The 57671-nt window shown below is 38.4% G+C and carries 52 protein-coding genes and 1 pseudogene; 34 read left to right on the top strand and 19 right to left on the bottom strand.

What is annotated here, in order from left to right; translation table 11 throughout:
* Positions 1–52: 52 nt before the first annotated feature.
* The 3 genes from CWD90_RS12095 to CWD90_RS12085 all read right to left on the bottom strand — a co-directional run bounded on the left by CWD90_RS12095 (position 53) and on the right by CWD90_RS12085 (position 4000).
* Entirely contained in the window at positions 53–1045 is a 993-nt protein-coding gene (locus CWD90_RS12095) for a DUF4837 family protein (RefSeq protein ID WP_103476325.1), read from the bottom strand.
* Between the two features lie 12 nt (positions 1046–1057).
* Positions 1058–2695, bottom strand: coding sequence for a lytic transglycosylase domain-containing protein (locus tag CWD90_RS12090; RefSeq protein WP_103476324.1), 1638 nt, complete (start codon positions 2693–2695; stop codon positions 1058–1060).
* A gap of 114 nt (positions 2696–2809) precedes the next feature.
* Positions 2810–4000: a phosphoglycerate kinase gene (locus CWD90_RS12085; RefSeq protein WP_103476323.1), complete on the bottom strand. Its 1191-nt coding sequence runs from the start codon at positions 3998–4000 to the stop codon at positions 2810–2812.
* A 231-nt stretch (positions 4001–4231) separates the two neighbouring features.
* Between CWD90_RS12085 and CWD90_RS12080 the strand changes: the two genes are divergently transcribed.
* The 3 genes from CWD90_RS12080 to CWD90_RS12070 all read left to right on the top strand — a co-directional run bounded on the left by CWD90_RS12080 (position 4232) and on the right by CWD90_RS12070 (position 7013).
* On the top strand, positions 4232–5383 hold the full coding sequence (locus CWD90_RS12080) for a DNA polymerase III subunit (protein ID WP_103476346.1): 1152 nt from the start codon (positions 4232–4234) through the stop codon (positions 5381–5383).
* Between the two features lie 24 nt (positions 5384–5407).
* On the top strand, positions 5408–5806 hold the full coding sequence (locus CWD90_RS12075; RefSeq protein WP_103476322.1) for a DoxX family protein: 399 nt from the start codon (positions 5408–5410) through the stop codon (positions 5804–5806).
* Positions 5807–6227: 421 nt separating this feature from the next.
* A complete protein-coding gene (locus CWD90_RS12070) occupies positions 6228–7013 on the top strand; it encodes a patatin-like phospholipase family protein (protein WP_103476321.1) in 786 nt (261 codons plus the stop codon).
* A gap of 195 nt (positions 7014–7208) precedes the next feature.
* On the opposite strand, the gene CWD90_RS12065 is transcribed toward CWD90_RS12070, so the two are convergent.
* On the bottom strand, positions 7209–8258 hold the full coding sequence (locus tag CWD90_RS12065; protein ID WP_103476320.1) for a ferredoxin--NADP reductase: 1050 nt from the start codon (positions 8256–8258) through the stop codon (positions 7209–7211).
* Between the two features lie 128 nt (positions 8259–8386).
* On the opposite strand from CWD90_RS12065, the gene CWD90_RS12060 reads away from it, so the two are divergent.
* The 18 genes from CWD90_RS12060 (at position 8387) to CWD90_RS11975 (ending at position 25790) form a co-directional block, all read left to right on the top strand.
* Positions 8387–9859 carry a DUF5687 family protein gene (locus CWD90_RS12060; RefSeq protein WP_103476319.1) on the top strand — a complete coding sequence of 491 codons (1473 nt, stop codon included), beginning with the start codon at positions 8387–8389 and terminating at the stop codon, positions 9857–9859.
* A 14-nt stretch (positions 9860–9873) separates the two neighbouring features.
* Positions 9874–10569 carry an ABC transporter ATP-binding protein gene (locus tag CWD90_RS12055; RefSeq protein ID WP_103476318.1) on the top strand — a complete coding sequence of 232 codons (696 nt, stop codon included), beginning with the start codon at positions 9874–9876 and terminating at the stop codon, positions 10567–10569.
* Positions 10570–10815: 246 nt separating this feature from the next.
* Entirely contained in the window at positions 10816–13359 is a 2544-nt protein-coding gene (gene porW / locus CWD90_RS12050; RefSeq protein ID WP_103476317.1) for a type IX secretion system periplasmic lipoprotein PorW/SprE, read from the top strand.
* A 19-nt stretch (positions 13360–13378) separates the two neighbouring features.
* On the top strand, positions 13379–13810 hold the full coding sequence (locus CWD90_RS12045; protein ID WP_103476316.1) for a bactofilin family protein: 432 nt from the start codon (positions 13379–13381) through the stop codon (positions 13808–13810).
* A complete protein-coding gene (locus CWD90_RS12040; protein ID WP_103476315.1) occupies positions 13788–14018 on the top strand; it encodes an AtpZ/AtpI family protein in 231 nt (76 codons plus the stop codon). Before CWD90_RS12045 ends, CWD90_RS12040 begins: the two co-directional genes overlap by 23 nt.
* Positions 14018–14404 (top strand): DUF6168 family protein, encoded by a 387-nt coding sequence (locus CWD90_RS12035; protein ID WP_103476314.1) that lies wholly within the window; start codon positions 14018–14020, stop codon positions 14402–14404. The genes CWD90_RS12040 and CWD90_RS12035 overlap by 1 nt, the downstream gene beginning before the upstream one ends.
* Before the next feature lie 124 nt (positions 14405–14528).
* On the top strand, positions 14529–15605 hold the full coding sequence (atpB, locus tag CWD90_RS12030; protein ID WP_103476313.1) for a F0F1 ATP synthase subunit A: 1077 nt from the start codon (positions 14529–14531) through the stop codon (positions 15603–15605).
* Positions 15606–15643: 38 nt separating this feature from the next.
* A complete protein-coding gene (gene atpE, locus CWD90_RS12025) occupies positions 15644–15835 on the top strand; it encodes an ATP synthase F0 subunit C (RefSeq protein ID WP_031446173.1) in 192 nt (63 codons plus the stop codon).
* A gap of 90 nt (positions 15836–15925) precedes the next feature.
* Positions 15926–16426 (top strand): F0F1 ATP synthase subunit B, encoded by a 501-nt coding sequence (locus CWD90_RS12020; RefSeq protein ID WP_103476312.1) that lies wholly within the window; start codon positions 15926–15928, stop codon positions 16424–16426.
* A gap of 10 nt (positions 16427–16436) precedes the next feature.
* Positions 16437–16976, top strand: coding sequence for an ATP synthase F1 subunit delta (atpH, locus tag CWD90_RS12015; protein ID WP_103476311.1), 540 nt, complete (start codon positions 16437–16439; stop codon positions 16974–16976).
* A gap of 58 nt (positions 16977–17034) precedes the next feature.
* Positions 17035–18609: a F0F1 ATP synthase subunit alpha gene (gene atpA, locus CWD90_RS12010; protein WP_103476310.1), complete on the top strand. Its 1575-nt coding sequence runs from the start codon at positions 17035–17037 to the stop codon at positions 18607–18609.
* Between the two features lie 103 nt (positions 18610–18712).
* Positions 18713–19573 (top strand): ATP synthase F1 subunit gamma, encoded by an 861-nt coding sequence (atpG, locus tag CWD90_RS12005; RefSeq protein ID WP_103476309.1) that lies wholly within the window; start codon positions 18713–18715, stop codon positions 19571–19573.
* Positions 19574–19910: 337 nt separating this feature from the next.
* Complete coding sequence (locus CWD90_RS12000) at positions 19911–21374, top strand: lipopolysaccharide biosynthesis protein (RefSeq protein WP_103476308.1); 1464 nt, start codon at positions 19911–19913, stop codon at positions 21372–21374.
* Positions 21371–21805, top strand: coding sequence for a dUTP diphosphatase (dut, locus tag CWD90_RS11995; RefSeq protein ID WP_103476307.1), 435 nt, complete (start codon positions 21371–21373; stop codon positions 21803–21805). Before CWD90_RS12000 ends, dut begins: the two co-directional genes overlap by 4 nt.
* Positions 21806–21971: 166 nt before the next feature.
* The gene (locus CWD90_RS11990) at positions 21972–22904 is read left to right on the top strand and encodes a tetratricopeptide repeat protein (RefSeq protein WP_103476306.1); all 933 of its coding nucleotides are present in this window, start codon (positions 21972–21974) and stop codon (positions 22902–22904) included.
* Between the two features lie 4 nt (positions 22905–22908).
* Complete coding sequence (locus tag CWD90_RS11985; protein WP_103476305.1) at positions 22909–23694, top strand: DUF4292 domain-containing protein; 786 nt, start codon at positions 22909–22911, stop codon at positions 23692–23694.
* 1 nt (position 23695) lies between these two features.
* Positions 23696–24940, top strand: coding sequence for a murein hydrolase activator EnvC family protein (locus CWD90_RS11980; protein ID WP_103476304.1), 1245 nt, complete (start codon positions 23696–23698; stop codon positions 24938–24940).
* 13 nt (positions 24941–24953) lie between these two features.
* Complete coding sequence (locus CWD90_RS11975; protein WP_285901347.1) at positions 24954–25790, top strand: aldo/keto reductase; 837 nt, start codon at positions 24954–24956, stop codon at positions 25788–25790.
* On the opposite strand, the gene CWD90_RS11970 is transcribed toward CWD90_RS11975, so the two are convergent.
* Positions 25787–26299 carry an acyl-CoA thioesterase gene (locus CWD90_RS11970; RefSeq protein ID WP_103476303.1) on the bottom strand — a complete coding sequence of 171 codons (513 nt, stop codon included), beginning with the start codon at positions 26297–26299 and terminating at the stop codon, positions 25787–25789. The two genes, CWD90_RS11975 and CWD90_RS11970, sit on opposite strands and share 4 nt — an antisense overlap.
* Positions 26300–26357: 58 nt before the next feature.
* The gene (locus CWD90_RS11965; RefSeq protein ID WP_103476302.1) at positions 26358–27305 is read right to left on the bottom strand and encodes an HU domain-containing protein; all 948 of its coding nucleotides are present in this window, start codon (positions 27303–27305) and stop codon (positions 26358–26360) included.
* Positions 27306–27409: 104 nt separating this feature from the next.
* On the opposite strand from CWD90_RS11965, the gene dprA reads away from it, so the two are divergent.
* Positions 27410–28513 (top strand): DNA-processing protein DprA, encoded by a 1104-nt coding sequence (gene dprA / locus CWD90_RS11960; RefSeq protein ID WP_103476301.1) that lies wholly within the window; start codon positions 27410–27412, stop codon positions 28511–28513.
* Between the two features lie 186 nt (positions 28514–28699).
* On the opposite strand, the gene CWD90_RS11955 is transcribed toward dprA, so the two are convergent.
* Together CWD90_RS11955 and trpS are read right to left on the bottom strand one after the other, a co-directional pair.
* Positions 28700–32449 carry a carboxypeptidase-like regulatory domain-containing protein gene (locus tag CWD90_RS11955; protein ID WP_103476300.1) on the bottom strand — a complete coding sequence of 1250 codons (3750 nt, stop codon included), beginning with the start codon at positions 32447–32449 and terminating at the stop codon, positions 28700–28702.
* A 64-nt stretch (positions 32450–32513) separates the two neighbouring features.
* Positions 32514–33482, bottom strand: coding sequence for a tryptophan--tRNA ligase (trpS, locus tag CWD90_RS11950; RefSeq protein WP_103476299.1), 969 nt, complete (start codon positions 33480–33482; stop codon positions 32514–32516).
* Between the two features lie 72 nt (positions 33483–33554).
* On the opposite strand from trpS, the gene CWD90_RS11945 reads away from it, so the two are divergent.
* Complete coding sequence (locus CWD90_RS11945; RefSeq protein WP_103476298.1) at positions 33555–34298, top strand: lysophospholipid acyltransferase family protein; 744 nt, start codon at positions 33555–33557, stop codon at positions 34296–34298.
* Between the two features lie 49 nt (positions 34299–34347).
* Here CWD90_RS11945 and CWD90_RS11940 read toward each other — a convergent pair whose 3' ends face one another.
* The 4 genes from CWD90_RS11940 to recA all read right to left on the bottom strand — a co-directional run bounded on the left by CWD90_RS11940 (position 34348) and on the right by recA (position 38116).
* Positions 34348–35847, bottom strand: a complete 1500-nt coding sequence (locus tag CWD90_RS11940; RefSeq protein ID WP_103476297.1) for an outer membrane beta-barrel protein — start codon at positions 35845–35847, stop codon at positions 34348–34350.
* A gap of 38 nt (positions 35848–35885) precedes the next feature.
* Positions 35886–36428, bottom strand: a complete 543-nt coding sequence (locus tag CWD90_RS11935) for an RNA polymerase sigma factor (protein WP_103476296.1) — start codon at positions 36426–36428, stop codon at positions 35886–35888.
* A gap of 20 nt (positions 36429–36448) precedes the next feature.
* Positions 36449–36922: a hypothetical protein gene (locus CWD90_RS11930; RefSeq protein ID WP_192878018.1), complete on the bottom strand. Its 474-nt coding sequence runs from the start codon at positions 36920–36922 to the stop codon at positions 36449–36451.
* A gap of 186 nt (positions 36923–37108) precedes the next feature.
* On the bottom strand, positions 37109–38116 hold the full coding sequence (recA, locus tag CWD90_RS11925; RefSeq protein WP_103439121.1) for a recombinase RecA: 1008 nt from the start codon (positions 38114–38116) through the stop codon (positions 37109–37111).
* A gap of 507 nt (positions 38117–38623) precedes the next feature.
* Here recA and trhO point away from each other — a divergent pair.
* The 8 genes and pseudogenes from trhO (at position 38624) to CWD90_RS11885 (ending at position 46769) form a co-directional block, all read left to right on the top strand.
* Positions 38624–39655, top strand: a complete 1032-nt coding sequence (gene trhO / locus CWD90_RS11920; protein ID WP_103476295.1) for an oxygen-dependent tRNA uridine(34) hydroxylase TrhO — start codon at positions 38624–38626, stop codon at positions 39653–39655.
* 315 nt (positions 39656–39970) lie between these two features.
* Entirely contained in the window at positions 39971–41140 is a 1170-nt protein-coding gene (locus tag CWD90_RS11915; protein WP_103476294.1) for a PSP1 domain-containing protein, read from the top strand.
* Positions 41133–41615, top strand: a complete 483-nt coding sequence (locus tag CWD90_RS11910) for a gliding motility lipoprotein GldH (RefSeq protein WP_103476293.1) — start codon at positions 41133–41135, stop codon at positions 41613–41615. The genes CWD90_RS11915 and CWD90_RS11910 overlap by 8 nt, the downstream gene beginning before the upstream one ends.
* 7 nt (positions 41616–41622) lie before the next feature.
* Positions 41623–43965 carry a penicillin-binding protein 1A gene (locus tag CWD90_RS11905; RefSeq protein WP_103476292.1) on the top strand — a complete coding sequence of 781 codons (2343 nt, stop codon included), beginning with the start codon at positions 41623–41625 and terminating at the stop codon, positions 43963–43965.
* 120 nt (positions 43966–44085) lie between these two features.
* The gene (locus tag CWD90_RS11900) at positions 44086–44787 is read left to right on the top strand and encodes a CoA transferase subunit A (RefSeq protein ID WP_103476291.1); all 702 of its coding nucleotides are present in this window, start codon (positions 44086–44088) and stop codon (positions 44785–44787) included.
* A gap of 17 nt (positions 44788–44804) precedes the next feature.
* Positions 44805–45170, top strand: a pseudogene (locus CWD90_RS11895) (four helix bundle protein).
* 21 nt (positions 45171–45191) lie between these two features.
* A complete protein-coding gene (locus tag CWD90_RS11890) occupies positions 45192–45845 on the top strand; it encodes a CoA transferase subunit B (protein WP_103476290.1) in 654 nt (217 codons plus the stop codon).
* Positions 45846–46235: 390 nt separating this feature from the next.
* Entirely contained in the window at positions 46236–46769 is a 534-nt protein-coding gene (locus CWD90_RS11885; RefSeq protein WP_103476289.1) for a GNAT family N-acetyltransferase, read from the top strand.
* A 10-nt stretch (positions 46770–46779) separates the two neighbouring features.
* Here CWD90_RS11885 and CWD90_RS11880 read toward each other — a convergent pair whose 3' ends face one another.
* The 6 genes from CWD90_RS11880 to CWD90_RS11855 all read right to left on the bottom strand — a co-directional run bounded on the left by CWD90_RS11880 (position 46780) and on the right by CWD90_RS11855 (position 52446).
* Positions 46780–47937: a methionine aminotransferase gene (locus CWD90_RS11880; protein WP_103476288.1), complete on the bottom strand. Its 1158-nt coding sequence runs from the start codon at positions 47935–47937 to the stop codon at positions 46780–46782.
* A gap of 18 nt (positions 47938–47955) precedes the next feature.
* Entirely contained in the window at positions 47956–48429 is a 474-nt protein-coding gene (locus CWD90_RS11875) for a very short patch repair endonuclease (RefSeq protein WP_103476287.1), read from the bottom strand.
* 103 nt (positions 48430–48532) lie between these two features.
* Entirely contained in the window at positions 48533–49279 is a 747-nt protein-coding gene (locus CWD90_RS11870; RefSeq protein ID WP_103476286.1) for a succinate dehydrogenase/fumarate reductase iron-sulfur subunit, read from the bottom strand.
* Between the two features lie 38 nt (positions 49280–49317).
* Positions 49318–49680 carry a four helix bundle protein gene (locus CWD90_RS11865; protein WP_103476285.1) on the bottom strand — a complete coding sequence of 121 codons (363 nt, stop codon included), beginning with the start codon at positions 49678–49680 and terminating at the stop codon, positions 49318–49320.
* A 60-nt stretch (positions 49681–49740) separates the two neighbouring features.
* Entirely contained in the window at positions 49741–51756 is a 2016-nt protein-coding gene (locus tag CWD90_RS11860) for a fumarate reductase/succinate dehydrogenase flavoprotein subunit (protein ID WP_103476284.1), read from the bottom strand.
* A gap of 12 nt (positions 51757–51768) precedes the next feature.
* Entirely contained in the window at positions 51769–52446 is a 678-nt protein-coding gene (locus tag CWD90_RS11855) for a succinate dehydrogenase cytochrome b subunit (RefSeq protein WP_103476283.1), read from the bottom strand.
* A 387-nt stretch (positions 52447–52833) separates the two neighbouring features.
* On the opposite strand from CWD90_RS11855, the gene CWD90_RS11850 reads away from it, so the two are divergent.
* Positions 52834–53199 carry a hypothetical protein gene (locus CWD90_RS11850; protein ID WP_103476282.1) on the top strand — a complete coding sequence of 122 codons (366 nt, stop codon included), beginning with the start codon at positions 52834–52836 and terminating at the stop codon, positions 53197–53199.
* 66 nt (positions 53200–53265) lie between these two features.
* On the opposite strand, the gene CWD90_RS11845 is transcribed toward CWD90_RS11850, so the two are convergent.
* On the bottom strand, positions 53266–54987 hold the full coding sequence (locus tag CWD90_RS11845; RefSeq protein WP_103476344.1) for a M28 family peptidase: 1722 nt from the start codon (positions 54985–54987) through the stop codon (positions 53266–53268).
* Positions 54988–55174: 187 nt separating this feature from the next.
* On the opposite strand from CWD90_RS11845, the gene CWD90_RS11840 reads away from it, so the two are divergent.
* Together CWD90_RS11840 and CWD90_RS11835 are read left to right on the top strand one after the other, a co-directional pair.
* Complete coding sequence (locus CWD90_RS11840) at positions 55175–56473, top strand: aminopeptidase P family protein (RefSeq protein WP_103476281.1); 1299 nt, start codon at positions 55175–55177, stop codon at positions 56471–56473.
* 260 nt (positions 56474–56733) lie between these two features.
* The gene (locus tag CWD90_RS11835; protein ID WP_103476280.1) at positions 56734–57636 is read left to right on the top strand and encodes a sugar phosphate isomerase/epimerase family protein; all 903 of its coding nucleotides are present in this window, start codon (positions 56734–56736) and stop codon (positions 57634–57636) included.
* Positions 57637–57671 lie beyond the last annotated feature (35 nt).

Here is a 57671-nt window from a genome sequence, read left to right as displayed (position 1 = left end):
AAAATAGGGCCCGTAGTGGCCCTATCTGTAATTTTTATTTTCGTGGATGATATTATTTAATATCCTTGAACTTCACTGTTTTTAAAATGGCTTCTAACTGGAACATATCGTCTCTTTTTTCAGTAGCAGGAGCAAATACAAACCCTTCTATGATTACCTTCCTGTTATTTTTATCGTCATTTATAATATAGGTAAGAAATGGTCCCGCCATAGGATAACCACTTATTTCCCATATTCCTCTAACTTCAACCGCCTTTCTGTCCGAAATATCCACAGGAAAAACATAAGGGGCAAAGGCTTTTTCGGTCATCATATAAGTTGTTTTCCCAGGGACATCAGGACCTGGAATATATTGTTTTCCAATAGAATCCCTCATAGTAACAATATTCTTAACAAAGGTAGAGTCGTTTTTAAAATAGTCATTTGGGATATCGTAGGCAATAATATTCATACTACCTTTTTGAATTTGTCTATCGATCCAAATAAAATTATTTTCCTGTTTTCCTACCTTGTAAATGGAGGGCAACGACAAGGTAATGCCCAATTTGTCGTTCAATACAGTTTCCTTGCTCAGCGATTTTAAAAAGCGCTTTTGAGATTCTTGGATTTCAACCTCCTTAAAAGCTTCAATAATTTCCTCGGCCTTGGCATCCAAATTTGAAATAATTTCCTCGTCTGTAGTTCCTTTAATAACACCCACTTTTTGAGGAGTGGCGTAGACATCCGTCTTAATATGGGCAAGACTCAAAGTATCCTTGGCAACAAAAAGAACAGATCGTGTTTGTAAAACTGATCCGGAAAAGACTTTTGGGGGCATTTGGTTAATGGTAAAGAGGGGCTCTTCCCAGGAAAGACCTAAAACAGGTGCCGCAAAATACTGTCTTACTTGGTCTCCAACTTTTCCTTCCCACAACTCATTTTCCATTACAACGGATAATGAATTTATTGCACCAATTGATTCTGGAACGTATTTCTTTTTCTCATTTTCTCCACAGGAGACAATAATCAAAGAAATAAATAATGCTATTGCGCCAATTTTTTTCATATAGTTATTTATTTACGAAGAACAATCGCACAATTTTAACTTTGTGCCCGGTTTTATGTCATTACCACTAATACCGTTCCATTTTCGTAAATTATCTATACTAATTCCAGGATATTTTTTAGAAATGGTCCAAAGGGAGTCTCCGCTTTTAACCGTATGCACCTTGGTACCTGCTGCAGCTACTGAATTTGTTGAGGTGGTACTTGTCTTTGTTGAGGTTGTCGTTGAAGGAATTTTTCTTGGATAAATAGTCAACCTTTGTCCAATTCTAAGGTTATTGCTTCTTAGTCCGTTCCAACTTTTAATCTGACTAACACCAACGCCATATCTTTCGGCAATTTTTCCTAGAAAATCGCCACTCCGAACCTTGTATCTAATCTGATCTTGCGACTGTACAATTTGTGGTAAGGGCTCTTCCTTGGATTCTAATTGATTTTCCACATGGGCATATATAGCGGCCTCGTTGGCGACAAATTTGCCCAATGCATCTACAGGAAGGCGAAGTGCATAATTCTTATTCTTAACATAAGGTATTACCTTTAATTTATATGCCGGATTCAAAAACTGCAACTCTTCCTCGCTAACATCTACCAATTCCGAAATTTGATTAAAAGTAATCGTGCTCTTCACGTGTACAGTATCCGTCTCAAAGTAAGGACGTTCCGCAACTTGAGTAGTAAACCCATGTTCTTCCGCATATTCAAAAATATACATGGTAGCTAAAAATGCAGGGACATATCCGGCAGTCTCCCTTGGCAGGTTTCTTCTAATATTCCAGTAGTTTTTGTATCCGCCCGATCTTCTAATAGCCTTGTTAACGTTTCCAGGCCCGGAATTATATGCCGCTAAGGCCAAATCCCAATCATTAAAAATGCCGTGGAGTTTTTTAAGGTACATACTTGCGGCCTTGGTCGAATTTATTGGATCACTTCGTTCGTCTACATAACTGCTCACATCCAAGTCGTACATTTTACCGGTACTGTACATAAATTGCCAAAGACCGGTAGCTCCTACCCTAGAACGTGCCCTTGGATTCAGGGCCGATTCAACAATTGCCAAATATTTAAGTTCCAAGGGTACATTTTGGTTGTCCAGTTCCTGTTCAAACAAAGGGAAATAGAATTGGCTTATGGTCAACATCCTGCTCATCATATCCCTTTTTCGGGTTAGAAAATAGCGTATTACATTCTCCAAAGAAGGATTGTAAACAATATTAAAGGGTGTTTTTTGGTTCAAGATTTCCAATCTCGCCTTTAAGGTATCTGTGTCTACATTAAAACGATAAACCGAATCTATTTCAAGAGCAGTAATGTCCTGATAAATGGAATCAAAAAGTGAGGAGCTGTCGTACAATTCCTTCATCCATAGACTGTCAAACTTGGCAACCTCTGGATAATCTTTTAAATCATATTTCTTTTGACCTTTTATTAATACCAAGGGATTGTCCTGAATATCATCCACGGCTTCCATGGATTCCATCTGCTCCGCACCCTCCATATCCATAGCAGTGGTATCCGCCGGAATTTCCTTTGCTTTTATAATGTCAAGGCCAAGTTTATTGGCGGGAATTGAATCTATTTCCTGTGCTACGCCTGTAACCAAGAAACCTATAGATAAAACGCCCAATAATATATTTTTGGATGTATTCATAAGGTTTGTTTTTTTAAGCGGGGCAAACGAAAATCGTGATTTTTTTCTAAAACTTAAAACTTAATTTTTACAAGCCAATCAAAATTAAATAACCCATACTATGTAACGGTATTTTTATGCCAATATTGCTGCTATTCCCGGCAGTGTTTTGCCCTCGAGGCTTTCTAACATGGCCCCTCCACCAGTGGAAACATAACTTACTTTGTTTTCGAAACCGAATTGCTTAACGGCGGCTACCGAATCACCACCACCCACTAATGAAAAGGCTCCTTTTTGAGTTGCTTCATCAATAAAATTGCCAATTGCAATAGTTCCCTTTGCAAAGTTTTCCATTTCAAAAACTCCTATTGGGCCATTCCATAGAATGGTTTTCGATTTTAAAATTACTTCCTTAAAGATTTCCAAGGTTTTAGGACCTGCATCCAAACCTTGCCAACCATCTGGAATTTCGTCTGAATTGACCACCTTAGTTTTTGCATTGTTGCTAAAATCGTCTGCAGCCAAAACGTCCACAGGGATATGTACTTCTACTCCTTTTTTCTTGGCTAAGGTAAGTATTTCCAAGGCTAACTCCATTTTGTCATCTTCACAGATAGAATCTCCAACCTTACCGCCTTTGGCTTTTACAAAGGTATATGTCATTCCGCCACCAATAATAAGATGGTCTACCTTATCAAGAATATTTTCGATAATCGTAATTTTTGAGGAGACTTTTGCCCCTCCCAAGATAGCGGTCACAGGTTTTTCACCTGTTCGCATAACTTTCTCTATGGCTTCTATTTCTTTGGCCAACAAGAATCCAAAACATTTTTTTTCTGGAAAAAATTGAGCAACTATGGTTGTGGAGGCATGTGCTCTGTGCGCGGTTCCAAAGGCATCATTTACATAAATGTCCCCTAATTTGGATAATTGCTCTGCGAAATTTTTATCTCCTTTTTCTTCTTCAGCGTGAAATCTGAGGTTTTCTAATAATAGCACTTCGCCACTCTTTAATTCGGCCACTGCTTTTTCCGCAATGGGTCCAGTACTTTCCTCAACAAATTTTACCCTTATCCCAAGCACTTCCGATGCCTTGTTACAGATATGTTTTAAAGATAGATCGGGATTTACTTTTCCGTCTGGTCTTCCTAAATGGCTCATTAACACGGCACTTCCGCCATCTTCCAATATTTTTATTATGGTGGGTTTTGCAGCTTCAATTCTATTATCGTCGGTTACATTAAAATCCGCGTCCAATGGAACATTAAAATCTACTCTTATTAATGCTTTTTTACCTTTAAAATTAAAATCGTTGATGGTTTTCATTAGCCCTTTGGTTTTAGAGAATGACAAATGTAAAGATTTATAGGTAGTGAATAAAGAGACTGTTCCAATTATTTACGTGGTTCATATTATGAATTGGAATTTTATTTTATAAATGGATGAAAGTCAGATTGAATATAATGTTGCTATTGGTAAAGAAAACGATGTTGATCTATATATTTTCCAATGCCTTTTCAACAATTAGTTTTAGATAAAAACCGCTATATTTGGACCATGTTATTCAAGGATATTTTAGGACTTTCCCATATAAAAAATCATTTAGTTTCCAGTGCGGATGCGGGTCGTATTCCTCATGCACAACTATTTGTAGGGCCGGAAGGCTGTGGTACATTGCCTATGGCCTTGTGTTATGTTCAGTATTTGCTTTGTGGGAACAGTGATGGTGAAAACATTAATGGTAATGCTGCCTGCAATACAAAATTTAACTCTTTGGCTCATCCAGACGTTCATTTTGCATTTCCGGTAGCCAATTCGGACAAAGTTAAAAGTCACGCTGTAAGTGATCATTATTTGGAAGAATGGCGCCTATTTATAAAGGAACAACCCTATGGGAATCTTTTCGATTGGTATAAATTACTAGGGATTGATAATAAACAGGGGCAGATTGGTGTGGACGAAGCACTGGATGTGGTTAAAAAGCTTTCTTTAAAATCGTATGAAGGCGGGTATAAGGCCCTGATAATTTGGATGGCCGAAAAAATGAATACGGCTACAGCCAATAAACTTTTAAAGTTGATAGAGGAACCGCCGGATAAAACGGTATTGATTTTAATTGCAGAAGACGAGGAACAAATAATACAGACTATTAGATCCCGTTGCCAAATATTGCATTTCCCTCCCTTGGCCGAAGAAGCTATTTCTAAGGCACTAATAGAGAAGGGGGTATCCCAGGAGGATGCCCTTAGGATATCACATGAAGCCAATGGTAATTTCAATAAGGCGTTGGATTTCATGAATAACGATTCTGAGGATTTGGTATTTGAGAAGTGGTTTGTGCAATGGGTACGAAGTGCCTTTAAGGCCAAGGGTAACAAAGCAGCAATTCATGATCTTATTTCTTGGAGTGAAGTGGTGGCCAAAACGGGTAGGGAAACACAAAAAAAATTCTTGAATTATTGTATGTCTGTCATGAGGCAAGCCCTTTTAATTAACTACAACACGCGCGAATTGGCATTTATGAGGATTCATGTCGAGGGTTTTCAATTGGAAAAATTTGCACCTTTCGTGCATGAGAACAATATTGTTTTAATAGTGAAAGAATTGGAGGATGCCATTTATCATATTGAAAGAAATGGTAATTCCAAACTTATACTGATGGATCTATCCATTAAATTAACGCGCTTACTGCATAAAAAAGCAGCCTAAAGACACTAACTTAAAATATATACTATGGTCCACTTATCGACATATCCCACGGAATTACTTTTACTTCTATTTGTAATAATAACTTTTCTTCAAAGTGCATTGGATAAAATCCTGGATTGGAAGGGTAATTTGGAATGGTTAAAAGGGCATTTTTCCCAAACTCCTTTTAAGAATATGGTACCTCTGTTATTGGGAACTGTGTTGGTCACGGAAACAATTGCAGGTATACTTTGTTCCATAGGGTTTTATATGCTTTGCGTCTCCGGGGATAGTACAATAGCCATGGCGGGAGCTATTTTGGCTTGTCTTGCGTTATTAATGTTGCTCCTAGGACAGCGAATAGCCAAAGATTATGACGGAGCAAGAACCATAGCCATTTATTTTATTCCGGTTATTTTTCTAGTTTTTTTGTTACAATCTTAAAAACTAATCTCGCGGGAAGTTTTAGTTGTATTGCTTTTCTAGCTAATAGTTAATGGAAACCAGCGGGATAAAAATATTAAAAAGACATCCTTTTTTTACTTTTAATACTATATTCTTAAACATCTTCCTGTTTAAAAAATTACTGAGAAGTAAGACGAAATATACTGCTTAGTCGGTTTTTTACCCATTATTAAAAGGGTTGGGGTTTAGAAAGTCGGGCCAATGGAAATATGGGATCGATGAGAAGCTATCGAAAGACCATTTCTACAGGACAAAATGGAGTTTACCAACTAGGTAGTTTGTAAACCAATGTGTTTTTCTGAATTAATCTTCAAAGTTCGATGGGTTATGGGTAATTTTGAGTTTATATCCTAACGGATATTTGTATGTAATTAATCAAATCTGATAAACTTAGACTTTAATGAATTTATCGGAATTTAAATCAAAATCGGTTGGGCTGGTATTGTCCGGAGGCGGAGTAAAAGGAATGGCGCACATTGGAATGATTCAAGCGCTGAATGAATTTGGGATAAATACACATTCTGTATCCGGCTCTAGTGTTGGGGCTCTGATAGGAGCCTTATACGCTAATGGCAACTCGGTCGCAGAAATGCTACAGTTTTTTAAGGAAACACCTCTTTTCCGTTATCATTTTATGACGATTTTAAAACCCGGACTCTTGGATACTGAAAGGTATTTTGACCTCTTAGCGAGATATTTTCCGGATAATTCTTTTGAGTCCTTGCAACGCAAGCTCTATGTGGTAGCTACTGATCTCCAAAAAGGGGAGGAAAGAATATTTTCTGAAGGGGAATTAATTAAACCGCTGTTGGCCTCTGCTGCATTACCTCCAGTTTTTAGTCCTGTAGAAATTAAGGGACGGTTATATGCGGATGGCGGTATTATGAACAACTTTCCTTATGACGAGGTTGCCAATACTTCAGACTATATAATTGGAAGTAACGTTTCCGGAATAAAGGAAATATCCAGAGAGAGTATAAAATCATCTTATCAATTGGCAAACCGGACCACCTCTTTGATGATTTACGCCAATAATAGAAACAAAGTTGAGCAATGCGACCTAATATTTGAACCCAAAGCCCTTGAACTTATTGGTATATTGGATAAAAAGGGAATTGAAAAAGCGTATATAATCGGCTATAAGCATGCGGTAAGAGTAATCCAGCAAACTTTTGGTGTATCTTAAATTTGTAAGAACTTGTATTTATTTTTCTTTTGTAGGTATTTAAGTAAAGCGTTAAGCGAAGGTCTGTTAATACCACACGGCTTTTAATTGAACAGCTCTTTAAAAACTTTTATAATTTACTTACGTCTAGAATTTTTAATTTTACCCATTGCCTACTTCAAGTTCCCAGATATATTGTGAGAAGATTTTCTCTATTTAAACATCGTCATAATCCACTGTTAGGGTAGGTGTGGTTGGATGCGCCTGACAAGTTAAAATCAAGCCTTCGGCTATTTCACTATCCGTCAGTATCTGGTTTTTTACCATATCTGCTTTTCCTTCTTTAATCCGTGCGATACAACTGCTACATACTCCGCCTTGGCAAGAATAGGGGGCATCTATGTTTTCCTTTAAAACGGCATCAAGCACCAAGGTACCTTTGTCCATGGATATAGAAAATTCTTCATCATCCACAATTACCTTTAGTTGAGTTTTCCCCTCCAGTTTTTCTGGAAGTTCATCTTTGATCTCCGTTGAGGTGAATAGTTCGAAATGGATTCTATCTTCTGGGATGCCCTTGTCTTTTAAGTTTTCGGTTACTAACTGGATCATTGCCTCGGGACCACATAAATAGTAATCGTTAAAATCAAGATTTTTATGTTTGTTTTTTAGCACATAATTTATCGTTGAAGCCTCAATACGTCCAAAAATAGATTCGTCTTCTTGGATCTGACTCAAAATAAAATAGACATGAAATCTATTGGTGTATTCCAATTGAAGCTTCACCAAATCTGTATAGAACATGGTCTCCTTATAGGATTTATTCCCATAAACCAGTACAAAATTGTTCTTGGAATTGGACTCCAATACGGTTTTTGCAATACTCATAATCGGAGTAATACCACTACCAGCAGCAAAGGCCACCACATTTTTGGCGCTTGGAGAAGGTTTAAAAACAAATCGGCCTTCTGGCGGCATTACGTCTAATACATCCCCTGCCTTTAGTTTGTTGTGTGCAAAATCTGAAAAGCCACCCTTATCTACTTTTTTAACCCCAATGGTGATACCATCACATTTGGGAGAGGAACTTATAGAATAGGCCCTGCGCAATTCCTTACCCTTTATTTCCTTTTTAATGGTGATATATTGCCCTGCTGTAAATGCAAAGGTCTGTATCAATTCTTTCGGAATGGCAAAAGTAATTGCAACTGAGCTCGGTGTAAGCGGCTTAATTTTTTGAACCGTAAGGGAATGAAAATGGGACATATTAAATCTTTGGTGCAAAATTAAACAAAGCAAGCAGGATTTAAAACGGGAATCGAAAAAAATACAAGGGGTTTGTAACAAATACCCTAATTTCGGGACTAATTCAAGAGAAATAACTATCTAATAGCATGTTAAAGCACTTTCTAACGCTTGAATGGAAATCTTTTTTTAGGTCAGCCTCTTTTAAAGCCAATCTTGCCATTAAAATTTTTATGATTTTTGGGGCCCTCTATTTTATGGCTGTATTCCTTGGCTTAGGAATAGGGGCTTTTTATATCATTGAAAAGCAAGGTTGGGGAGATCCACTTACCGTCGTTAATCAGTTTATGATTTATTATTTGATGGGGGATCTATACATAAGGTACATGTTGCAGAAAATGCCGATTACCAATATTAAGCCCTTGCTGTATCTCCCTGTAAAAAAAAGTCAGGTGGTGGCTTACTCCTTGGGGAAAACGGTAGTTTCCTTTTTTAATTGGTCGCATGCTTTTTTCTTTGTACCCTTTTCTATAGTCCTTTTGGTAGAGGGTTACTCGCCCATAGGAGTCATTGGTTGGCATTTGGGCATCATGGCACTGTTTTATTGTAATAATTTCATAAATGTATTGGTCAACAATAAGGACAATGTTTTTTATGCCCTTCTTGGAGTAGTTCTAGTTTTGGGCGTATGTCAGTATTATGAACTTTTCAATATCACCGTGTATACCTCCCCATTATTTAATGCGCTTTATGAGCTGCCTTGGATAGCTTTTTTGACATGGGGATTGTTGATAGCACTTGCTTCATCGGCCTATATTTATTTTAAAAGACATATGTATCTGGATGCCGGACTGGCCGGAAAGAAATCTTTGGCCAAGACAGAGGACTATGCCTGGCTGAACCGTTTTGGAAATTTGGGAACATTTTTAAAGAACGATATAAAATTAATTAGAAGGAACAAGCGATCCAAAACCTCCGTAATCATGAGCTTTTTCTTTATTTTCTATGGATTTCTCTTCTTTACGGGTGGTATAGAGGCCTATGATGGACCGGTATGGAAGGTATTTGCGGGGATTTTTATTTCTGGAGGGTTCTTGTTTAGTTTCGGTCAGTTTGTACCTAGTTGGGATAGCGCGTACTATCCTCTAATGATGAGCCAAAATATTAGGTATAGGGAATACTTAAACTCCAAATGGTATTTGATAATCATAGCTACTGTCCTAAGTACCATTTTGGCTTCCTTTTATATTTATTTTGGATGGGATGCTTATTTGGCGGTCATAGTAGGGGCTATTTACAATATTGGGGTTAATTCCTATTTGGTTTTATGGGGCGGGGCCTATATTAAAACACCCATCGATTTATCATCCAATAAAAAGGCGTTTGGGGATAAGCAGGCGTTTAATTCAAAAACCTTATTGTTGACCTTGCCCAAATTAATTTTACCCATGGGGGTTTATGCCCTTGGGCATTATTTAATTAGTCCAACCGCGGGTTATATTTTTGTGGGGATGGCAGGTATTATTGGATTCGGATTTAGGAATAAAGTGTTTGCTATGATAGAGGCCATCTACAAGAAGGAAAAATATAAGACCATTGCTGCCTATAAACAAAAATCATAAAAATAAAAATAACTATGATTACAGTCCAAAATTTAACAAAAAAGTACGGTGAATCCATAGTACTGAATATAGAAAATTTGGAAATTCCCAAAGGACAGAGCTTTGGTTTAGTAGGAAATAATGGGGCGGGTAAGACGACATTCTTTAGTCTCTTGCTCGACTTAATCCAGCCAAGTACTGGGCATATCATTAATAACGGGGTGCAGGTAGATGCGAGCGAGGCTTGGAAACCTTTTACCTCGGCCTTTATTGATGAGACCTTTTTGATCGGGTATTTGACGCCTGAGGAATACTTTTATTTTATTGGGGAACTACGTGGCCAGAACAAGGCGGATGTAGACAATATGTTGGCTGGGTTCGAAGATTTTTTTCATGGGGAAATCTTGGGCCAGAAAAAATACCTGAGGGACCTATCCAAAGGAAATCAAAAAAAAGTTGGAATTGTTGCCGTATTTATTGGTGATCCAGAGGTGATTATTTTGGATGAACCCTTTGCCAATTTAGACCCTACTACCCAAATTAGGCTAAAGGGAATTATAAAGGATTTGGCCGTCAGTAAAGAGGTGACCGTTTTGGTGTCCAGTCATGACCTAATACATGTTACCGAGGTTTGTGAACGAATTGTGGTGCTCAGTAAAGGGGAGTTGGTGAAGGATATCCAGACCTCCAAGGAAACCTTAAAAGAGTTGGAGGTTTTTTTTGGGGGATAAATCCCTCTATGGCTTTAGCAGACTTTAACTATTTCTATAATGTTATCAATATCCAGTAATATTGGCTAGAGCAAATTTTAGGAATAGCATGGATATATATTCTTTTTTGACAACTTTTTACTTCTGCCCATTTCTTGGAGTAGGTCCGGAATGTTACGTCAACTAGACATAATCTAATTTTTATCGACTAACTGCATAATAATTTGGTTGTTTTTAAGTTTAGGATACGTACGAATACATAGAATTTTGAAGCTTCACAATAGACTTATATTTTCAGTTGTTTTTGGAGGATTGGTTTTTAATGCCTGTTCCACCAAGAAAGACGCACTATTAAACCGTAATTGGCACGCCCTAAATACCAAGTACAATACCTTGTATAATGGTAATATTGCCTTTGAGGAAGGGCGAGAGGGCCTTAATGCCGTTTATCAGGATAACTACTGGGAAATATTGCCCGTAGAGCGGCTGGAAGTCACTGAAGATATAAAATTGGATTCTGAAGACAATAACCCAAATTTTCTTATTGCCGAGGAAAAGGCCACCAAAGCCATACAAAAACACAGTATGGACATTAAGGATGAAGAGCGCAACCCACAGACCGATGAAGCTTTTTTATTGTTGGGGAAGGCCAGGTATTTTGATCAACGCTATATGCCGGCTTTAGAATCCTTCAATTATATCCTTAATAAATATACACAGAGCGATAAGTTGAATGAAGCAACGATTTGGAGGGAGAAGGTAAATATTCGTTTGGAAAATGAGGAACTCGCTCTTAGGAACTTAAAGCGTTTAATAAAACAGGAGCGTTTAAGCAATCAAGAATATGCCGATACCCGTGCCATGATGGGTCAGGCTTACATCAACCTTAAAATACAGGATACGGCCATTCAGCAATTAAAAATTGCTTCGGTCTACACTAAAAAGAATCCCGAAAAAGGTCGCTATTTGTATATTATTGGTCAATTGTTCAATCAGTTGGGACATAAGGACAGTGCCAATTATGCATTTGACAAGGTAATTGCCCTAAACAGGAAATCGCCGAGGGTGTATATGATCAATGCCCATCTGCAAAAGATTCAGAACACCGAACTTACCGATGATAATAGGGAGGAATTGTATGAATACCTTACGGAATTGGAAGAAAATAGGGAAAACAGACCTTTCTTGAATAAAATATATCGTCAGGTGGCTGAATTTCATTTGGCCACTAAATCCGATAGTCTGGCCTTGGTTTATTACAATAAATCCATTCGTGCAACTCAGAATATGCCACAATTGAACGCTTTGAACTATGAAAATCTGGCAATCTATAATTTTGACCAGAACGGTTATAAGGCTTCCGGAGCATATTATGATAGCGTGTTGCAAAATTTAAATGAGAATACCAAAAAGTTTAGAGCGGTTAAAAAGAAGCTGGACAATTTGGAAGATGTTATAAAGTATGAAGAGGTAGCCCAATACACAGATAGCGTAATTACCCTTTATGAGTTTTCAATTGAGGATAGGGTGAAGTATTTTGAGGATCATATTGCCCAATTAAAGGAAGTTGCCGAGAAAGAAAAAAAGAAGGAAGAAAGTATGGCCAATGCAGGTTTTGCAGCCTTTAGTAAAAGCAAGGGAGGCAAGGAAAACAAGGGCAAGTTTTATTTTTATAATATAACAGCATTGGGATATGGCAAGAACGATTTTAAAACTAGATGGGGGAAGCGAAATTTAGAGGACGATTGGCGATGGTCCAATAAAGTTAAATCGCAAAATCTTGAAGTAAGTGGGGGTAATTTGGCAGATTCCGGAGTTAAGAACGTTGCAGCCATAGGAGAGGATCAAAAATATAGTGTTGAATTTTATTTAGATCAAATACCTACAGAAGCAAAGGTAATCGACAGTTTAAAATCTGAACGCAACTTTGCCAATTATCAATTAGGCTTGATCTATAAAGAAAAATTTAAGGAGAATGTATTAGCTGCAGGCAAATTAGAGAGTGTTTTAAGATCCAACCCGGAAGAAAGGTTGATAATTCCATCAAAATACAATCTTTACAAGATATACGAAGAATCAGGTAGTTCTTTGGCAACGGACATGAGGTATGATATTATTAAGAACCATCCCGAATCCAGATATGCGGAAATCCTTCTAAACCCACAGGCCGTGTTGGCTGGAAGCTCGGATAGCCCTGATGCCAAGTATAAGCGCTTGTATAGACTGTTCCAAGACCAGGAGTTTTTACAAGTTATTACAGGGGCCGAGGAAAATATTAGTACCTATACCGGTGATCCCATTGTTCCAAAATTTGAAATGCTAAAGGCAAATGCTATTGGTAGGTTACAGGGATTTGAGGATTTTAAGGAAGCATTAAATTATGTGGCCCTCAACTATCCCAACAATCCAGAGGGGAAAAAAGCCCAGACCATGGTAGCGGAACAATTGCCCAAGTTGGAGCCCAAAGTTTTCTCTTTAGAAACCGGTTCTACAGGTTCAGGAAATTGGAAAGTGGTCTTTCCTCTTAAAATCAGGGAGGATAAAAAAGCTCTAAGGCTTAAAGAACTTTTGGAGAAATCTATAGAGGACCTTAAATATAAGAACAAGGTTTCAAAAGACATCTATAATCTTGAAGATCAATTTGTGGTGGTTCATGGTTTTAAATCCAAGGACTTTGCCTTAGGTTACGCCGAATTGATAAAAAACAACAAGGATTACCGGATCGGTGATGAGAATTTCGTAATTTTATCTAACAACTATAAAATAATACAAGTACATAAGAATATAGCAGCTTATAAAGCTCAGCAATAAACCCCAAAACCTTAACAAAATGTTTTCAGATAACAAAAAACCTCGTGTTATGACAGAATTAGGCGGACAACCCAACAGAATTGAAAAAAATACTAGAATCAAAGGCGACATAGTCTCTGAAGCGGATTTTAGGATTGATGGAAAATTGGACGGCAATGTAAAAACTTCAGGAAAAGTGGTCATCGGTATCGATGGTTATATTCATGGTAAAGTGGAGTGTGTAAATGCCGATATTGAGGGTAATTTTAATGGAGAGTTGATCGTTTCAGATCTTTTATCCCTAAAGTCCTCTGCGGTTATAGAGGGCACGGTAACAGTATCCAAATTAGCGGTTGAACCTGGTGCAACTTTTAACGCGGCCTGTACAATGAAGGGGAAAGAGGGCAAAAGCTCCTTAAATAGTCCAACAAAACATTCAGTAAGCAATAATGAGCCAGCAAAAGCCTCCTAAAAATAACAACGGTTTAAAAAATGCCGCCTTGCTGTCTGGTATTGCTTTGGAAATGGGGGGAATTATCTTTTTTTCGGCCAAGGGAGGTAAATGGTTGGACGACTATTTTGAAATGGAGTCCAAGACCTTTCTTATTGTGCTAACTCTATTGGGAGTTGCCATTGCAATATATTTGGTTTTACAGCAATTGAAACGCATAAAGTATTAATGTCCAAGCATAAATTTCTTTTTACTTTTTACTTATCCTTGGTATTTTTGAGCCTTTTGGTTTTTTGCCTTCATATCTTGGTCCTTTATTTATTTGGTTTTGCCTTGTTCGATCATATGATCGTTTTGGCTTATATGTTAAATGTGGTGCTGGCCTTGATTATATTTTCTGCCCTTTACTGGTTTCGGGTTAAATATAGAGATCAAATTGGATTTCTTTTTCTAGGCGGTAGTATGCTCAAGTTTTTATTTTTCTTTATCGCTTTTTATCCCTACTATAATGCCGACGGCAACATGGAATCCTTAGAGTTTACCTCTTTTTTTGTTCCTTATTTCGTATGCCTTCTTTTGGAAACATTATTTACTGCCAGAATGCTAAATAGTTAGCTTCAATTTTGTTTTCCGGACTGCTTTTAAATTATGGTCTAAAATAAACCGTTTAATGCTTTTTTCTTTTTGAGATAAAAGCGTACATTTGCACGGATTTTTTGAGACCGATATTTTAAGCGATATGCAAAAACCATTTTACGTTAAAGTTCTTTTAGTTGTTACACTTCTTCTGGGTACCAATGCTTTCGCACAGGAAAAGGACCATTCATCCAGCGAAGAAAAAGGAAGCCTAAAAACCGAAATCAAGGAATTTATTGGACATCACTTGTTGGATTCCCACGATTTCACTCTTTTTACCATAGATGAGGAAAATAATGAGCATGTTGGTTTTCCACTGCCGGTTATTTTATGGGATAATGGCTTAAAAACGTTCTCTTCGTCTAAATTTAACCATGGGGAATCCGTGGCAGAAGTAGATGGAAATTATTATGCTCTATATCATGGTAAAATTGTAAAGACCGATGTCGAAGGGACGATCAATTACGATGATGCCCATCATGCTACCAATGCTAAACCATTGGATTTTTCCATTACCAAAAATGTGGTGTTTATATTTTTAGTAGCTGCATTGATGTTATTCTTATTCGCAAGAATGGCCAGGTCTTATAAAACCAATTCCATGCCAAAGGGCATAGGGCGTATGTTGGAGCCTATTATTCTTTATATACGTGATGATATTGCTATCCCAAATATCGGGAAGAAGCATTATAAGAAATACATGAGTTATTTGTTAACGGTGTTTTTCTTTATATGGATCATTAACCTTTTAGGGCTTACTCCGCTAGGGGTAAATGTTACCAACAATATCGCGGTTACTTTTGCTTTGGCCATCATTACCTATTTGATAACTACGTTTACCGCCAATAAGAATTACTGGAAGCATATTTTTTGGATGCCGGATGTCCCTGTCTTTATGAAGATCGTCTTGGCTCCGATTGAACTTTTGGGAACTTTGATTAAGCCATTTTCCTTAATGATTCGTTTGTATGCGAACATTACTGCAGGTCACGTGGTCTTGATGAGTATTTTGGGAATGATGTTTATCTTCAAAAACTGGATTGGAAGTCCATTGTCATTTGGTTTGGCATTTGCACTTGCTTTGTTGGAGTTGTTGGTAGCGGCCTTACAGGCCTATATTTTTACGATGTTGTCCGCTCTATATTTTGGGTCGGCCGTTGAAGAACATCATGATCATTAATAAGTAGAATGTTTAATAATTAATTATATATATATATTATGGAAATCCCAACTATTGTAGGAGCTGGTTTGATCGTTATCGGTGCTGGTTTAGGTATTGGTAAAATTGGTGGTTCTGCTATGGATGCCATCGCTCGTCAGCCAGAGGCTTCAGGTAAGATTCAAACAGCAATGTTGATTGCTGCTGCACTTATCGAAGGTATTGGTTTCGCTGCGCTTTTCGCATCTTAGTCAAACAAAATAAAGCAACAGCTATAACGGTTGGTTATAGCTGTTCTTTTACAATTAAAAATTAAACGTTTACATTTCATATATTAGGACATGGATAAATTAATAGAACAGTTTTCATTTGGATTGTTTTTTTGGCAATTGTTATTATTTGTAGCAGTGCTTTTTTTGTTGCGTAAATTTGCATGGAAACCTATTCTAGATGCCGTTGAGGATCGCGAGTCGGGAATTAAGGACGCCTTGGCCGCAGCAGAAAATGCCAAAAAAGAAATGCAAAATGTTACTGCCGATAGCGAGCGTCTTTTGCAAGAGGCACGGGTAGAACGTGAGGCCATGATCAAAGAGGCCCGTGAGATAAAAGAGAAAATGGTTTCTGATGCCAAAGAATTGGCTCAGGCTGAAGCGGATAAGATGATCAAGCAGGCCCAAGTTGCCATTGAAAGTGAAAAGAAAGCAGCAGTAGCCGATATAAAAAATGAAGTAGCCACCCTATCCCTTGAGATTGCGGAAAAGGTAATTAAAGGTCAATTTTCCGATAAGGCCAAGCAATTAAAGTTGGTCGAGGAAATGATCGGGGATATCAAGCTAAATTAGGGATTAGGATATGAACGAAGCTAGAGCAGCCGTACGTTACGCAAAGGCAGTATTGGACTTGGCGGTAGAGAACAAAGCTACCGAACAGGTGGAAAAGGATTTTCGAGGAATAGTATCTACTATAGCCGATAGTGCTGAACTTCAGGAAATGTTGGGAAGCCCTGTTTTAAAAGGCGAACTAAAAAAGAATGCCTTATCCGAAATTTTTAAGGGTAGTAATTCAGTTACTGAGGGACTTATTTCCACACTGGTGGATAATAAGAGGATTTCAATTCTGAACGTTGTTGCCGAAAAGTTTATTATTTTAAATGAAGCCAGGAAGGGTCAAGGTGTTGCTAAGGTAACTACTGCGGTACCTCTAAGCGCTGAACTTGAGAAGAAAATATTGAGCAAAATAGTTGAACTTACCGGTAATGAATCTACCATTGAGAACCATGTGGATGAAAGTATTATTGGAGGGTTTATTTTGCGAGTTGGGGATTTGCAGTATGATGCAAGTATAGCCAACAAATTAAGTAATTTGAAAAGAGAGTTTACAAATAGTCTATAAATAATTTTTTTGGACGATGTTGGGTTTCAATGTAGTCCTAATCTTATATCTATAACAAATGGCAGGAGTAAAAGCCGCTGAAGTATCAGCAATATTAAAGAAACAGTTATCGGGGTTTGAAGCATCAGCTTCATTAAACGAAGTAGGTACCGTTCTACAAGTGGGTGATGGTATCGCTAGAGTTTATGGATTATCCAATGTTCAATACGGAGAATTGGTAGAATTTGAAGGTGGACTTCAAGGGATCGTTCTAAACTTGGAAGAGGATAACGTTGGTGTGGTATTGTTGAGTCCATCCAGAAATATAAAGGAAGGATCGGTTGTAAAGCGCACCCAGACCATTGCCTCCATCAAAGTGGGTGAAGGTATAGTAGGCCGTGTTGTAGATACATTGGGAGTTCCTATAGATGGTAAAGGGCCAATAACTGGTGAATTATATGAATTGCCATTGGAACGTAAAGCCCCTGGGGTTATCTACCGTCAGCCGGTGACAGAGCCGTTGCAAACCGGAATAAAGGCTATTGATGCCATGATTCCTGTAGGTAGAGGACAACGGGAGCTGGTTATTGGTGACCGTCAGACAGGTAAGACTACCGTTTGTGTGGATACCATTTTGAATCAAAAAGAATTTTATGAAGCCGGGCAACCTGTTTATTGTATATATGTTGCCATAGGCCAAAAAGCCTCAACGGTAGCAAATATTGCTAAAACTTTGGAAGATGCTGGAGCTTTGGCGTACACTACCATTGTTGCTGCAAACGCTTCAGATCCCGCTTCTATGCAGGTATATGCTCCTTTTGCAGGTGCCGCGATCGGAGAATATTTTAGGGATACTGGTAGACCAGCTTTGATAATTTATGATGATTTATCAAAACAAGCTGTTGCCTATCGTGAGATATCATTATTGTTAAGACGTCCACCGGGACGTGAAGCTTATCCTGGAGATGTATTTTACCTTCACTCCAGATTACTGGAACGTGCTGCCAAAGTAATTGCAGATGATACAATCGCCAAGGACATGAACGATTTGCCGGATGTATTGAAACCATTGGTAAAAGGTGGTGGATCTTTAACGGCATTGCCGATTATTGAAACTCAGGCCGGTGACGTTTCCGCTTATATTCCTACCAATGTTATATCTATTACAGACGGACAGATTTTCTTAACGCAAGATCTTTTCAACCAAGGGGTTCGTCCAGCGATCAACGTGGGTATTTCAGTATCACGAGTTGGGGGTAATGCTCAGATAAAATCGATGAAAAAAGTAGCAGGTACCTTGAAATTAGATCAGGCGCAATTCCGTGAATTGGAAGCTTTTGCCAAGTTCGGTTCAGATTTGGATGCCGCTACATTGAATGTTATTGAAAAAGGACGTAGAAACGTTGAAATTCTTAAGCAGGCGCAGAACGATCCTTTTACGGTTGAAGATCAGGTGGCTATCATCTATGCTGGTTCCAAAAACCTATTGAATAAAGTTCCAGTTGAGAAAGTTAAAGAATTTGAAAGGGATTATCTCGAGTTCTTGAACGCCAAGCATAGAGACGTTTTGGATCAACTTAAGGCCGGTAAGTTAACGGATGAAGTTATTGATGTTTTGTCTTCTGTGGCAAAGGATTTATCCGCCAAATATTAATAAAGTAATCTTTTCAGTTTTCCAAATCTGGAAAACTGAAAAGAATTGAATAAATAAATGTCTAACACAGTATTCCTCTCCTAGGGGAGCTTAAGTGGAGCCTATGGCCAATTTAAAAGAAATACGAAATAGAATTGCTTCGGTATCTTCAACGATGCAGATTACCAGTGCAATGAAAATGGTATCTGCAGCAAAGTTAAAGAAGGCCCAGGATGCCATTACCGCAATGCGTCCATATTCTGATAAATTATCGGAGCTTTTGCAAAGTTTAAGCGCTAGTCTGGATACAGATTCTGGAAGCAAGTTTGCAGATAATCGCGAAGTAAAAAGGGTTTTGATCGTAGCTATAAACTCTAACCGAGGTTTATGTGGCGCCTTTAATACCAACATCTTAAAACAGAGTGTTCTTTTGGCCAACACCACCTATGCAGGGAAACAAGTAGATTTTGTTGCGATTGGTAAAAAGGCAAATGATATTTTAAAGAAAAAGCACAAGGTTATTGCAAACCATAGTGCGGTTTATGAAGATTTAACATTCGATAATGTTGCTGCCATTGCCGAGGAATTAATGGATTTGTTTACTACTGGGGCCTATGATAAAATTGATATTGTTTATAACAAATTCAAGAATGCGGCTACTCAAATAGTAATGACAGAGCAATTTTTACCAATTGTTCCGGTAGAAGGCGAAGCCAATTCCGCCGCCGATTATATTTTTGAGCCTTCCAAATTGGAGATTGTGGAGCAGTTAATTCCTAAATCATTAAAGACACAATTGTATAAAGGTATACGCGATTCATTTGCCAGTGAGCATGGAGCTCGTATGACCGCTATGCACAAAGCAACGGACAACGCTACTGACTTAAGAAATCAGTTGAAACTTACTTACAATAAGGCGAGACAAGCCTCAATCACCGGTGAAATTTTAGAAATTGTTGGTGGAGCGGAAGCGTTGAACAATTAGAAAAGCCGTTATGGGTTTTCAATTTGTCAACTGCAAAGTGGGCAACAATTAGACGTAGCGGAAGCGGAGTCAAATTTCAACTATTCGGAAGCGTTGAACAATTAAGCTGTAGAACATTTGTCTTATCGATTTTGATAGGATGCGAAATATAAAGCCCCACAACATTGTGGGGTTTTTTTGTATGTTCTTGGGAATAACCGGAGGTTGGAATTCCTTTTCTCAATTCAAAGTGGGGCAAAATAAATGATTTAAAAAGGTTATTTGCCGCATAAGCTAATTAACTAACTTTGCCCGCATTGATTAAATGCCTAATTTTAAAGCTAATTCATAGATTTCTTTGAATCCACTTAAAAAACTATTTAAACAGACGTTTATCTATGGCTTAGCTACGGTATTGCCCAGAATGCTATCGTTTCTTTTAACGCCCTTATATGTCACTGTTCTTCCGACGGATGGGTACGGGGAGGTTTCCATTATTTTTGCCTGGTTTGCTATATTTAATGTGTTACTGGCTTATGGTATGGAAACGGCGTTTTTCCGCTTTTACCACGATGCTGCTCTAAATAAAAAGACGGTTGTTACTACTTCCCTAATATCTATTGGTGCCTCTTCTTTTATTTTCATGCTTCTAGCTTTTATCTTTAAGGGGGCAGTTTCATCAGTCAGCGATATAGATCCGAAATTTATCACCTATGCCATATTGATCCTGGTTTTGGATGCTTTGGTAATCATTCCGTTTTCGTGGTTAAGAGCCAATGAAAAGCCGATGCGATATGCCTTGGTCAAGATTGCCAATGTGGTGATCAACCTAGGATTGAATTGTTTTTTTCTAATAGTTCTCCCAATATTGGCGGAAAGCAATCCAGATTCGTTTTTAAGTGGGCTTTACAAGCCTAATTTTGAAATTTCCTACATCTTCATTTCTATGTTAATTGCTAGTGGCACAACTCTCTTATTGATGTTGCGCCTCTATCTAAGAAGGCCCTACGTATTTGACAGGACCATATGGGCCAGTATGATGAAATACGCAGCTCCTGTTTTAATTGCAGGTATAGCCTTTACCATCAATGAAGTATTTGATCGAATTATGTTAGATTGGCTTTTGCCAAATGATATTGCCGAGAGTGAGATTGGAAAATACTCTGCATGTTATAAGCTCACTTTGTTTATGACCTTATTTGCTACGGCCTTTAGGATGGGGATAGAGCCCTTCTTTTTTAGTCACTCCAAAAGTGATAATCCGCAAAAGGCATATGCACAGATTACAAACTATTTCGTAATCCTGGGAAGTGTCATTTTACTATCTGTTGTGGTCTATGCGGATGTACTTAAACTCATCATTGTACCCAATGCAGATTATTGGGAGGCGATGTCCGTTGTGCCCATTATAATATTGGCGAGTTTTTTTTTAGGGATATACCACAACCTATCGGTTTGGTACAAAGTAACGGATCGCACTAAATTTGGAGCTTATATTTCCTTGATCGGTGCCGTACTGACCATTATAATCAATTTTGCTTTTATTCCGTATTTTGGATATGTTGCCTCAGCTGTAGCTACTTTAGTAGCCTATGGGTCTATGGTAATCCTTTCATTCTTTTTTGGCAGAATGTACTATCCTATTCCATACAACCATAGAAAAATAGTTTTTTACTTAGGGGTCTCTATTCTTTTTTCTATGTTGTCGTTTTATGTTTTTGATCGTAATTTAATAATTGGCAGTATTTTTTTCATTTCATTTTTAGGCATAGTGTATAGGCTTGAAAGTGATAAACTCAAACAAATATTTTTAAGGAAATGACAATAAAAATCATCAATAAATCGGCCCATGCATTACCTAATTATGAAACCTTGGCTTCTGCTGGGATGGATTTAAGGGCCAATCTTACCGAGTCCATAGTTATGCAACCCATGGACAGAACCATTGTTAAGACAGGACTTTTTTTGGAACTTCCCATAGGTTTTGAGGCCCAGGTAAGGCCTCGAAGTGGGTTGGCTGCGAAAAGGGGAATTACCGTATTGAATGCCCCTGGCACGATTGATGCGGATTATCGAGGGGAGGTTGGTGTAATCCTAATAAACCTTTCCAATGAAGCATTTACCATTGAAAACGGCGAGCGAATTGCCCAGTTGGTCATTGCCAAACACGAAAGGGCAGCGTGGAACGAGGTTGAGGTGCTATCAGAAACTTCCAGGGGCGAAGGAGGCTTTGGCAGTACAGGGGTAAAATAAAATCTCCTTATCAAAACAAGGGATAATCTAGTGTTATCATTAATTTTAATGAACCTAATTCCTTTTCCGGTATTTCTGGATAGTTGGTAGTAGGGACAATTATGACTTTGGAATAGTTTTTCCATAGGGTTATTGGTATGCCTTTCGTTTGGAGCAATATTTAGATATGATTAAAAACTTTTGCATATTTCTTTTTGCCTTGGGATTATATTTAACCCCAAGGCTTATTTGCGCTCAGGAAAATGAGTTAAAAGTGGAAGAAAGTTCGGAGGTTTATTTAGAGGAATATACCGATGAGTTTCAAGAAAAATTCTTTGAGGCATTAAAGCAAAAGGGTATAGAGAACTACGATAGGGCAATTAACCTCCTGTTGGAATGTAAGCGATTGGACTCAAGCAATCCTGTTATCGACCACGAACTGGCCAAAGCTTATTTGGCTTCAAAACAGTTTGTTCTTGCACAACAATACGCCATTTCCGCTTTAACCGCTAGACCGGATAATTTTTGGGTATTGAAGGATTTGGTTGAAATAGTACAGCGGCAAGGTTCCACCATAGATCAAGTGAAGGACAAAATACCATATAGAGACTCGAAGCTCAGGGAAAATCTTGCGCTGATCTATTACGAGCAGCAAAACTATAACAATGCCTTAAAAATACTTAACGGTATTAAAACGTCCTTGTTTTCCAAGCAACTTACTTTAAAAATAAACGATTCCATTAGGTCTATGGATGTAATTGAAAATCAAGAGGATACCTTGGCAGTACAAGTAAAGAAGGAAAACCCAAAACAAAATTACGAATCTATTATTTCTGACTTTTTAGAAAAGAGCGACTTTAAGAATGCAGCAACTACAAGTGAAGAGGCCATGGAAAGTTTTCCAACCCAACCCTACTTTTATTTTGCCTTTGGACTTAGCTTGAATAAGGCAAAGAAACATAAGGAAGCCATTGACATTTTGGAGTCGGGATTGGATTATTTATTGGACGACGTGGAACTAGCGAATAAAATGTATAAAGAATTAGTGGATGCTAACAACGCTTTGGGAAATTCTTCCAAGGCAAATATGTATCTTAGTAAAATTAAATCCGGGTCATAAAACTATGGAATACAGTATAAATAAACTACATAAATGGGCAGTACTCTGTATTTTTGTAGTTGTGGTGTTTTCTTGTAAGTCCACCAACGTAATCAAAAGTGGGACAGTGGATGAGAATTTGACGGCAAAGGCTATCATTAGGAATCATTATTATTCCCATTTGAGTTTTAAAACGCTAAGTGGTAAGGTGAGAATAGACTTTTCGGATGGTGAAACTACCCAGAGCGTAAGTGTAAGTCTTAGAATGGAAAAGGATAAGGCTATATGGCTGAGTGCCCCTTTGGGAATCGTAAAAGCTTACATTACACCCGAGCGCGTATCTTTTTATAATAAAATGGATAACGAATATTTTGACGGTAATTTCTCATATTTAAGTCAATTGTTAGGCACGGACCTCGATTTTGAAAAAGTGCAAAATTTACTTTTGGGCGAGGCCCTTTTCGATTTAAGGGATGAAAAATATATGGTGGATATAGCCAACGACAATTACCTGTTAAAACCCAAAAAAGCTGGTGAACTATTTAAAACCCTATTTCAAATTGAACCATTGAGTTATAGAATGGTTACCCAACAATTATCCCAACCTTGGCATAAGCGACTGTTGGAAATAAACTATAAGAACTATCAAAAAGTCAACAAATGGATTTTGCCAGGTGAGATAGATATCCTAGCGCTAGATGGTGAAAAGAGCAATAACATTACTCTCGAATTTAGAAATATGGAATTTAATAGAGCATTGAATTTTCCATATAGTATACCAAATGGTTTCAAAGAAATAGTATTAAATTAATATGGGAAGTAAACACTCTTATGTAGTTTATGTTCTTTTAGTTATGTTGCTTCTACTAGGCAATATAACCTTGGCACAGACCAATGAACAGAAGGCCTTGGAATCTAAACGGGAACAACTTCAAAAGGAAATATCGGAAATTAACCGATTATTGTTTGCCAAGAAGAAAGAGAAGGGAAATGTCTTGGAGCAAATGGAGGCAATGGATCAAAAAATAAACGTGCGCCAGCAATTGATCAGGGTAACCAATCAGCAGTCCAACTTACTTAATAGACAAATAAATACCAATATCCGAAATATTGGAAAACTCCGTAACGATCTGGCCTTTCTTAAAGAGGAATACGGCAATATGATCCAAAAATCCTATCAAAATAAATCTGGTCAAAGTAGACTAATGTTTCTTCTGTCCTCCGAGAATTTCCTGCAAGCTTTTAAGCGATTACAGTATATGAAGCAATACACCCAGTATAGAAAGGAACAGGGTGAGCAAATTGTCGCCAAGACTGATGAGCTTACTCAGTTGAACAAGGATCTTTCCGTTCAACGTAAGGAGAAAGATAAATTGGTAGCCGAAAATACCCAGATCAAAGACCAATTGTTCAAGGAGATCCAATCCCAAAAAATATTGCTTAAAAGTATACGGCAAAACGAGAGCAAATACGCTGCGGAAATTGATAAGAAAAAGAAGGAGGCAAAGAGGATCGACCAACAGATAGAAAGCTTGATTCGAAGTGCTATTGCAGCATCCAATAAAGCGGTCGGAAAATCTACCAATACCAGCACTGCAAGTAGCAGTAAGTTTGTTTTAACCCCCGAGGCAGCCATAGTGGCCAATAATTTTTCGGCCAACAAGGGAAAATTGATATGGCCTGTTGAAAAGGGGATTAAAAGACAGGGCTTTGGGGTTTACAGTGATGCGGTATATCCCGGTATAAAGCATGAAAGCAATGGGGTTATTATCGCCACGGATGAGGGTTCCAAGGCCAGGGCTATTTTTGAAGGAGAAGTTATCGCCATACTTTCCGTTCCCGGTGGCAATAAGGGGGTGCAGATTAAGCATGGAAATTATATAAGCACTTATTACAACCTGTCCAGGATTTACGTGAAAAAGGGTGATAAAGTAAATATCAAATCTGATTTAGGAGATATATACACTAGTAAATCCAGTGGCACTACCCAGTTAAAATTTTATTTGTACAAGGATACTACTCGCCTTAATCCTGAAGAATGGATATTTCAATTATAAAAATAATTTAGCCTTGAAAAATATAACTGATTTAAAAGGAACGTTTACTTTAAACAATGGAGTTGAAATGCCCTATCTTGGTTTGGGCGTTTATTTGAGCGAAGATGGAAAAGAAGTGACCAATGCCGTAAAATGGGCGTTGGAAGAAGGTTATCGGCATATAGACACTGCTTCCATCTACAAAAATGAAGAGGGCGTTGGTAAGGGGATAATGGATAGTGGTGTTGCGCGTAAAGATATATTTGTAGTGAGTAAGGTCTGGAATAGCGATCAGGGCTATGACAGTACTCTAAAGGCGTACGAAGCCAGTCTAAAGCGGTTGAATTTAGATTATTTGGATCTTTACCTGGTGCACTGGCCTGTAAATGGAAAATATAAGGATACTTGGCGTGCTTTAGAATATTTATACGAACAGAAGCGAGTTAGGGCGATAGGAGTCAGTAATTTTATGCAACACCATCTCGAGGACTTGCTTTCTTCAGCCACATATGTTCCTACGGTTAATCAAATGGAATTTCATCCGTACTTGGTACAGCAGGACCTAATCGATTTCTGTAATAAAAATACCATTCAGTATGAATCGTGGTCTCCGTTGATGCAAGGACGTATTTTTGAATTGGATGTAATGAAAGGTTTGGCAGTAAAATACAATAGGACCATAGCCCAGATCGTATTGCGATGGAATTTGCAAAAAGGAGTAATCACTATTCCAAAATCCTCAAAAAAGGAACGTATAAAGGCAAATGCCGATATTTTTAATTTTGCACTCGAACCGCAGGATATCAAAAAATTGGATCACTTGGACTGCGGAAAACGATTTGGTCCCGACCCCAATAATTTCGATTTTTAATCCATAAACAAGGCTTTGAGTTCAGTGGCATCCTTGGGCTTCATCTTACCTGCAAGGACCAAACTAAGCTGTTTTCTGCGAAGAGCAGCTTCAAATCGCTCAATTTCCAATGAAGACTCAGGCTTTAATTCCGGAACTTTCGTGGGTTTTCCGGTGTCATCTACGGCAACAAAAGTAAATATGGCTTCGTTAACTTTGCTTCTCTCTCCATTAAATCGGTCTTCCATCCATACATCTATAAAAACCTCCATGGAGGTCTTAAAGGCCCTTGAAACAGCTGCTTCAACCGTTACTACGCTTCCTACGGGTACGGCTTGGTTAAAGACCACATGGTTCACGGAAGCAGTAACTGTAATTCGTCTGCTGTGGCGTCTGGCGGCTATACTGGCCGCACGGTCCATTCGGGCCAACAATTCCCCTCCGAACAAGTTGTTCAAAGGATTTGTTTCACTTGGAAGGACCATATCGGTCATTAACGTACGCGATTCACTGGGCGTCTTTGGCTCCATAAATTGATTTTGGGGCAAAGATACATTGGTATTGTTAAGCTAAAAAGTAGAGAGGGAATTATTTTACAGATCTCAACCAGGCTTCGGGTGATTCAGATATTTTTATTTTCCGCAAGTAGTTTAGGGCTTCATTGGCGTCATCAAAACTGCCATAGGCCACCATATGCAATCCATATTGGTTGGTACCTAGATAAGAGGCATCGTATCCTTTTTCTTTTAATTGAAGTACCTTTTTTTCTGCATTTTCCTGTATTCTAAAGGCGCCGGCAATAACTTGGTGAACACCAGTTTTCTTGGATGAGATTACATTTAATGAAACCGCGGGCAATTCTAAAGGGGCAGTATTAAAAAAAGTAGCTTCCTGAATGTTTTTGGAAACTTGTTGGTGAGCCTCTTGTCTTACCAATTCTTGGTTGGACGCGTTCTCATTATAAAGGCGATAACCAGTAAAACCAGTAGCAATTGCCAACAATATTACAGCAGCATATTTTAAATAAGGTCTAATGGGAGACTCCTTCCGAGTTTCGGGAGTAATCATAAAAGGAATTTTTTCTTCCAATTCAATTACTTCCTCCTTTAGAACCTCCCTAGAAATTGGGGTAGATACAAAGGTAGACATACCAAAGGATGATGTTAAGTAATTTACTTTATATGAAGGTTGAAACTGTGCTTTCCCTTCCTTGTTCAGCCATAGTTCACCAATGTTGGGAAGGCTTAAACGATTTCCTTCCTTTAAAAGCTTTTTCCATTTCAAAGATACTGCGGCTATTTGCTTCTGCATGTCTTCATAGGACATCTTTTCGGCATCGGCCATGTAAGAAACCAACAATCCATCATTGGAAGTAAGTTGTTCGTTGAAGGATATTATTTTCGAAGGAGGGTAAAATGAATTCGTCCCATCATTGATAACGGCAGACTTCATCTGCGTCAAGAAAGCACCAAATTCAGGCACCATTACACAATTGTATCTATAAAGCAGCTCCGCTATGTAATGTTCGGTTCCCATAGTGACAAAGATTAGAAAAATAACACAAGTTCAAAACTCTTGGCATAACTTTTTATTAACATTATATTTGATGTATTTTGTGAACAACTAAGCTCGTTTCATAAATGTCTAGAGATGAAATAATTGCTGTTCTACGCCTGCAGAACGTACCAAATATTGGTGACATAACCGCAAAAAAATTAATTTCAAATTGCGGAAGTCCATCGGTAATCTTTGAGGATAAAATTCGTCATTTACTTAAAATTGATGGAATTGGGTCTAGCACCCTTAAGGGTCTAATGGACTTAGAGCATTTGGAGGCTGCTGAAGAGGAGTTGGAGTTTTTAGGGAAACATGAAATTGACCTTCATTATTTTATGGACGACAGTTATCCGGCCTATTTAAAACACTGTATAGATAGCCCTATTTTGCTTTTTAGCGAGGGGAACATAAATCTGAACCGCCATAAAATAATAAGTGTTGTAGGGACCAGAAATATTACCAGTTATGGTACTGCTTTTTGTGAGCAACTTATTGAAGAATTGGCGCCCTTGGATCCGGTAATTGTAAGTGGTTTTGCCTACGGAGTGGATATATGTGTACAAAAGGCAGCAATAAAGCACGGCTTGCAAACAATAGGGTGTTTGGCGCATGGGTTAAATCAGATCTATCCAAAAATTCACAAAAAATATGTTTCTGAGGTCAATAAAAATGGTGGATTTTTCACAGAGTTTTGGAGTACAAGTCAACCCGAAAGGGAAAATTTCTTAAAACGAAACAGGATTATAGCAGGAATGGCCGAAGCTACAATTGTCGTGGAATCGGCTGAAAAGGGGGGTAGCTTGGTAACGGCCGATATTGCCAATAGTTATAATCGTGATGTTTTTGCCGTACCTGGAAGAACCCAGGATAAATACAGCAGTGGTTGTAATAACTTAATTAAACAACAGAAAGCCCAAATGCTCACTTCCGCGGCCGACCTCATTTATATGTTGGGATGGGAATTGGAGGAAAAGAAGCCCTCTGCGATTCAAAAACAATTATTTGTGGACCTGGATGATACCGAAAAGGAGATTTATGATTATTTACAACAGGGAGGCAAACAATTGTTAGACAGTATTGCCTTGGATTGTAAGCTTCCTATTTATAAGGTTTCTTCAACGCTTTTGAATATGGAAATGAAGGGAGTGGTGAGGCCACTTCCGGGCAAGTTGTTCGAAGCCATTTAAGATTTGACCGACTCATTGGTCTCTAAAACTAATAATTGTTGCTATAATTCTTAAAATGAGGTTTTTTGTCGATAAAAGACCACTTAAGAACTTAGTTTTTTATGAAATACTTGGTCGAAAGGATACCTAAACCGACTAGGTGGTTTTTTAGTTTATTCGATAGGGCTAAAGACTGGCTATTGTAAATTAATCCTTTACACTAAACGATTGAAGATAATTTCCGGGAGTTCCGTATAGGGATAACCCTTCTATGTGTACCTGAATTTGTTTGGCATTATCCGAATTGTAGAATAGGAGTCTTGCATTACCATTTTTATCCGTAGTAAATGAAGGGTTCCAATAGAGGGTTGCACGGTTATCTGGAGCACTATTTTCATCTAAAGTGACATTGTATTTTGGGGAGTAGAACTCCCGTTGAGGGGCATGGCCCTCAATGGCAAATTCTGGGGATACTGCAGGAGAAATAGTTTTAGCTCCCCCTCTTTTTGTGTAGATAAGGATGACCCCATTGGCCCCTCTGGATCCATAAATGGCCGCTGAGGGCCCTTTTAGAATTTCGACTCTTTCAACTGTGTAAGTATCCATGGTGGTAATGTAGGTAGGCACGGGACCTGGGGACATGGATTGCTCCATTGATAAAGAAAGATTCACGGGAACAGCACTTCCTGCGCCTTGGTCAGTGGAAGTACGTTGTCTCTGGGTAGACCTGGCTTGCGATGATGCTGAAGGATTATCATTGTTGACGGGCACACCGTTGAGTATCCATAATGGGGAGCCTCCATTTCTAATACTCACTGTATTGCCATTTACGCTTACCCCTGCAAATCTTCTTACCAGATCAAGTACAGTTTGGGCTGACCTATTATCCTCCATATACAGGGAAGCATCAGGCGTTTGGCCATAAACAGATGGCGAGGCATTTCTAGACTTCTCTGTCCTTTTTTCAGTAATAATAACTTCGTCGAGTTTTGTTGTTTTATTTATATCGAAAGCTGGAAAGAGAATTCTTTGTGGATGGGGAATTTGCATATATTTTTCGGCTTGGAAATGCAAATTTATAAACCGGGATGGTGGAAGTGTAGTTTTTTGTTTGTCAATGATAATTTTTACGTCAATAGGGCTGTCTGAGTTGTCAAAAGCATTGAAGGCAATTTTGGTCGTATCCTTAAAGTTAAAATCTGGTATGGTAAAACTTCCATTCAAAGTCGTTTTTGCCGAAAGCATTCCCAATTGCTCCCCGGATTTCGCAATTACGGTTAAATGGGTGTTGGCTAAAGGCTTGTTGTTTAGGTTTGTTGCAATTCCTGATATGGTAAGCCCTTTTACAAAATTGAACTCTTTGGTTGAATTGGACACTACTTTAATTTCAGGCCATGGGATTTTTCGCCAGCCATGGGTCAGCATTACTAAATCCAGGGCGTGCAGCGTTGCTTTTTTCTGGTTGAGAAAAAGAAGTCCGGGATCGGAAATATGGCCCTTAATGTCTGATTGCAATAAAAGATGGGTTAAAATGTTCGCAGAATTTGGACTTTTTAAACCTTGATCTACATCCGTGGCGGCCATGGATAGTTCGGCCATAACAGGCCTGCCATCGGTGTCGGATACATGCACATCTATGGTAATTTCACTTCTATCCTTAAATTTTTTAGGATTTAAATTGGCATTTATTACCAATTCATCCTGATTATTGATAAATACGATACGTTCACTCCAAGGTTTTTTTTGTGAATCAAACAGGGTAAGTGTCATGATTCCGCTAGGCATTTTACTTTTAGGCATTTCAAAATTTACGGCAGGTTCACCTTCAAAATTAAATTTACCTTGATAGTATTTTTTATTGTTTATATGGCCAAGTACATAAAAAAATTGCTCTCTCAGAGTTTCCGAGGCCTGAATTTTTACTTGAATGCTTTTTGGATTTACGTTGTATGCCGTTATTGCATATCCCTCACTCATTACTTCAGGGAGTGGGAATTTGGTGCCGTCCTCGAGGATGACCGAATATTTTTCTCCTGCCTGTGGTTTAAGATTGAAAAAACCGGAGCCTCTATCTATCGTGGCCAAGGCGGCCATGAATTTTCCTTGCGAATCTACAATTTGACCTTTTATATTCCTGTTTAGACCATCATTCCCAATTGCTTTAAATGCTACTTGTCCAACTAAATCTGCAACTAGGTGCCCACCTTCGGGGAAGAACTGCAAATCAATTTTATCCTCTTTTGGCAAGGCGCTTAGCGGAGTACTAAGGTCATTAAAGACCTGTATTGTTTTGGTGAAAAAGAAATCGTGATCAAAATTTCGCATCCAATTGCTATAGGCACGCAATTGATAATTGCCCGAATGAAGGTTGCTGGGTAAATCCATATTACCGGTTGCCTTACCATTGACAATTTCTTGGGTTTGGGAAAGCACAATTTCATTTTTCGGACCAATTAGATCCACATGAAGTACCCTGCTACCTAGTGAAAATTGATGATAGCGCCCCAAAACCGTATAACCGCTGAACCATATGGTTTCACCTGTTGTAAATAATTCTTTGTCCGTGTGCAGAAAAACTTTTTCCACTGGGTTATAATTATTGTATTGGTTAACGGATACTCCCAAATCTCCCATAAATGGATCATTGGTTAAATTGGATTGTAATAGTGCCACTTGATCTTTGCTGTTGAGGAAGATGGAGCCAAAAGCACCTACCTTTGCAAAGGACGTTATTACTTCTTCCTCTACCGGTGTTCTTTTTACAATGGGATTGTCTTCCCAAAATTTTTCGTTGTAACCTATTTCGTCGAGTTTTTGCCAGTCAGTTTTATTTTTCCCGAACTGCCCTCCCAATTTTTTTCTAGATGTGGGCTTGTAATTTTCAAAAAAAGTTAGGTTTGAGGAGGAGGTAGTATGAAACTCAAAATTGTCGTTTATATGGTAGTCAAATTCTTGGGCAATATTAATATAATCTATTGAGGAATTGCCTGTATTTTCTGGGTTGTAAGCCATTTCAAACGAGATATTATAGTTTTTCCATGAGTTGTTATTGTTATTCACGAGTTGAACAAATTTTAAATCGTCATGGGAAAGACTACCAGTAATTTTTAGGATGTCGTAGGTTTTAAGGTTGATGTATACCTCCGCCTCGAAGGTTGGGGTTTTGATCGTTTTTTTGGGTTTGAACTTTAATACCGCAATTTTATCGCTGCTGGATTCTATGTATTCAACTATATGGATGTCATAAAAGACTTCCAAAGCGGGGTGCATTGGAAAAATAACCTCTTCAGTGTTGGGTTGGAATGGAGAAATCAATCGAGTTAATAGTGTGTAGTTCCTGTTGTGAAGCCCTCCTGGTTTTAATGCATATCGTCCTTCAATAATGTCCCAATCCTCTATTCCTCTTGAATTATAGCGTATGTCATAGATAATTTCTGAAAACTCGGAGTATTCATTCCCATTTTTCGATTTTTGCCTATAAAAGGCTCGGCCATAGTTGGGTTTTGTAGTTTGCTTGTTGGCTTTTTGAAATGCTTTTTTGGCCAGTTCCAAGGCGTAAGCGTCTTTTTTGGATGCCGTTACAATGACCTCTTCCAGCACATTGGAAAAGGGTGTTAATTCAACTATTAGGGTGGTAGTTAGGTCAACTTCAACTACGTATTTGTTATAATTTATATGTGTAAATATAAGTTTGGCCGGCAGGGAGTCGACCTTTATTACAAACTCGCCCAATTCGTTGCTTGCAGTTCCCCAAGGTGAAGAGGCAATTCCTATATTGCAAAAAGGGATAGGGTTCCCTGTTGCTTGGTCAATTACTCTTCCATTAATTTCTTGTTGTTGATTTATATCCTCATATAACTCAACGGGATCGCTTGAATAATTGGGGAAAATAGCAAATAGGACAGCAGTATATGACCAAATACTGGAAATTAGAAAATAACTGGTAATTCGTGCCATCGCTTCAAAGATAGAAGCATCAAGGTACGAAGTAAAAATTAAATAGTTGGAAAAGACGCAAATATCAATAACCCACTTTTGCTCTCACCCTATTCAAGACCCCGTCTGCCACTTTTTTGGCTTTTTCGGCACCAACAGCCAAGGCTTCATCCAGTTCATTTAAGTTGTTCATATAATAATCGAACTTTTCCCTGGCCTCTCCAAATCGTTCAAGTATTACTTCATAAAGTGCTTGTTTTGCATGTCCGTAGCCATAGTTGCCATTAATATAATTAGCTCTCATTGCTGCAACTTGGCTTTCTGAAGCAAGAATTTTATACAAGGCAAAAACGTTATCGGTTTCTGGGTCTTTAGGGGCTTCCATAGGAGTACTGTCCGTTTGTATTCCCATGACTTGTTTTCGTAATTGCTTATCTGTTTGAAAAAGGCTGATTAAATTACCTTGGCTTTTGCTCATTTTGGACCCATCCGTTCCAGGGATATACATAGTCTCCTCCTGTACCTTTCCTTCGGGCATTACAAAGGTATCCCCTAATTGGGCATGAAACCTTGATGCCACATCACGGGTCATTTCCAAATGTTGCATTTGGTCCTTACCTACAGGGACTATCTGGGCGTCGTATAAAAGTATATCTGCAGCCATCAGCATGGGATAGAAAAATAGCCCCGCATTTACATCATCTAGTCGGTCTGCCTTATCTTTAAAAGAGTGGGCAAGGGTTAATCTTTGATACGGGAAAAAGCAGCTGAGGTACCATGCCAGTTCTGCGGTCTGTGGAATATCACTTTGACGATAAAAAGCGGTTTTGTTAATGTCCAAACCAAATGCCAGCCAGGTAGCGGCGACGGCGTATGTATTGTTCCGTAGTTGCTCCCCATTCTTGATCTGGGTTAGCGAGTGCATATCCGCAATGAAGAGAAAGGATTCGTTTGCTGGATTGTTCGCCATTTCTATCGCTGGGATAATTGCTCCCAATATATTTCCCAGATGAGGAGTCCCCGTACTTTGTATACCTGTTAAGATTCTTGCCATTATTTTATTTTCAAAGAAGGACAAAGGTAAAAGAAAACTTAAAAAAGGACTAAAATTATTACTTTTGATCTCATGCTATTGATTTTAAAGAAAATAGGCCAAACACTTTTCCGAATTTGGTTCCATATTTTAGTGATTTTGCCCATATTACTAATGTTCCCATTTCTGGTACTTTTCAGTATTTCCGAAAAAACCTACCCGCAGTTCTTTTGGTTGGCACGCAATGTATGGGCAAATGTAATTTTATACGGTATGGGTTTTGTCCCGATAATAAAGAGGGAGCAGAAGCTTAAAAAAGGACAAAGTTATATGCTAGTATCCAACCATACTAGTATGTTGGATATAATGATGATGCTAAAAGTCAGTAAAAACCCCTTTGTTTTTATCGGGAAGAAGGAATTGGCCAATATACCACTTTTTGGTTTTTTCTATAAACGCGTATGCATTATGGTAGATAGGGAGAGCTCTAAAAGTAGAACCGCAGTTTATAGGCGGGCACAGAAAAGGTTAGATCAGGGAGTAGGTATATGCATTTTCCCGGAAGGAGGAGTGCCTGATGAACACATACTTTTGGACGAGTTTAAGGACGGGGCCTTTAAAATGGCTATAACACAGAAAATCCCGATAGTACCCATAACCTTTTATGATAATAAAAAGCGGTTTTCTTTTACTTTTTATAGTGGAAGTCCTGGGCGTTTACGCGGTAAAGTGCATAAGTTTTTTGCTACCGATAATCTAGACGAGACAGATAAACCGAAGCTTCGGGAGAATGTTCGTAATGTAATTTTGAAGGAGCTCGAATGTTCTGGCACTTGACAATAATTTAATAGCAAGGATATATCCAGCATTAAACGAAACTTCAGAATTAGAACTTTAAACTAAAGCCACTGTAAACGCCTAGTGAATAAGGATTAAAATTTCCCGAAGTGTTCGAAAAGGTATTTAATTGATATTTAAAAACCGGTTCCACATTAAATTTAAGCTTGGGGGTAAATTTGTAATTAAGCCCTAGGCCAAAGTTGGTACTAAAATTGACGGAATTAATGTTGTTGGCTTCCCCAACGTCAGTAGTCTGACCATTAGATTCCAATACCACGGAATTATCTGTTAGAAAAAGGGAGCTTACTCCACCTATGATGTTAACCCCAAATTTACGATCCAGGAGGGCGTAATTTAATTCTAGGGGCACTTCTAAATAACCAAATTGTTGTCCCATAGTGCCCAAGCGGGTAGGATTTTTGCCCGTTACATCCAAAGCAAATATAGACCCGGGTTTTGGAATTGCATTTTCACTAATTGGATTATTCAAAATGATGGATTGGGAGTCATTGGAATAATCTATATTCCTTAATTGGTTTCCCGTAGAAGCGTTGAATGAGGAGGTGAAGGATACATCATTGGTATCATAGCCATAATCTACCTTATGAATACCGGAACGCACACTTAATTTTTTAGAAATCTCGTACCCTACCGTAATACCGTAACTAAGAGTTACATTTCCGGACTTGGAATTGGAGGCCAAGATGGAGTTGATTGGGGAGCCATCGCCCATGCCATTAAAGTAAACAGGTGCAATACTGGGCCCAGCGGACCATTTTCCATTTCGGGTTTCTTCCACCTCAACTACCTCATTTTCTTCAATAACCTCTAAAATTGATTTTTTATTCGAGGGAACAATCTCTGGAGTATCCTCTGGTGTATTTCCATTATTTTTGTCGGCCTCGTTAATTTCCTGATGCACTAATCCTTCCTCAGCATTATTGGAAAGATTCTTTTGGATTAATATATCATCCAATGGCTCTTTTTCAATCGCATTGGGCTTGTTGCTTCCTGCATTTTTATCTAATTCAACATCGGCCTTATCGTTTTTGGCCAAGTTGTTAGTTACGGGGTTGGTTGCATCTAAGGTCTTGTCGTCTATTATTTGTGAATCGTTTTTTGTTTTACCGGTAGCAACAATACTTTCCTGACTACTTAATGGTTTGGTAATTTTTTCTCGCCCAAATTGTTTGGTCGATTTAATTTGATTTTCATCAGAAGATTCGTCTTCAATAACCGTGATGCTCGTAGCTTCTGGCGTTGATTCCTTTAAGGAATTGTTGTCCTTAGTGCTACGGGTGTTATTTTCTACATCAGAGGTAATAGGTACTACAGAATTAGAAGTAGAAAAGGGGTCGATCGCAAAAAAGAGGATGGCAAATATTGCTGCCACTCCTCCAACTTTCCACCAAAGGGGGATAAGCTTGCGGCTTTGTTTCTTTTTATCCAAGGAAGTGGCTATGGAATTCCAGACCTTTTCGTCTGGAACTTCATGGAAATTGACCAATTTCTCCTGAAATAATTTATCTAAATTATTTTCACTCATGTTTTTAATTGTTCAGCCGAAATCACAAATAGGGAAGTTTACCCTTCCATTATGATCCCTGCCTTATTTGCTTCAATTTTTTCTTTTAAAATCATTCTTGCCCGGGCAAGATTGGATTTGGAAGTCCCCATGGACGTTCCTAACATTTCACTTATTTCTTTATGGCTATGACCATCCAACACATATAGATTGAAGGTTAAGCGGTATTTATTTGGAAGCTCTTGTATATAACTGAGTAATGTGGCCAAATCGAGATTTACATAACCTGAATCTTCTGGCGCTTCCTCCTCTATATTTTCGGAAACCACAGTTAAATTTTCCTCTTTTCTATATTTTTGAAGAACTGTATTTACAGTAATACGCTTTATCCAGCCTTCAAAAGAGCCTTGATGTTTAAACTGTTCTATTTTACTATAGATAGTCATAAAACTATCATGTAGGTTATCTTCCGCCTCCGTTTTATTGCGTGAGTATTTGAGACAAATGCCAAACAGTACCCGGGAATAGTCCCGATATAGCTGTTCCTGTGCTTGTCTATCCCCCTTTTTGCAATTATTTATGAGCTCTACTGGATTACTCAAATTATGGGTTGGGTTAGTAACTAATTCTTAATTATAGCCGACCCGTTTTCGTCGGTCGGTACTATTGAGGTCAAGCTCTCTTCATTGACCGGAACGGTAATTTCCAGATATGTTGGCTCCCCATTGGCATCCTCTCCTGTCCAATATCTGAATAAATATGGCTGATCATACAAAACCTCAAAGTTAAATGTAGCAATTAAGTCTTCACCTGCACCAGTGCATTCATCCTCATCTTCAAGCACTGTACCAATAGTAACGACCTTTCTGGTGGTTACATCCTCCTTTACTACATCAAAACCTTCGAAAAAGGTACAATTATCCGGTCTAAAATAGGTAACTTTTATTTTATAGATCTGACCGTAATCAAATGCCTCTGGCATTTCTACAGATTTAACCTGCAAAGCTTCAAAGTGATAGTTTACATCATCATTTATATCGCAGGATGTCATGAGTGAAAAAGAGGCAACAAGCAGCAAAAAGATTACTCGTTTCATATTCTTAATTATTTATTTTGTTTAAAAATGGTTTAGGAAACCTATAGCCCTAAAAAGTGCAAAGACTTTTTGTAATTTTTAAGGGCATGTCGATTTCATAGCAATTACGTTTTGCTATAAGATGTAGATAAGAATTAAAGGTTGCGTGTAGAAAGAAAAAATCCCGATTGGATCGGGATTTTAAATTTATGCTTTTACTGTTTTGATGGCTTCTTTTATTTTGCCTTCGAGTTCTTCGAGTAGTTCGGGATTATCTAGCAGTAAACTTTTTACGGCATCCCTACCCTGTCCAAGCTTGGTGTCGCCATAGCTGAACCATGACCCACTTTTCTTAATTATTTCGAATTCAACTCCCAAGTCTATGATCTCCCCAACCTTGGAAATTCCTTCACCGTACATAATATCAAATTCGGCGGTCCTGAATGGAGGAGCAACCTTATTTTTTACCACCTTAACACGGGTCTTGTTACCTTGTACGGCACCATCGGTATCCTTAATTTGAGTTGATCGTCTAATATCTAGTCTCACGGAAGCATAAAACTTAAGGGCGTTACCACCTGTGGTTGTTTCCGGATTGCCGAACATTACTCCAATTTTTTCCCTTAATTGGTTAATAAAGATTACGGTACAATTTGTTTTGCTAATAGAACCGGTAAGCTTTCTAAGGGCTTGTGACATTAATCGGGCATGAAGACCCATTTTAGAGTCGCCCATTTCACCTTCTATTTCGCTTTTTGGTGTCAAGGCGGCAACGGAGTCGATAACAACTATATCAATAGCGCCAGAACGTATAAGATTATCGGCTATTTCCAAAGCTTGTTCCCCATTATCGGGTTGGGAAATAATCAAGTTATCAATATCTACCCCAAGTTTTTGGGCATAAAAACGGTCAAATGCATGTTCCGCATCAATAAAAGCAGCAATACCTCCATTTTTTTGTGCCTCAGCCATGGCGTGGAGCGTAAGTGTGGTCTTACCAGAGGATTCAGGTCCATATATTTCTATTACCCTACCACGTGGATATCCACCTACACCGAGTGCTACATCCAATCCCAAAGAACCGGAGGAAATCACTTCTACGTCCTGTACTATACTATCGCCCATCTTCATTACGGCACCTTTTCCGTAAGTTTTATCCAATTTATCTAAGGTAAGTTTTAGTGCTTTTAATTTTGCTTCTTTTTCGGAACTCATTTTCATATCATATTAGGGACGCTAAAATACCAATTCTTTTTGCATAATACCACCTATGGTACGGATTTTATGTGAAGAAATTAGGAGATTATTTAAATTGAAATATTAATATTGAACAGTTTAAAATCTTTGTCAATGCTTTAATTTAAAGGCATTTGTAGAACGCTCGACTTCAGTTTTATTCGTTTTTTTACGATTAGCCTTAATTAATCGTGGCCTTGGACGCAACCTTTTCATATTTGTTGCATCTAAAAAATAACTAACTCAAATTAGGTTGCTTATTGTTCTGGTAAAACAATAAGGGTTGTGGGTCAATATTTTATTGTAATTCTATGAAAAAGAAAAAGCAATATTGACCTTAAAAAGGGTCTTGATTACTTCAAGATCCTTTTTTAATTTAGGTCCCTAGCAGAAATTAAAAAACCAGCATTAAACCTTTTTATCCCGAGGGATAAATCCTATTTTTGCAGTGTAAATTAATTCTTTAACTTAAACTATTAGTATAGTATGCAACTGTACAATACCTTAAGTGCAAAAGAAAGGGAAGCCTTAATAGAGGAGGCAGGATTGGAACGCCTAACCATTTCTTTCTATCAATATGCACGTCTTGGCAATCCGTCAATTTTTCGAAATCATTTGTTTATCCATTGGAACGAACTGGATGTTCTAGGCCGTATTTATGTGGCTCATGAAGGTATTAACGCCCAATTGTCCGTTCCTGCCGAAAATTTCAAAGCCTTTAAAGCACATTTGGACAGTATCACATTTTTGGAAAATGTTCGATTGAATGTTGCGATTGAACAGGACAACAAATCATTTTTAAAACTAAAGGTGAAAGTGCGTGAAAAAATCGTGGCGGATGGGTTGAATGACAATTCATTTGATGTTACCAATAAGGGAATCCATGTTGATGCCGTTAGATTTAATGAACTTATGGAGGACTCCGATACCCTATTGGTGGATATGCGGAATCACTATGAAAGTGAAATTGGACATTTTAAGAATGCGATTACCCCAGATGTGGATACATTCAGGGATTCGTTGGATATTATTGAAAAAGATCTTGCCGACCATAAAGAGGATAAAAAGTTGGTCATGTACTGTACCGGTGGTATTCGATGCGAAAAAGCCAGCGCCTATTATAAACATAAGGGTTTTAAGAATGTATACCAGCTGGAAGGCGGTATAATTGAATATACCCGGCAAGTAAATAACTTGAACCTGGAAAATAAATTTCTGGGTAAGAATTTTGTTTTTGATCACCGTAGGGGAGAACGGATTACGGATGATGTCATTGCACATTGCCATCAATGTGGAAATCCATGTGACAACCACGTGAATTGCGCCAATGAAGCATGCCATCTGCTTTTTATCCAGTGTGAGGCTTGTGCCGAGACCATGAACCAATGCTGTTCCGTGGAATGTAAAGAAATTCATGAATTACCTTTTGAGGACCAGAAAAGGCTCAGAAAAGGGAAAGTGGTAAGCAATAAGATTTTTAAAAAGGGCCGATCAGAAGTGCTAAAGTACAAGAAGTAGCTCTTTGTTGAGGTTCTAAGAATAAATGAACTTGTTTTAATAATAATAGAGAGGTTGTTTTTTATTTGGTTTAAACAAAATTTTTTTAACGATGGACCATTAAAAAATGGCAGGTATATTTTGTCATCTTAATGGACGGGTTAACTATTTAATTCCATTATTAGAGGTTGTTTTTCTTGCTTTATGTAAAGCTTAACGCTGACAACGAAACTCTTTCTTTTCATCGCATTAAAAAAACACTATCTTTACGTTTAATAATTTTATGAACCTTTTTTAGTAAAAGTGTTACATTTTTACTAAACCAAGATACGAAATATGGGTTGTAGCAGTTGTTCAACCGGTAAGGACGGACAGCCTAAAGGATGCAAGAACAATGGTACTTGTGGCACTGATGGCTGTAATAAATTGACGGTATTTGATTGGCTTTCCAATATGTCACTCCCAAATGGCGAAAAACCATTTGATTGTGTGGAAGTCCGTTTTAAAAATAGCAGAAAAGAATTCTTCAGAAATTCCGAAAATCTTTCATTTTCTATTGGTGACATAGTAGCTACGCAAGCTACTTCCGGTCATGATGTAGGCATGGTTACCCTTACCGGGGAATTGGTAAGGATGCAAATGAAAAAGAAAAAGGAGGATTATAACAATCCGGAACTCCCCAAAGTTTACCGAAAGGCTTCCCAAAAGGATATCGATATTTGGCAAAAATGTAGGGACAGGGAAGAGGAAATTAAAAAGAGGGCCAGGGAAATAGCCATTGTGCTAAAATTGCAGATGAAAATCTCCGATGTGGAATTTCAAGGAGATGGTTCCAAGGCTACCTTTTATTACACTGCAGAAGACCGTGTAGATTTCCGTCAGTTGATCAAGGACATGGCCAAAGCGTTTGGTATTCGAATAGAAATGAGACAAATTGGTTATAGGCAAGAAGCCCAACGATTGGGCGGAATTGGCTCTTGTGGCAGGGAATTGTGCTGCTCCACATGGCTAACCGATTTTAGGTCTGTTAGTACTTCTGCAGCCCGTTATCAGCAACTTTCCCTTAATCCACAAAAACTTGCAGGGCAATGTGGAAAGCTAAAGTGTTGTCTGAATTATGAATTGGACGTTTATTTAGATGCCTTAAAGGATTTTCCGGGTCAGGACACCAAACTTTTTACCGAAAAAGGGATGGCTTTTTGTCAGAAGGTAGATATTTTTAAAGCTTCTCTGTGGTTTTCATATAAAGACGAACCTGCTAATTGGCATATTTTGTCCAAAGATCAGGTAATAGAGGTTTTGGAAAAAAATAAGAATAGGGAGAAAGTGGCCAGTTTGGAAGAATATGCCGTAGAGAATGTACAGGAAGTGGAAAAGGTTTTTGAGAACGTGGTGGGGCAGGATAGCTTGACCCGTTTTGACACCCCTAAGAAGAGTAGGTCCAACAGGAATAACAAGAAAAAGAAAAAAAGCAATTATAAAAAAAGACCTGCCAACAATGCTTAAGAGTTTAGGTGCATTTTTGTTAGTAGTTATTATGGTTTCTTGCGATGGGCAAACCGTAAAAGCGGAATACAGTCCAACACAAAACGGAATCTGGAACAAGGATAGTGTAGTAGCCTTTTCTTTTAAGGAATTGGATACTCTTCAAGAATACGATATGTTTATTAACGTAAGAAATGACGGAACATACCTATATAGCAACCTCTTTTTAATTGCAGAATTGCAGTTTCCAAACGGAGATATGCAACGCGATACATTGGAATATGAAATGTCCAAACCGGATGGAGAATGGTTGGGAACGGGTTATGGCAGTTTAAAGGAAAACAAATTATGGTATAAAGAAAACGTCGTTTTCCCAACTTCAGGCGTATATACCTTAGAAATTTCCCATGCCATGCGTAAAAATGGCCTAGTAGATGGAATTGTCGAATTGGAAGGTATCACCGATGTGGGATATTTAATCGAAAAAAGTAATTAGTAGGCTTATGGCAACAGCTACCAAGAAGAAGAAGAAAAGCAATAACAATTTTTTTACAATCATTAAGTGGTTTTGGATCTTATTTGCGACTGGAATTTTCGCAATTGCCCTATTGTTCCTATCGGCTTCATGGGGTTTTTTAGGTGAGTTACCTACGTTTGAGACCTTGGAAAATCCGCAGACCAAACTGGCATCCGAGATTATTTCTTCTGATGGTGAGACTTTAGGGAAGTTCTATTTGGATGACAACCGTACCGATGTTGATTACAAAGATTTGCCAAAAAATTTAGTAGATGCTCTGGTCGCTAGCGAGGATGTTCGTTATTATGAGCACTCCGGTATTGATGCCAAAGGGGTATTACGCGCAGTTGTCTTTTTGGGAAAACGTGGAGGCGCAAGTACCATTTCACAGCAATTGGCGCGACAGCTTTTTGTTGGGGTACGGTCAAGAAACAAATTTGAAACTATAAAACAGAAAGCCAAGGAGTGGGTCATCGCCACACAATTGGAACGGAGTTATACCAAAGAAGAGATTATTAAGATGTACCTCAACATTTATGATTTTGGCAATAATGCCGATGGTATCCGTTCGGCATCGCGAATTTATTTTGGAAAAGAACCTAAAAATCTAAAAATTGAGGAATCTGCCATGTTGATAGGTATGTTGCAGAATTCATCATACTACAATCCCTTAAGGCGTGAAGAGTTAACTAGGGAAAAGAGAAATTTGGTATTAAGCCAGATGGCGAAATTTGAATTTATCAGTGAGGTTGAAAAAGATTCGCTACAGGCCTTAAAAATGGATATCAATTATAATCCGGAATCGCATAGGGAAGGTATTGCCACGTATTTTAGAATGTACCTACAGGGCTTTATGAACAAATGGATTAAGAAAAATCCAAAACCGGCACTTAAAGGGGAGCGTGATAAATGGAATATATACTTGGACGGATTACGTATTTATACCACTATCGATTCCCGCATGCAACAGAATGCCGAAGATGCTGTTGCCGAACATATGAAACGATTACAGGCCGAATTTTTTCATCAAAACACCCCTGACCGCAATAAAACAGCTCCCTTTATTGAAGAAGTTCCTGGGGAAATAGATCGGATCATGGAGAGGGCTATAAAATCCTCACATAGGTGGCATAACCTAGAAGATCAAGGGAAAAATGAAAAGGATATTAGAGCTTCCTTTAACGAGCCTGTGGAGATGACTGTTTTTGATTGGAATAGTGAGACCAAGGAAAAGGATACGGTAATGACCCCAATGGATTCCATTAGATATTATAAAACCTTTCTAAAGACGGCAATGATGTCCATGGAACCCCAATCCGGGCATGTAAAGGCTTGGGTAGGTGGAATAGATTACAAGCATTTTCAATATGATAATGTTATTCAAGGAGCTAGGCAGGTTGGGTCTACTTTTAAGCCTTTTGTGTATGCTGCAGCCATTGATCAATTGCGACTTTCGCCCTGTGATGTTCTTCCGGACAATCAATATTGTATTGAGGCTAATAAACATGGAAATCCAGATCCATGGTGTCCTAAAAATTCGGACGGCAAATATTCTGGTGAAATGATGACTCTTAAACATGCATTGGCAAATTCTGTAAATACGATTACTGCGCAATTGATAGATAAGGTTGGGCCCAAAGCAGTTGTGGCCATTGCAAAAAATTTGGGAATTACTGGAAATATTCCAGAGGTGCCCTCCATAGCACTGGGAACCGCAGACCTTAATGTATATGAGATGGTGGGGGCATATGGTGCTTTTGCTAACCAAGGAGTATATGTAAAACCCGTAATGGTAACGAGGATCGAGGATAAAAATGGAACTGTGCTTTTTGAGTATGTCCCAGAGACAAAAGATGTTTTAAGTAAGGATGTCTCCTATGCGATGGTCAATCTTATGTCCGGAGTAACCCAGGGAGGTTCTGGAACAAGGTTAAGAACCACGGGTTATGACAAATGGCGCAAGGAATACGAGGAAATTATAACTGGTTATCCGTACGAATTTAAAAACCAGATTGCCGGTAAAACAGGTACAACCCAAAATCAAAGTGATGGTTGGTTTATGGGGATGGTTCCAAATTTGGTAACCGGTGTTTGGGTTGGCGGCGATGATAAGGCTGTTCATTTTAAAACTATTACTTACGGACAGGGAGCCTCCATGGCGCTTCCTATTTGGGGATTGTACATGAAAAAGAATTATGCTAATAAGGATTTGGGCGTTTCTGTTGAAGATTTTGAAAAACCTGAGAATTTATCCATAAATGTAGATTGCTCTAAATCGGGCATTGAATCTGAGAATGATATTGATACCGAGGATGATTTGGATTTTTAGAGAAAATTGAAAATAATTTTAAGAAATGCCCTTGCTTTTAAAAGAAAGTTAAGGGCATTTTTCGTTAAAAACCTGTATTTTAGAGTGATTAAGGATTTGGTTTAATTAAGTCGATTTTATATGATACGTAAAACTGTGGCCAACGTTGAAGAGGCATTACAAGGGGTAAAGGATGGTATGACTTTTATGCTGGGAGGATTTGGATTATGTGGCATTCCCGAAAATGCAATTGCGGAACTGGTGAAGATGGGGATTAATGACTTAACCTGTATTTCCAATAATGCCGGGGTAGACGATTTCGGTCTGGGTTTATTGTTACACAAACGTCAGATAAAGAAGATGATATCTTCCTATGTTGGCGAAAATGATGAATTTGAACGCCAAATGTTAAGCGGGGAATTGGAAGTGGAATTAACGCCACAAGGAACATTGGCGGAGAAATGTAGAGCGGCCCAGGCTGGTTTCCCTGCTTTTTATACACCGGCCGGTTACGGAACTGAAGTAGCCGAAGGTAAGGAAACCAGGGAGTTTAATGGAAAAATGTATGTACTGGAGGAGGCCTTTAAAGCCGATTTTTCTTTTGTAAAAGCTTGGAAGGGGGATGAGGCAGGAAATTTAATATTTAAAGGAACGGCGAGAAACTTTAATCCTGCCATGTGTGGGGCAGCCAAGATTACTGTTGCTGAGGTGGAAGAATTGGTGCCAGCAGGGCAGCTGGATCCCAACCAAATTCACGTTCCAGGAATTTTTATACAACGTATTTTCCAAGGTAAAGATTACGAGAAAAGAATTGAGCAGTTAACCGTACGTAAAGCTAATTAATTTGAAAATTTGCTAATATGAGGAGTGATAAGGAAAATATAATCGTAAAGAAAACTTTCGATTTTTCCTTGGAAATAATTGAATATTGTGAAGTATTGAGATCTTTTAATAAGTATGAAATGGCATCCCAATTGTTTAGAAGTGGAACATCTATCGGTGCAAATACCTGGGAGGCCCAAAATGGGGAAAGTACTGCTGATTTTATACATAAATTTAAGATTGCAGCTAAGGAAGCGGACGAAACCTCCTAGTGGATCAAACTTTGCAAGGAGTCAAAGCACTATCCAAATCCGCAAGTAACGCTTTTTTCAGAATTGGAAGCTATCATTCGAATTATCTCGAAAATAATAGGTAGCAGTAAACGTGGTAAATTATCAAATTAATTAATTATCAAATCAACAATTATGTTGGATAAAAACGGAATAGCAAAACGCATTGCAAAGGAAGTAAAGGAAGGATATTACGTTAACTTGGGAATTGGAATACCAACTTTGGTGGCCAATTTTGTAAGGGAAGATATAAGTGTGGAATTTCAAAGTGAAAATGGCGTGTTGGGAATGGGTCCCTTTCCTTTTGAAGGGGAAGAGGATGCCGATCTCATTAATGCCGGCAAGCAAACCATTACCACTCTTCCAGGAGCCTCGTTTTTCGACTCTGTAACGAGCTTTGGGATGATTCGGGGTCAGCATGTAGATTTAACCATTTTAGGGGCTATGGAGGTCGCAGAAAACGGTGATATTGCCAATTGGAAAATTCCTGGAAAAATGGTGAAAGGAATGGGAGGAGCTATGGATTTGGTGGCTTCTGCTGAAAATATCATTGTCGCTATGATGCATACCAACAGAGACGGAGAATCCAAATTATTGAAAAAATGTTCTTTACCGCTGACAGGTGTTGGGTGTGTAAAAAAGATTGTGACCAACCTGGCAGTGCTGGAAGTAACCCCAAAAGGATTTAAATTGTTGGAAAGGGCCCCAGGCTTAAGTGTTGAAGAAATAATTAAAGCCACAGAAGGCAATTTAATCGTCGTGGGAGATATCCCGGAAATGGAAATTTAACATTTTGGAAGTTGCCAGTTATCGATGTAATTGACTATTTTTATACGCTTACAACAATTAAGGTATATTTCACAACAATTTTTTAAATATTGCGTTTATCTGAATTATATTGTAATCAATAACAGAAGTTAGACCCCAAATTTAACTACTACTAAACCTTTAAACCTATTTTACTATGGAAGCCCAAATTAGCCACGCCCCCTCACAGGAAGAAATTCAAGTTTATCGAAATGACTTTTTTATAGGCATTGTACGATTGATGAAAAAATTATTTATGCTTTAGGCATAGATTTAAATTTTTAAAAGGGAGCAATACTTTGTAGTATTGCTCCCTTTTTTTTGTTTATGACCGTGTTGAAAATTGTATTTTTAGGAAACAAAAACTAAGAAATGAAACTACATTTGGAAGCTTGTTCTATTAGCGATTTGGGTTTTTTGGCAAATCTGAGCAAGAGGACTTTTATAGAAGCTTTTGAAAAGGATAATAATCCTGAGTATTTTAAGGAATACCTTAATTCGGCTTTTGGCGAGGAAGCCCTCCTCAAGGAACTCAATGATAACAATTCATCCTTTTATTTGGTCTACAACCATGCTATTTTAGTAGGGTATATTAAGTTGAATGAAAATGGATCCCAATCGGATATTAAGGATAGTAATTCTATGGAGATTGAACGCATCTATGTTTTGGGGGAACTCCAAGGTCAGGGTTTTGGAGCGTGGATATTGACGCAGGTCATTTCAATAGCAAGGTCCAAAAACAAGTATTACTTGTGGCTTGGTGTTTGGGAACTCAATAAAAAAGCCATTAAATTTTATGAAAGATTGGGGTTCTACAAGTTTGGAAGTCACCCGTATTACATTGGCAAGGATAAACAAATGGATTGGTTAATGCGGTTGGACCTATTACCGGGAGATTCGATATAAAATATATTGATTATAACTTGCAAAGAATTTCTGTGGCCTTTTCCAAGGTTTCGTTGGTCTTGGCGAAACAAAATCGTAATAGGTGTTTATCAATTCCCTTGGAATTAAACCCTGAAATGGGAATACTGGCTATTTGATATTCTTTGACTAATCGTTCAGCAAATACTTCATCTGGTTCTAGGCTAATGCCGCTAAAATCTGCCAATTGAAAGTAGGTGCCCTGGCAGGGATGTATTTTAAACCTTGAACTGCTTAATCCGGAAAGGAAAAGGTCGCGCTTATTTTGATAAAACGTGTTCAAACCCAAATAATGTTCAGGTTCTTTTAAATAGGTGCCCAAAGCTTTTTGAACGGCATGGTCTGCGCTAAAAACATTGAATTGATGCGTTTTTCGAAATTCGTGCATTAGTTCGGCAGGGCCTGCACAATACCCCATTTTCCATCCTGTGATATGAAATGTTTTTCCAAAGGAACCACATACAAAGGTGCGGGAGGCGAGCGCTTCATATTTTGAAGCACTTTCATGCGTATAACCATCAAAAACAATATGCTCGTATACTTCATCACTAATGACAATTATATCTGTTTTTTCAAGACTATGCTGTAGTTGAAGCATATCGTCTTTGGAGAAAATAGTGCCACTGGGATTATGAGGGGTGTTAATGATGACCATTTTGGTCTTGGAAGTAATTTTGGAACGAAATTCTGTCCAATCTACCTTGAAATCACTATTGTTTAACTGAACAAATACAGGAATCCCTCCATTGACTTCAATGGCTGGCTCATAACAATCGTATGCCGGCTTAATGACAATTACCTCATCACCATGGCCTATAAAGGCTGTAATGATGCTGAAAATAGCCTGTGTGGCACCTACCGTTACTGTAATTTCATTGTTTGGGTTATAGTACCTCCCATATAATTGCTCCATTTTCTTAGAGAGCACTTCACGAAGTTCATAGACACCTGCCATGGGTGCATATTGGTTATAGCCCTGCTTCATGGCTTGGGTTACCAAATCGATCAAGGTTGGATCAGGTTCAAAATTAGGAAAACCTTGAGAGAGATTAATTGCACTGTGCTTTTGTGCCAATTGACCCATAGTGGTAAAAATCGTGGTTTTTACTTTGGGAAGCTTAGATGATATTTTGTTTCTATAAGTTGGCATGTGGGCTGTATACTTAATTTAGGATTGTTGTGACCGTAAATGGACAATTACTTGGTTTAAACATTGTTCTAATTCTTTTTTGATTTCCCGTTCCCAAAATCGGAATATGGTATAGCCCAACTGCTGTAGTTTCAAGTTTACTTCTTGGTCCCGTTGAATATTACGTTCAATTTTTGGTATCCAGAACTCTTTATTGGTCTTAATTTTTTGCTTCCGCTCTTCCCAGTTGTAACCATGCCAATATTCACCATCTATAAAGATGACCGTTTTATATTTTTTTAGGGCAATATCTGGTTTGCCTATTAACTTCTTATAATCTACTCTATATCGATATCCTTCGGCCCATAGGGCTTTTCTAAATTTGAGTTCGGGAATGGTGTTTTTACCTCTGATTTTTCCCATAATTTTAGAACGTTCAGGGGTCGTATAAAAACCGGACTCTTCATTGAAACGAGGGACAATTATCCGTTCTTCCTTATATTCCTTATTCATACTTAAAGATACTGGATTTTTAAGATCTGCGTAAACAAAAACCCCATTCCTGTAGAGGGATGGGGTTTGTTTTTGTAAATCAGAATTAATATTTTAATCCGTATTATCCTTTTATGCTGGCACTAAAGAACTCCCTGTTCATACGGGCAATGTTTTCCAAGGAAATTCCTTTAGGACATTCTACCTCACAGGCACCGGTATTGGTACAGTTTCCAAAACCTTCCAAATCCATTTGGGCAACCATATTTTTGACCCTGTCGGTGGCTTCAATCTGTCCTTGCGGTAGTAAAGCATATTGGGAAACCTTAGCCCCTACGAATAGCATGGCTGAGGAGTTCTTACAACTAGCAACACAGGCGCCACAACCAATACAGGTAGCGGAATCCATGGCCGTATCGGCCGCATGCTTGTCTATAGGAATGGCATTGGCGTCTTGTGTATTTCCTGAGGTGTTCACGGAAATAAAACCACCGGCCTGCTGAATACGATCAAAAGAACTGCGATCCACAACCAAATCTTTTATAACCGGAAAGGCTTTGGCCCTAAAAGGTTCAATCGTTATGGTGTCCCCATCCTTGAACATTCGCATATGTAACTGACAGGTAGTAACCCCTCTATCTGGACCATGCGCTTCCCCATTGATGTACATGGAGCAGGTGCCGCAAATTCCTTCACGACAATCATGGTCAAAGGCTACAGGTTCGTCCCCTGTGTTGGTGAGCTGTTCGTTTAAAACATCCATCATTTCAAGGAAAGACATGTGTTCTGAAATCTCAGTCACTTTATATTCGACCATTTTACCTTTGTCCTGTGGTCCTTTTTGTCTCCAAATTTTTAATGTAAGATTCATTCTTATAGTTTATTAGCCAAAAAGCCAATAGGCATTAGTTATGTGTCTATCGATTTAATGAAGGCGTTTAACATTTTACTTTCTTCGGTAATTAAACCTTGAATTCTATTATAACTATCGGTTGAAATAAAGTTTAATTCTTTTGCTATAATTATTTGAGTTTCCAATTCTAATAAGGATCCTCTGGAAATTTTTAAAAACTGGATATAATTCTTCGTGTAATTTCTACCCCATCCCTCGGCAATATTTGAAGGTATTGAAATTGAGGAACGCTTGATTTGACTTTGTAATCCGAATAATTCGTCATTTGGAATTTCTTTGCATAGCAAATATGTCTCCTTAACGATTTCTATTCCTTTTTGCCAGATCAATAAATCTTTATACGTTCTTACTTCGTTCATATGGGCAAATTTTGTTAATTTTTGCCTTTTGCCTTTTGCCTTTTGCCTTTTGTCTTTTGACTATTTATAACTTCTTTGTTTTAATTCAATATCATTAAATTCCAGTTGTTCCTTATGCAAAACGGCATCTGAAGGTTCTCCTTTGTATTCCCAAGCAGCTACAAAAGCATAATCTGTATCGTTACGTTTTGCTTCTCCTTTTTGCTCGCCATCAATTTCTACCGACTCTTCACGGAAATGTCCTCCACAGGATTCCTCTCGCATTAAGGCGTCCTTGGCAAACAATTCGCCCAATTCCAAGAAATCGGCCACTCGACCTGCTTTCTCCAGTTCTGGATTCATCTCATTGGCGGACCCAGGGACTTTTACTTCCTTATAAAACTCTTCTCGGATAGCCTTAATTTCTGCTATGGCTAATTTTAGGTCTGTAGCGTTACGGGACATACCACATTTGTCCCACATTACCTTCCCCAAGCGTTTATGGAAATAATCTACTGAATGAGACCCTTTATTATTCACAAAGAAGTTGATTCTTTCGGTGACCTCTTTTTCGGCCTCATCAAACTCAGGGGTGTCGGTTGCAATTTTCCCTGTTCTAATTTCATGTGACAAGTAGTCCCCCATGGTGTAGGGCAATACAAAATAGCCATCGGCCAGACCTTGCATTAGGGCAGATGCCCCTAGACGGTTTGCTCCATGATCAGAGAAATTGGCCTCACCAATGCAATATAAGCCTTCCACAGTGGTCATGAGGTTGTAATCTACCCAAACGCCTCCCATAGTATAGTGGGTTGCAGGATAGATCATCATTGGGGTTTTATATGGATTTTCATCAACGATCTTCTCGTACATTTGAAAAAGATTTCCATATTTTTCCTCTACTACAGCTGCACCTAGTTCAGTAATTTTTTCTTTGGAAGCATTTTGAATACCATGGATCTTAGCTTGTTCCAAACCATATCGTTCAATGGCCGATTTAAAATCCAAATACACCGCTTCCCCGGTAGCGTTAACACCATAACCGGCATCGCATCTTTCTTTCGCCGCTCTGGAAGCCACATCACGTGGCACCAAGTTTCCAAAGGCAGGATATCTTCTTTCTAAATAGTAATCCCTTTGATCCTCGCTCAATTGGGTAGGTTTTAATTTTCCTTCCCTAATGGCCAACACATCTTCCATATTTTTAGGGACCCAAATACGGCCGTCATTACGTAGTGACTCGGACATTAGGGTTAATTTGGATTGATAGTCTCCCGAGCGTGGGATACAGGTAGGGTGAATTTGGGTATAACATGGGTTTGCGAAAAAGGCTCCCTTTTTATGTATTTTCCAGGCTGCTGTTGCGTTAGACCCCATAGCATTGGTTGAAAGGAAATATACATTTCCATAACCCCCCGATGCAATTACTACTGCATGTGCGGAATGGCGTTCTATTTCCCCGGTAACTAGGTTCCGCGCTATAATACCGCGCGCCTTTCCATTTACTTTTACAACATCTAGCATTTCGTGCCTGTTGTACATTTCTATTTTCCCACGGGCGATCTGTCTGTTCATGGCAGAATATGCCCCTAACAATAATTGTTGGCCCGTTTGTCCTTTTGCATAAAACGTTCGGGATACCAATACACCACCAAAAGATCGGTTGTCCAATAGTCCACCATAATCTCTAGCAAAGGGAACCCCTTGTGCTACACATTGATCAATAATATTGGCCGAAACCTCTGCCAAACGGTATACGTTAGCTTCTCGGGAACGGTAATCGCCACCCTTTACAGTATCATAGAACAGACGATAGGTAGAATCCCCATCCCCTTGATAATTTTTTGCGGCATTTATACCTCCCTGTGCTGCGATGGAATGTGCTCTACGCGGGGAATCCTGATAGCAGAATGCTTTTACCCTATAACCAAGCTCGGCCAAGGTTGCGGCGGCAGAACCTCCAGCAAGACCTGTTCCAACAACAATAACATCGATGTTTCGTTTGTTGGCGGGATTTACTAAGTTTATTTTATCCTTATAGGTCGTCCATTTATCCTTTAATGGGCCTTTTGGTACTTTAGAATCCAATACAGACATAGAAATGTATTATTAATGGTTAAAATGGTGAAATAGTGCAATGAAAATAAATCCTAATGGAATTAAAACAGCATACGCCTTTCCGAATCCTTTTAACCCTTTTGTATATTTATTATTGGCACCAACCGATTGAAATGCGGAATTAAAGCCGTGGAGTAGGTGCAACGAAAGAAAAACAAAGCCTAAGCAATAAAGGGCAACCCTCCATATCGGGACAAATTTATGGGTAAGTTCTTCGTAATAACGATAACCTTCCCCGTCGGCTAGCAAACCGGACATGTCTCCTTGAATATATTTTGTATTGATTTCAGGAAACCAGAAATCCAAGAAATGAATGATTAGGAAAACCAGAATAAAGCCACCACTCCAAATCATATTTCTACTCATCCAGGTGGAATTGGCGGCACCATTGTTTTTGACATAGTTAATGGCCCGTGCATTCCGGTTTTTTATTTCCAGAACAAATCCCATTACAAAATGATAGATAACCCCAAAAAGCAATACAGGTTGCAACGCGTATTGTATTAGGGGATTGGTACCCATAAAATGAGAAGTTTCATTAAAGGTATCCGGACTTAAAACGGATAGGATATTAATGGCAAAATGTTGAAGGATAAAAATCATTAAGAAAAAGGCGGAAAGGGCCATAGTGTACTTTCTGCCTATTGAAGAGTTTAAAAATCCACTCATTGGTTATTTGTTTTGATTGCAAATTTACTCTAGAATCGAGTTATTAACAAACTTTGTTGAATTTATGTACGGTATTTAGAACCAATTTAAAGAATTCCATAATTGTAATGAATAAATAACTCTAAAATATTTTTTTCAGGATTACGTAAAAGTTGAATTGAGAAGATATTTCAAGAGTCTAGAATTTTGCACCCCTGTAGTATTAAGGAAAGAATCTACGTATAACGGCAGTTTCAGGGAATAGTGTTAATAAAATGCCTTCAATTGAAGGATTATTTGTTTAATGTATTTTCCTACATAAATTTAAAATACCGTTTGGTATGAATATACTTTTATTGATTTCTCAGCGTTAGAAGCTAACCCAACAGTAAAAATCAAGATCATTGGATGGTACTCTGGAAAACTTGGACATTTAATATTAAATTCTCATTAATTGCATTTTTTGTAACTGCAATACTTGGTCTCTTGAGCATGGGTGCTTTGGGCGGTCTTTTATATTTTCCAGTATCTTTTCTATTTGCATCTTTTCCTACAATAAACGATTGGCATGGTGACTGGGTTTGGCCAACCCTTATTATGGTTGGTATGTTATGGTCCTTCAGTTTTGTATTTGCGGCCGTGGCATGGTATTTCCTAAATAAGATATCCAATTCCAAAGTGCTGCTTATTGCTACCTATGTAGCCATACTTTGGCTATGGGCGGCCTTACTCTGGACTGTGATGATTATGGTCAATATAGATCAAATATCCTAGGCGTTTCTTCATTTAAATCCCCAAATCAATTATAATTTTTATTGAGTTAGGGAATATTTAATAGCCTTATTTCTCCAATTCAGAAACAAAAATTTTGGACTGGGATTCTACAATGGCCTGGGCCTGTAAAATGGCTTTATCCAAAATTACCGTATTTTCCGGCGAGGCCAAATCCCTCGTAGAGGCTATTGCCTTTAAATACCAATCTTCCCAAGCATTTATTATAGCTACCTCATTTTCCACAGGATTTCCGGTCTTTACAGATTTCTCGCTGAGCAAAAACTCTTCTGCAAGTCGATTCGTAGCTGCATCTTTAACAATTTCAACGATATCCACTGCCGTATAGGAATCCCCATTAACCAAGGTCAATGCGCTGCCCAAGGCTGCTATACTAACATTTTTAAGTGTTTCTTGGGAGACCTTATCCAATCTATCCCCATCAGTATGATAAAATTGATCGGTAAAATGCCAGAGCAATAATCCGGGAATATGGTTTTCCAAAAATGGGGTATGATCACTGCCCCCTTCATAAGGGTTGGAATTTACTGGCCAATGGGCAAATTCCCCCTGTTTCATAAAATTATGGAGCATATAATCATTTAGGTAATGGGGCTTCATATCTTCCAAGCTAAGCAATTTTCCGCCCCATTCGGTGTGCTTATCTTTACCCCTGGTCCAAATGGCACTGGGATCTGGCATTTTCTCGATTAAAAAAGTACCCCCGGTAAGGGCTGTATTTTCCCCAACCATGTCCAGACTAACTCCCCATTTAATATTGGCAGATCTTTTTTCATTTTCTTTTAGATATCTTTTTGTAGAAATGATTTCATCCCCCCAAAGGAAGGTCATAGTTCTTTGGGCATCGATATTGCCTTTTTTTATCAATTGTGCCGAAACGGTAGCCATTTCCAATTGTGCGCCCACGCCGCTGGCATTATCATTGGCTCCCGGTTCCTGCACATGGGCACTAAAAACAATACGTTCCTCAGGAATTTGGGAGCCTTTTATGTTGGCCACTATAGTTAGTTCTTCCGAAGGATACATTTTACTGGAAATAGTTACTTTCATAAATGTTTTGCCTTTTTCCAGTAAGGCCTTTAGTTTTTCTTTAGCCTGATAGGAAAGCGCTATTCCCCATGTATTTTTAGGGTCATAGGGTAAACTTCTGAATTGGATGGAATTTGTGTTTTTTTCTGGTTTTAGATAAGCGGGGTTGTCGTAACTAACTATTCCCAAGGCCCCTTTTTTTAAAACCCCTTTATTATAGACTTCCAAGGCATTGAGTTCCGTATAAATAATTTTTCCTTTTAAGGATAGCCTTTGTAGATCATCCATGTCCTTAACATAAATAATTTCGGCGGTAGTTCCATTTTTAGGGGTTGAAATTGAATTTAGATAAACCATGTTTCTATTGGTAATAAAGGACAACAGTGGTTCATTGTCTCCTAAAAGAGTAATCTCCGCGTTCATAATTTCCCAGGTCGGATGCTGTAGGGGCCTGTTTTCAATTCTATACGTGAATCGGTCTATGTTAGATGCGTTTTTCTCAGGGACATATCCTGCTGCCTCCAAACCAGCCGCAATTTTATAGATGCTTTTGTTAAAACCTTCGTTGCCTACCACACGCCAAAATTGTTCAACGAATGCAGTGGTCTCATAGGCTAGCTCTCCACTAATATTGCTCCTAAGGATATTTAAATAGTCATCTGTTGTAACTGCAGAATTTTTTACTTGACCCGAGCTTAGGGTGGTGGTACATAGAAATAGGAGTAAAAGATTCTTCGTCATAACAATAGTCAGTTTTTTAGGGTTTTTTGGGGCGTGAGGCCGCATGTATTTGCATTGCAAAATGATGGGGCGAAGATATGATATTTTGTAAGTTTAAGGCTAGATGAACCCTTGTTTAAAAATGATTTTATACTAAGTGGGGCTATGCACTTCCTATTTCTTAAATTTGTCTTCAAAACAATAAAAAATGAAATATCAGCAAATAGATAATAACTTATTTATAAAGAATCGCAAGAAGTTTATGGCCAATATGAAGCCAAAGAGTATAGCGGTTTTTAATTCTAATGACAATTATCCCATTGGTGCCGATAGTACAATGCCCTTTGAGCAGAACAGGGATTTATTTTATTTAAGCGGGGCCGATCAAGAGGAAACTATTTTGTTACTGTTCCCGGATGCCCTAGACAAAAAGCATAGAGAGGTTTTGTTTGTAAGGGAAACCAATGCCCATATAGCGGTTTGGGAAGGTGAAAAATTGACCAAGGAAAAGGCTGTGGAAGTGTCTGGAATAACAACGATTTATTGGTTGACGGATTTTGATAAGATTTTCTTTGATCTAATGACCGAGGTAGATACCGTATACTTTAATACCAATGAACATTACCGTCAGGCGGTGGAGACCCAAACAAGGGAAGATCGTTTTATTATAAAGTGTAAACAGGATTTCCCGGCCCACCAATGGGCTAAGAGCAGCCCTATTTTACAAGAAATAAGGGGTGTGAAGGAGGCTGAGGAAATTGCAATTATGCAGACGGCCTGCAATATTACCGAAAAGGGATTTAGACGCCTATTGGGTTTTGTAAAGCCAGGGGTCTGGGAATATGAGATAGAGGCTGAGCTGTTGTACGAATTCATCCGCAATAGGTCCAAGGGATTTGCCTATACACCTATCATTGCTTCTGGAAATAATGCCAATGTTTTGCATTATATAGAGAACAATCGGGAATGTAAGGACGGGGATTTGATATTAATGGATGTTGCGGCGGAGTACGCCAACTATTCCAGCGACCTTACGCGTACTATTCCAGTGAACGGTAAGTTTACTCCAAGGCAGAAAGCGGTTTATGAAGCTGTGCTTCGTGTAAAGAATGATGCCACTGCCATGTTGGTGCCTGGAACCATGTGGGCAGAATACCATAAAGAAGTGGGTAAGTTAATGACCTCCGAACTATTGGGATTGGGTCTGTTGGATAAGGCCGATGTGCAAAATGAAGATAAGGATTGGCCAGCCTACAAAAAATACTTTATGCACGGTACCAGCCATCACATTGGATTAAACACCCACGATTACGGCGCATTAAAAACACCTATGGTGGCCAATATGGTCTATACCGTGGAGCCAGGGATATATATCCCGGCCGAAAAAATGGGTATCAGATTGGAAGATGATGTAGTAATCCAAGAGAAAGGGGCTCCCTTTAACCTTATGGCGAATATTCCTATTGAAGTTGAGGAGATCGAGGAGCTGATGAATGCCAAGAGGTAGCTTGAATATCTATTCGCGCAGAGATAGGCAAATTGTTTTGGTGCTAAGGACCGAGTATATTATTTGATAAATCCCCGATGGCTCTGCCTCGGGGATTCTTTTTTTGGATTCTAGATTTATTTATTTGAGGGAAGGGTTGAGTATTGGTTATTTATTTGAATTCTGCTAACTTCAACTTTTGGTCGGGATAGGTTTTAATGCAAATTATAGACATTACCTTAGTAATATTTATTTTTTAAAACCCAAAATTGATTGTAGATATGGATAATAAAAGAAGAAATATTATTCGGAGCCTAGCTCTCACTCCATTTATTCTAGGCACACGAAGCCTTATGGCTAGCCCTAAGATTACAGCAATAACCAAAAATAGATTACAATATAGTGTCAATGCCTACTCCTTTAATGCCTTATTAAGTGGTGGCGAAATGACATTTTTTGAGATGATGGAATTTGCGGCAAGTATAGGACTGGATTCTGTGGACCTGACAGGATATTATTTCTCTTCATATCCAGACCCCCCTATGAATAGTGAACTTTTCCGCTTAAAACGCAAAGCACTAGAACTTGGCCTTAATATCCCTTGGACAGGCATAAGAAATGATTTTGTTAACCCTGATGCAAATTCTCGCAAAGTTGATAGGGATAGGATAAGAAAATGGTTGGAAGTTTCATCAACCTTAGGTGCCACTATTATGAGGGTTTTTACTGGAAAACATGAGTATGATGGATTTTCAAAAAATGAAGTAAAAGAGTGGCTTGTGGAGGAATATAAAATCTGTGCTAAATACGGTGAAGAGATTGGTGTTATCGTAGGCCTGCAAAATCACAATGAATTTTTATTCACAAGTGACGAAATTAGTGACATAATTACACGGGTCGATTCTGAATGGTTTGGTCTAATTCTAGATGTAGGTAGCCTGCATGGAGAAAACCCTTATGATGAAATTGAAAAGTTGGCTCCTTATGCCACTTATTGGTTTGTTAAAGAACATATATACCCAAATGGCATCAAAACCCCAATATATATGAAAAAAATTGCCAAAATTATTAAAAATCAAGGTTATCAGGGGTATATTTCGTTTGAAAGTCTTTCAGATGGAGACCCTAAACAAATTATTACTTCGATGTTTAATTCTTTCAAAACTGAGTACAAAAAACTATAATTATTAAGATTATATTTAGCAGTATGGGTATTTTT

The sequence above is a fragment of the Arenibacter catalasegens genome (genome assembly GCF_002909235.1).
GTDB lineage: Bacteria > Bacteroidota > Bacteroidia > Flavobacteriales > Flavobacteriaceae > Arenibacter > Arenibacter catalasegens.
The sequence above is the reverse complement of the archived record's forward strand: the minus strand, read 5'-3'. Positions and strand labels throughout refer to the sequence as shown.

Coding starts and splice junctions, on each gene's coding strand:
- CWD90_RS11965 (WP_103476302.1), bottom strand. CDS start 27,305: ATGGGAACCGAACATTACATAGCGGAGCTGCTTTATAGATACAATTGT.
- CWD90_RS12090 (WP_103476324.1), bottom strand. CDS start 2,695: ATGAATACATCCAAAAATATATTATTGGGCGTTTTATCTATAGGTTTC.
- CWD90_RS11940 (WP_103476297.1), bottom strand. CDS start 35,847: ATGAGTGAAAATAATTTAGATAAATTATTTCAGGAGAAATTGGTCAAT.
- CWD90_RS11890 (WP_103476290.1), top strand. CDS start 45,192: ATGTTGGATAAAAACGGAATAGCAAAACGCATTGCAAAGGAAGTAAAG.
- CWD90_RS11910 (WP_103476293.1), top strand. CDS start 41,133: ATGCTTAAGAGTTTAGGTGCATTTTTGTTAGTAGTTATTATGGTTTCT.
- CWD90_RS11865 (WP_103476285.1), bottom strand. CDS start 49,680: ATGAACGAAGTAAGAACGTATAAAGATTTATTGATCTGGCAAAAAGGA.
- CWD90_RS12065 (WP_103476320.1), bottom strand. CDS start 8,258: ATGTCCCATTTTCATTCCCTTACGGTTCAAAAAATTAAGCCGCTTACA.
- CWD90_RS11850 (WP_103476282.1), top strand. CDS start 52,834: ATGGTACTCTGGAAAACTTGGACATTTAATATTAAATTCTCATTAATT.
- CWD90_RS11855 (WP_103476283.1), bottom strand. CDS start 52,446: ATGAGTGGATTTTTAAACTCTTCAATAGGCAGAAAGTACACTATGGCC.
- CWD90_RS11880 (WP_103476288.1), bottom strand. CDS start 47,937: ATGCCAACTTATAGAAACAAAATATCATCTAAGCTTCCCAAAGTAAAA.
- CWD90_RS11845 (WP_103476344.1), bottom strand. CDS start 54,987: ATGACGAAGAATCTTTTACTCCTATTTCTATGTACCACCACCCTAAGC.
- CWD90_RS12045 (WP_103476316.1), top strand. CDS start 13,379: ATGTTTTCAGATAACAAAAAACCTCGTGTTATGACAGAATTAGGCGGA.
- CWD90_RS11980 (WP_103476304.1), top strand. CDS start 23,696: ATGGGAAGTAAACACTCTTATGTAGTTTATGTTCTTTTAGTTATGTTG.
- CWD90_RS11870 (WP_103476286.1), bottom strand. CDS start 49,279: ATGAATCTTACATTAAAAATTTGGAGACAAAAAGGACCACAGGACAAA.
- CWD90_RS11905 (WP_103476292.1), top strand. CDS start 41,623: ATGGCAACAGCTACCAAGAAGAAGAAGAAAAGCAATAACAATTTTTTT.
- dut (WP_103476307.1), top strand. CDS start 21,371: ATGACAATAAAAATCATCAATAAATCGGCCCATGCATTACCTAATTAT.
- CWD90_RS11930 (WP_192878018.1), bottom strand. CDS start 36,922: ATGAAACGAGTAATCTTTTTGCTGCTTGTTGCCTCTTTTTCACTCATG.
- atpB (WP_103476313.1), top strand. CDS start 14,529: ATGCAAAAACCATTTTACGTTAAAGTTCTTTTAGTTGTTACACTTCTT.
- dprA (WP_103476301.1), top strand. CDS start 27,410: ATGTCTAGAGATGAAATAATTGCTGTTCTACGCCTGCAGAACGTACCA.
- CWD90_RS11915 (WP_103476294.1), top strand. CDS start 39,971: ATGGGTTGTAGCAGTTGTTCAACCGGTAAGGACGGACAGCCTAAAGGA.
- CWD90_RS12080 (WP_103476346.1), top strand. CDS start 4,232: ATGTTATTCAAGGATATTTTAGGACTTTCCCATATAAAAAATCATTTA.
- CWD90_RS12035 (WP_103476314.1), top strand. CDS start 14,018: ATGTCCAAGCATAAATTTCTTTTTACTTTTTACTTATCCTTGGTATTT.
- atpH (WP_103476311.1), top strand. CDS start 16,437: ATGAACGAAGCTAGAGCAGCCGTACGTTACGCAAAGGCAGTATTGGAC.
- CWD90_RS11990 (WP_103476306.1), top strand. CDS start 21,972: ATGATTAAAAACTTTTGCATATTTCTTTTTGCCTTGGGATTATATTTA.
- atpE (WP_031446173.1), top strand. CDS start 15,644: ATGGAAATCCCAACTATTGTAGGAGCTGGTTTGATCGTTATCGGTGCT.
- trpS (WP_103476299.1), bottom strand. CDS start 33,482: ATGGCAAGAATCTTAACAGGTATACAAAGTACGGGGACTCCTCATCTG.
- CWD90_RS12060 (WP_103476319.1), top strand. CDS start 8,387: ATGTTAAAGCACTTTCTAACGCTTGAATGGAAATCTTTTTTTAGGTCA.
- CWD90_RS11985 (WP_103476305.1), top strand. CDS start 22,909: ATGGAATACAGTATAAATAAACTACATAAATGGGCAGTACTCTGTATT.
- CWD90_RS12055 (WP_103476318.1), top strand. CDS start 9,874: ATGATTACAGTCCAAAATTTAACAAAAAAGTACGGTGAATCCATAGTA.
- CWD90_RS12040 (WP_103476315.1), top strand. CDS start 13,788: ATGAGCCAGCAAAAGCCTCCTAAAAATAACAACGGTTTAAAAAATGCC.
- CWD90_RS11875 (WP_103476287.1), bottom strand. CDS start 48,429: ATGAATAAGGAATATAAGGAAGAACGGATAATTGTCCCTCGTTTCAAT.
- CWD90_RS12020 (WP_103476312.1), top strand. CDS start 15,926: ATGGATAAATTAATAGAACAGTTTTCATTTGGATTGTTTTTTTGGCAA.
- CWD90_RS12095 (WP_103476325.1), bottom strand. CDS start 1,045: ATGAAAAAAATTGGCGCAATAGCATTATTTATTTCTTTGATTATTGTC.
- CWD90_RS12075 (WP_103476322.1), top strand. CDS start 5,408: ATGGTCCACTTATCGACATATCCCACGGAATTACTTTTACTTCTATTT.
- CWD90_RS11900 (WP_103476291.1), top strand. CDS start 44,086: ATGATACGTAAAACTGTGGCCAACGTTGAAGAGGCATTACAAGGGGTA.
- CWD90_RS11835 (WP_103476280.1), top strand. CDS start 56,734: ATGGATAATAAAAGAAGAAATATTATTCGGAGCCTAGCTCTCACTCCA.
- CWD90_RS11970 (WP_103476303.1), bottom strand. CDS start 26,299: ATGGAGCCAAAGACGCCCAGTGAATCGCGTACGTTAATGACCGATATG.
- CWD90_RS11840 (WP_103476281.1), top strand. CDS start 55,175: ATGAAATATCAGCAAATAGATAATAACTTATTTATAAAGAATCGCAAG.
- CWD90_RS11945 (WP_103476298.1), top strand. CDS start 33,555: ATGCTATTGATTTTAAAGAAAATAGGCCAAACACTTTTCCGAATTTGG.
- CWD90_RS11955 (WP_103476300.1), bottom strand. CDS start 32,449: ATGGCACGAATTACCAGTTATTTTCTAATTTCCAGTATTTGGTCATAT.
- CWD90_RS11860 (WP_103476284.1), bottom strand. CDS start 51,756: ATGTCTGTATTGGATTCTAAAGTACCAAAAGGCCCATTAAAGGATAAA.
- trhO (WP_103476295.1), top strand. CDS start 38,624: ATGCAACTGTACAATACCTTAAGTGCAAAAGAAAGGGAAGCCTTAATA.
- recA (WP_103439121.1), bottom strand. CDS start 38,116: ATGAGTTCCGAAAAAGAAGCAAAATTAAAAGCACTAAAACTTACCTTA.
- CWD90_RS12085 (WP_103476323.1), bottom strand. CDS start 4,000: ATGAAAACCATCAACGATTTTAATTTTAAAGGTAAAAAAGCATTAATA.
- CWD90_RS12070 (WP_103476321.1), top strand. CDS start 6,228: ATGAATTTATCGGAATTTAAATCAAAATCGGTTGGGCTGGTATTGTCC.
- atpA (WP_103476310.1), top strand. CDS start 17,035: ATGGCAGGAGTAAAAGCCGCTGAAGTATCAGCAATATTAAAGAAACAG.
- CWD90_RS11885 (WP_103476289.1), top strand. CDS start 46,236: ATGAAACTACATTTGGAAGCTTGTTCTATTAGCGATTTGGGTTTTTTG.
- atpG (WP_103476309.1), top strand. CDS start 18,713: ATGGCCAATTTAAAAGAAATACGAAATAGAATTGCTTCGGTATCTTCA.